Below are 57,671 nucleotides of genomic sequence, written 5' to 3' on the forward strand. Positions count from 1 at the left end.
TGGTACTTTTACGTTATTCATCGCAGCAAAACGAGACGCTTGCTTGAAGTTAGAAACCGGCAAGATACCCGGTACAATCTCTACGTCAACGCCAGCCGCCACACAACGGTCACGAAAACGTAAGTAGCTTTCGACATCGAAGAAGAACTGAGTGATTGCACGGTTTGCACCCGCATCCACTTTACGTTTTAGGTTAATAAGATCAGATTGAGCGCTTTTTGCTTCAGGGTGAACCTCAGGGAATGCCGCTACTGATATATCAAAGTCGTGACGAGATTTAAGCAGCTCGACTAAATCAGACGCATACATATCTGGCGCACCACCGCCTGCTGGAATATCACCACGCAACGCAACAATACTTTCAATGCCATTTGCCCAGTAATCGTCGGCAATTTGAATAAGCTCTTCGCGGCTAGCATCAATACACGTTAAATGTGGCGCAGCAACTAAGCCTGTTTGGTTCTTAATTTCTTTAATGATTGAGTGGGTACGATCACGCTCACCCGAGTTTGCACCATAGGTTACTGATACAAATTTAGGTTGAAGTGTTTTAAGACGGTGAACAGAATTCCACAGGGTCTCTTCCATCTTCTCACTGCTTGGTGGGAAAAATTCAAATGACACATTGATGTTGTCAGAAAGCTCTGCAATATTCTGATTTAAAGCGTCGATATGACTTGCGTGTGTGTATCCCATCTTACTCTCCCTGTGGCAAAAGCAACCACTAAATAATCTCAAATCCCTAGCGACGTTTAGACGTCTATATGTCTCCAGAATGAATTGAATACGATTTAATGTCAACAGATCCATTATGAATTTTTTTCAAGTAGATAGTGAGAAAAGCTCAAGCCGATAGGTGGGTCGCAAAGAAGAAATAATGTAGAAAAAAGACTGAAAACACATCGTGCTTTCAGCCTTATTTATCTTAGTGGATAGTATGATATTTACGCATTTAAACAATTAATCTGAGTATTAAAGCAATTGATCTGACTATTAAGCCAATCGCTCTAAGTATTAAGCCAACCGCTCTCAGTATTAAAACAGGCTAGACATTCTGTTTAAATCAGACTGAATTGCACCAGCTGTTACTTCACGACCAGCACCCGGGCCACGAATAACCAATGGATTATCTTTGTACCATTTGCTCTCAATCGCAAAGATGTTGTCGCAAGGCAGTAAGTTCGCCAGAGCGTGTTCTTTAGATAACGCTTCAACGCCTACCGTTGCCTTACCATTCTTCTCTAAACGCGCTACGTAACGAAGGACCTTCTGTTGAGACTGCGCTTTCTCTAAACGCTCGGCCAACTCTTCACTCAGTACAGAAGCTTTATCAAAGAAGTCATCCACTGACAGATCTTGTAATTCTTCAGGTACCAATGATTCTACTTTGACGTTTTCAGGCTCAATATCTAAACCCGATTCACGCGCCAGAATCACTAGCTTACGCATCACGTCTGAGCCATCGAGGTCAGCGCGAGGATCCGGTTCCGTCAGGCCTTGCTGCCACGCTAAGTCAACCAACTCGCTGAATGACACCGTGCCATCAAACTGTTGGAATAACCAAGATAGAGTGCCCGAGAAGATACCTGACAGAGCGATAATATCGTCACCGCTTTCACGCAAGTCACGTACTGTGTGATTAATCGGTAAGCCGGCACCCACTGTCGCATTGTACAGCCAATGACGGCTGATCTTAGCGAAAGCATCTTGTACCTGATGGTAATACTCGCTTGATGCAGAGCCTGCCACCTTGTTAGCTGAGATCAGGTGGATACCTTGTTGTGCAATTTGCAGGTACTTTGCTGCAAGCACCGGGCTTGCAGTGACATCGAGTACTACAGCTTCATCGTAACCCTGAATAGAACCTAAACGCTCTAACCAGTCGTTACCATTGTTGGCAATCGCTTCATCATCAAAACGCTTGCTCACAGAAGTCGCATCAATGCCTTGATCGTCGAACCAATAGGTTTGGCTATCAACCACTGCAACCAATTCAAAGTTCATTCCACGGCGCTTTTCAAGTTCCGCTTTTTGTTCAGCAAACAGGCTTAACCAACTTGAGCCAATGTTGCCCTTACCACACAAGGCAATCGCAACACGCTTCTGAGCTTGGAACAGTTGAGAGTGAATGCCTTTCACTAGGCTTGATGTTTCACTCTTACGAATCACAGCCACCAAGCTTAAGCCAGAGTTTGCTTCTGAGATAAACTCAACCGGCGAGCTCTTGAGCTGCTGGTAGAAACCGTAGCAATGGTTCGGGTTCTTAGTCACACCCGCACCCACTGCAGCAATCAGAGAAAAACCTTCTTTCAGTTTAATCTCAGCTTCAATCGCGTGGTCTTGTAGATATTCTAATGCACCACCAGCGATCTCTTCCGTGTAAGCAAGGCGCAAGCAGTGTTGATCGGGTTCTAATTCATAAGCAAGCGGCTCTAATTGAGCACGCTTAAGCCCTTCAAGGACTTCACTCTCCAGACGGTCGAAATCATGGCCGTGACCAAAAGTCAGTTGCACGATAAGAACTTCATCCAAAGAAGTAATGATTTTTGCACCACGCCCCGATGCTAGTACTCGCTCTATCTGTGTAGAGCCCGCCTCCGGCTGGTAGCTGCAGCGCAAGCTGAGATCCATAGCACTTTGAGCCACAGGCTGTAGCGTTCGGCTATGGAGCACTGGAGCCGCCAGACGAGCGAGTTCACTGGCTTCATCAAGGCGAAGCAGAGGTAATAAACACGCATCCGAAACCAAACGAGGGTCTGCGCTGTATACGCCCGCCACATCACTCCAGATTGTCACGCGTTCAACTTCAGCCAGAGCACCAATCACGGTTGCAGAGTAATCCGAACCGTTACGACCAAGCAGTACTGTTTCACCTTCGCAGTTCTGAGCCATAAAGCCCGTAATCACCACTCGGCAATGCGTATGCTGAGCCAAAACTTCTTTAATCAGAGGATAAGAACGCGCGCGATCCACTTCGGGTTGAGCACCCGCTTCTGCACGTAAAAAGGCACGCGCATCTTGAGCAACTGCTTGTAAGTCATGTTGGCACAACAGAGCGGCTAACAAACGTGAAGACCAAACCTCACCGTGTCCTAACACCTGTGCTTTTTGCGATTCGCTTAGAGGAGCAGTTAGCTCACCTAAAGCAGTAAATTCTTGTTGAATAGTGGCCGTTAGCTGAGCCGCAGACTCACCTTCAAGCAGCGCTTCAATCAGCTCAAGCTGGAACTGACGAAGGGTTTGTAGACATTCATGCGCAACACGACCATCTTTGTCGAGCGCTTCAACAAACTCAATCAAGCGGTTAGTTGTTTTACCCGCAGCCGATACCACGACCAAGTCAGTAGCTGACGAGTATTCTCTAAGAATATTGACCACGCGTTGGTAACACTCAGGGTTCGCTAAACTGCTGCCACCAAATTTATGTAGCTGGCGAAAGGTTGTCATTATTAAACCTCCCCTTCTGCGATAAAGCCTTGTGTTTTTTCAAACGCTTGCTTGAGATCATCAATCAAGTCTTCTGCATCTTCAAGGCCAACAGAAAGGCGCAGTAATTGTTGAGAAACACCCGCTTCTGCTAAGGCTTCTTCGCCCATAGCACGGTGAGTCATCGACGCTGGGTGACAAATCAGGCTTTCAACACCGCCCAATGATTCAGCCAAAGAAAATAGCTCTAATTTATCCACAAAATATTTAAGTGCTTCAAAAGATCCCGAAAATTCAAAGCTCAGCATGGAACCAAAGCCCAACTGCTGTTTCTTCGCGATCTCGTGACCCGGATGTTCAGGAAGGCTTGGGTGGTAAATCGTACCCACCAGATCTTGTTGTTGCAGAGCCGTCAGAATTTCACGTGAGCTCTCTTCGTGAACGCGCATACGTGCACCTAGCGTACGAATACCACGTAGCGTCATGTAGCTATCAAATGGTGTGCCGGTTGCACCAATACAGTTACCCCACCATGCTAGCTCTTCAGCGTGCTCTTCAGTTTTAGTGACCACAACGCCGCCAATAACATCTGAGTGTCCGTTGATGTATTTAGTGGTTGAGTGGATAACAAAATCCGCACCCAGCTCTAAAGGCTTTTGGAACACAGGCGTCAAAAACGTGTTGTCGACAGCAACCAGAGCACCTACTTCTTTCGCTTTACGGCAAGTTTCTGCAATATCAACCACACGAACCAATGGATTCGATGGCGTTTCGATTAAGATCAACTTTGGCTTAAGCGCGATCGCCGCATCCAGTGCAGCTTGATCCGATTGATCAACAAACAGAACTTTGAAGTCACCTTTGAGCGAGCGTGTGTTAAACAGACGGTAAGTACCGCCATAGCAGTCGTGCGGTGCAATAATAAGATCATCGCCACCTAAGAAAGCGGATACCCATAAGTTAAGTGCCGACGTACCACAGTTAGTGACAACCGCGCCTTTACCAGACTCAAGCTCAAATAGTGCCGTTTCTAATAGACCGCGATTTGGGTTACCAGAGCGGGTATAATCATACTTTGGCACTTCACCAAAAGCGGGAAACCCATAGTTAGTCGAAAGATAAATAGGTGGGACAACGGCATGGTGTTGCGTGTCTGACTCGATGCCAGTACGTACTGCGATGGTTGCTGGCTTCCGGCTGCTCATAGGTGCTTCCTTACAAGTTTTGCGTCTGATAATCACAGCTGCTTGTCGGCATTTTGTGGCTGTGTTAGATATATGTTACTCACTTTACTTTCATAAACGTGAGACGTCAACACTTCCGGACGTCTATATGTCTTTGCTTATGGCAGTAAATCCCGCTAAAATCAGCACTATTAATTTATTCTAACAACTAAAGTGATGAAGGTACGCAATGGCCGACTGGAATGGTGAATACATAAGCCCATATGCTGAGCATGGAAAGAAAAGCGAACAAGTAAAGAAAATTACAGTTTCTATCCCTCTAAAAGTGTTAAAGGTTCTTACTGACGAGCGCACTCGCCGCCAGATCAATAACCTACGCCATGCAACAAACAGTGAGCTACTGTGCGAAGCCTTTCTACATGCGTACACAGGCCAACCACTGCCAACGGATGAAGACCTTCGTAAAGATCGTCCAGACGACATCCCGACTGAAGTCAAAAAACTGATGACAGAGATGGGCATCGAGTTCGAAGCGTTTGACGAAGAATAAAAACAACTCAGTCACCGCCTTCATTATTGATTCGCTATAGCTGAACCCTATTTGTCACATCACCCACTACGTTATCTGTAGCTGCGCTGTGAATGATAGACATAAAAAAAACCGACTCCTATGAGTCGGTTTTTTATTATTCTTTTTCGCTCAATAGAGCAACAGCTATTAAGCTATTAAGCTATTAAGCTATTAAGCCATTAAGCCATTAAGCCATATAGTTAGCAGGAATCTCAATTCGAGCAACGCCAGACTCAACAGCCGCTTCAGCAACTGCTTTTGCAACGCGAGGAAGCAGACGCGGGTCCATTGGCTTAGGAATGATGTAACCCTTACCGAACTCCAGTGCAGTCTCGCCCGCAGCTGCCAGTACTTCAGCTGGAACTTCTTCTTTTGCTAGTTCACGAATCGCTTTAACCGCCGCTAGCTTCATTTCGTCATTGATTTCGCTCGCACGCACGTCTAGTGCACCACGGAAAATGAATGGGAAACAAAGTACGTTGTTTACTTGGTTAGGGTAATCACTACGGCCAGTACCCATGATTAGGTCAGAACGAACTTCATGTGCAAGCTCAGGCTTGATCTCTGGATCTGGGTTTGAACATGCAAACACAACAGGCTTATCAGCCATCAGCGTAAGTGCCTTAGCTGGTAGCAGATTAGGACCCGATACACCCAAGAACAGGTCAGCGCCTTCGATAACATCTTCAAGCGTGCGCTTGTCGGTGTTATTTGCGAACAGCTCTTTGTATTCATTCAAGTCATCACGACGAGTGTGGATCACACCTTTACGGTCAAGCATGTAGATCTTCTCACGCTGAGCGCCACACTTAATCAGTAGCTCCATACAAGCGACCGCTGCTGCGCCAGCACCTAAACAAACGATCTTACACTCTTCCAGTTTCTTACCTTGAAGCTCGATCGCGTTAAGCATACCCGCTGCCGTTACAATCGCAGTACCGTGTTGATCATCATGGAAAACAGGTACATCACAACGCTCAATCAGGCGACGCTCGATTTCAAAACAGTCTGGTGCTTTGATGTCTTCTAGGTTAATACCACCAAATGTATCTGCGATATTCGCAACCGTATCAACGAACTCATCGATTGTGCGGTGTTTTACTTCAATATCGATAGAATCTAAACCAGCAAAACGCTTAAACAGTAGCGCTTTACCTTCCATAACTGGTTTAGAAGCAATAGGACCAAGGTTACCTAAGCCAAGAATTGCAGTGCCGTTAGAGATAACTGCAACCATGTTGCCTTTACCTGTGTACTTATAAACGTTATCGACATTCTGTGCGATCTCGCGAACAGGCTCAGCTACGCCAGGGCTGTATGCCAGTGCTAGGTCTTCTGCAGAGTTTGCAGGCTTCGTCAGTTCTACGGCAATTTTGCCTGGAATTGGGAACTCATGATAATCAAGAGCTTGCTGACGGAATTGTTCTTGAGGCGATAATTCTTGAGGGGATTGATCTTGGCGGCTGTCTTCAGACATAGGTGTAGGTTCCTAGGATATTATTATTTGGGGGATCTTGTTCATGTTAATGGATGTACTTCAAAGTTCCTAGGTGGTTGAAGCATCTGTATCATTAAAAAACGAGATTTCACTACTAATAAGACCAGTGGGCAGTTGAAATTACTGTCGCCTGCTCAACTTTAGAGCGAATTTCGAGGAAGGAGTGTTGGGGTAAGTGATGAAATAAAATTTACGCCAGTAACCTAGATCTAATAATGAAATACAATTCAGTATTTTTTCAAATTTCAGGCAACAAAAAAGGACACCGAAGTGTCCTTTTTATGTCTAAATAGCGAGAATTACTTCTTGCTAGAAAGAGCACCGAAACGCTTGTTGAAGCGATCAACACGGCCGCCTGTATCTACGATACGTTGCTTACCAGTGTAAAACGGGTGACATTTGTCACATACGTCTAGGTGGATTGATTCTTTTGCTAGCGTTGAGTTGAACTCAAATGTGTTGCCGCAAGAACAAGTTGCAGAAACTGCTTTGTATTCTGGGTGGATACCAACTTTCATGGGAAAACCTCAATTAGGCCGCGTCGCCATCCGATTCTAAGCCGGACACCACACGTAGTTAAAAAATAAATAAAGACACCGCTGTATCACTAAACCGCGATAAAGCCATACCTTTAAGGCGCAGTATAGTAATGAATCTGTGAGGTAGGATCAACTGATTTGATACATTTTTCACCAACACCGTCCTTAAACCTTCTATTAAGCGTTATTTTCTGGCTCCAGTAGCATTCAAGCCTCAAGTAAGCTCTGTCATCTAAACTGCTCCTCGAATTTAACGCCCTTATCCATTAGACTGTTCGCTCTCGTCAACTCAGATAAAGCCGTCCCTTTATGCGTCCAATGATTGCCCGTGTGGCACTGCCTGTTCCACTCGACAAGCAGTTCGATTACAAGATTCCTAGCCACCTATTTCCGATTATTGGCGGTCGAGTCTCTGTGCCTTTTGGACGACAAACCTTAACAGGCATTGTTACGGCTCTGGTTAACGAATCTGAATTCGAGTTAGACAAACTCAAGCCCATTAAAGCCTTACTAGACAACCAACCCGTTTGGCCGGAATCGGTCTACTCACTCTTGGTATGGTGCAGCCAGTTCTATCAGTATCCACTAGGTGAAACCTTGGCCAACGCACTACCAAGCGCCTTACGAAAGGGCAAAGCGGCCGATTTCGCGACGCTTGTTGAATGGCAACTGACCCCGTCAGGTAGAGATCAACTGATGCAGGGCTTTGGCCGTGCCGTCAAACAAGCCAAAGTAATGCACATGCTTGAGCACGGCCCAGTTCCCCATCAAGAATTCATTGATGAAGAAGTGGGCAGCGCGGTACTTAAGACGTTGGAAGAGAAAGGCTGGATTGAATCGGTAGAGAAAAAGCCAAAATGTCAGCCGTGGCCGGTTGATCTTGAAAACGACCAAGACAAACCTAAGCTCAATGAAGAACAGGCTATAGCAATAGCGACAGTAAATAGTCAAACCGACTTTGGTTGCTTCTTGCTAGAGGGTGTAACTGGCTCAGGTAAGACCGAAGTCTACCTGAATATGATCAAGCCGATTCTCGACCAAGGTAAACAATCGTTAGTGTTAGTGCCCGAGATCGGTCTAACCCCTCAAACGATTAACCGCTTTAAGCGACGCTTTAATGTTCCAGTTGAGGTTATCCATTCTGGTTTAAACGATTCTGAGCGACTGAATGCTTGGTTATCGGCGCGTGATAAAATAGCGGGCATTGTGATCGGTACTCGTTCAGCTCTGTTCACACCGTTCGCGGATCTGGGCATTATCATTGTCGATGAAGAGCACGACGCCTCTTATAAGCAGCAAGATAGCCTGCGCTACCACGCTCGTGATGTTGCCATCATGCGTGCCCATAAAGCGCAGATTCCGGTTGTGTTAGGCTCGGCGACTCCGGCCTTTGAAACGCTGCACAACGCTCAGATCGGTAAATACAGCTACCTTACCCTCACCTCTCGCGCTGGTGTCGCACTGCCGACCACCAATAAAGTGTTGGATGTGAAAGGGGAATATCTGGAAAGTGGCTTATCTGCATCGTTAATTGCAGAAATGCAAAGACACTTAAAAGCGGGCAACCAAGTGATGCTGTTTCTCAATCGCCGTGGGTTCTCCCCAGCATTGATGTGTCACGACTGTGGTTGGACAGCTGAATGTAAACGCTGCGATGCTTACTACACCTATCACCAATACAGCAATGAAATGCGCTGCCACCATTGTGGCTCGCAGCAGCATATCGTGCACAATTGCCAAGGCTGTGGTTCGGCTAACTTAGTGACGGTGGGTGTCGGCACTGAACAACTTGAAACGCAACTTGGTCAACTGTTCCCTGAATACAAAACCATTCGTATTGACCGCGATAGCACCCGTCGTAAGGGCAGCCTCGAAAGCGCGTTAGAATCGATTCGTAAGGGTGAATACCAAATATTGATCGGGACACAGATGCTTGCCAAAGGGCACCACTTCCCTGACGTGACACTTGTGGCGTTATTGGACGTTGATGCCTCTTTATATAGTAGTGACTTCCGCGCCTCTGAAAGACTGGCTCAATTGTTTACTCAAGTCGCCGGTCGAGCAGGACGAGCCAGTAAGCCGGGGGAAGTTATCTTACAAACTCACCATCCAGAACACGGCTTATTACAGGCATTACTGCACAAAAACTACAACCACTTTGCTCAGACTGCATTGGCAGAGCGTAAACAAGCGATGTTGCCGCCTTATACCTTCATGACTCTGTTTAGAGCGGAAGCTAATGACACTCGCTTAGTGGAAGAATTTTTGCGTCAAGTGCGCCACACATTGGAATCGCATCCGTTATTTGACCAATATTGTATGGTGCTAGGGCCAACCCCTGCACCACTAGCCAAACGAGCAGGTAAATCTCGCTGGCAGCTTATTTTACAAACACAGACTCGCTCGTTGATGCAAAAGCTATTAATGAGCGCCAAGCCAGTAATCAATATGTTACCCGCTGCGAAAAAAGTCCGTTGGTCACTCGATATTGAGCCGCAAGATCTGAGCTAAACCCACTTGGGTTAAAACTAATGATAAGTTTGTTCACAAATATTTCATATTTCTCGTGAGCAACTTCACACTAGTCATGTGATTTTTGTTAATCTAGCCGTAACTTTACATGGGTGAAACGAATAAAATATTGCAATAAAAAAAGTGTTAGCAACACTTTCACAATATCTATTCGATTACATTTATTATTCATGCCTTAGATACTTAGGCAGCAAAGGAATTAAAAAGAGGGTTTAATTTATGGCGACAATGAAGGATGTTGCCCAGCTAGCAGGCGTTTCAACAGCTACGGTATCACGTGCATTGATGAACCCTGAAAAAGTCTCGGTTTCTACTCGTAAGCGAGTTGAGACAGCAGTACTTGAAGCTGGATACTCACCCAATACATTAGCTAGAAACTTACGTCGCAACGAATCAAAAACCATCATCACTATTGTTCCTGATATCTGTGACCCGTATTTCGCAGAGATCATTCGTGGTATCGAAGATGCCGCAGTAGAAAATGACTACCTCGTTTTACTGGGTGATAGCGGCCAACAGAAGAAGCGTGAGTCTTCATTTGTTAACTTAGTATTCACCAAACAAGCTGACGGCATGCTACTACTTGGCACCGACCACCCGTTTGATGTCAGTAAGCCTGAACAAAAAAATTTACCGCCGATGGTGATGGCGTGTGAGTTTGCCCCTGAGCTTGAACTCCCTACCGTACACATCGATAACCTGACCTCAGCATTTGAAGCGGTGAATTACCTAGCTCAGTTAGGCCATAAACGTATTGCTCAAATCTCAGGGCCCATATCGGCAACCCTGTGTAAATTCCGACAACAAGGCTACCAACAAGCGCTACGTCGTGCAGGGGTATCAATGAATCCTGCCTACAGCACTGTCGGTGACTTTACCTTTGAAGCGGGCGCTCAAGCAGTTCGTCAATTACTCGCTCTTCCTGAACAACCTACAGCGATCTTCTGTCATAACGATGCGATGGCCATCGGCGCGATTCAAGAAGCGAAAAAATTAGGCTTACGCGTTCCTCAAGACCTATCGATTGTCGGCTTTGATGACATCCAATTCGCTCAATACTGCGATCCACCGCTAACCACTATTTCTCAGCCTCGTTATGAGATTGGACGCCAAGCAATGTTGATGATGCTCGACGTACTTAAAGGCAACGATGTACAAGCGGGGTCGCGTCTGCTTGAAGCCAAATTAGTCGTTCGAGGTAGTACAGCGCCGCCTCGAATCTAATCTGAAGAAATATCCTTATAATTCTGCGGCACATTTTGATGTGCCGCTTCCATTTCTGCACTGTTATCCTCGCTCAATCTGGATTACCATGAGAGCAGAATCAGCAACTATTGAATTGTCTTGTGGCTAATAGAGATTATGTAAAGCGCGGTCGTGGCACAAAAAAACCGACCAAGAAACAAGCCCCTCGCCGTAAACCATGGCGTAGTGGTCTTTTGGCGATCCTCCTTGCCGGTGGTTTTGGTTACGGCCTTTACCTATTGAGTAATGATCCTGAGCCGCCAGCACCGACTCCAGTGGTAACCAAACCAAAGCCTAAGCCGAAACCAGCAAAAGTAATTCCGCCACCTCCAGAGGAGAAGTGGGATTACGTTGAAACCTTGCCAAGTCGTGAGATTGAAGTAAAAGCCAAAGAGCAACAGATCTCGAAGATCCCTTACATAATGCAATGTGGCGCGTACAAAACCTCAAGCCAAGCTGAAGCACGTAAGTTGGATATTGCTTTCCAAGGTATCTCGAGTTCAATCCGTAAAAAGGATGGAAGTAGCTGGTACCGTGTGGTTCTAGGGCCATATAAATTGAAGCGTGATGCAGAGCGAGATCGCCATAAACTACAGCGAGCGAAAATCGAACCTTGTGCTATTTGGAAAGACACCGAGTAGTTATAGATTTAGCCGCAGAAGCAGAAGCAGAAGCAGAAAAACCAAACACCGAAAGCCTCCCATTGTGGAGGTTTTCTTTTATCTACACCCTTTAGCCAAATTTCCTTACAACTTCCGCCGATAAGTTGCGCGACATCACTCGACCTTCCTTGAATTATCCGAGCACCATCCTCATATACTTTTTATACCCAAAGATAAGAAATATTAAGAGGCCCTACTCGTGACTACCATTGTATCTGTACGTCGTAATAATAAAGTCGTCATCGCGGGTGATGGACAAGTATCTCTAGGCAACACCGTAATGAAGGGCAATGCCCGTAAAGTACGTCGCCTATACAACAACAAAGTACTGGCCGGTTTTGCTGGCGGTACGGCAGATGCTTTCACGCTATTCGAAAAATTTGAAAGCAAGCTGCAAATGCACCAAGGCCACCTAACCAAAGCTGCCGTTGAGCTGGCGAAGGATTGGCGTAGCGACCGTGCTCTACGTAAATTAGAAGCACTGCTAGCAGTAGCGGATGAAACTGCTTCATTGATCATCACAGGTAACGGTGACGTCGTTCAACCAGAAAACGACCTGATTGCGATCGGTTCGGGCGGTAACTTCGCTCAAGCAGCAGCCACTGCACTATTAGAAAATACAGATTTAGATGCGCGTGAAATCGCAGAAAAGTCGCTGAACATTGCGGGCGATATCTGTGTATTCACCAACCATCACCACACTATTGAAGAACTAGAAAGCACCGTTGAACTGCCAAAGCCAGAGTAACGACCGCTTCCATCAATAACGTTGTATTCAACAGTGATTAAAGAATTAAGGAAAAACCATGTCTGAGATGACTCCTCGCGAAATTGTTCACGAACTCAATCGCCACATTATCGGCCAAGACAACGCTAAGCGCTCAGTGGCTATCGCCCTTCGTAACCGCTGGCGTCGTATGCAGCTTGAAGAAAGTCTGCGTGTTGAAGTATCACCAAAAAACATCCTGATGATCGGCCCAACCGGTGTCGGTAAAACTGAAATTGCTCGCCGTCTTGCGAAACTAGCAAACGCGCCTTTCATCAAGGTAGAAGCGACTAAGTTCACTGAAGTGGGCTACGTAGGTAAAGAAGTTGAAACCATCATCCGTGATCTAACGGACGTTGCGATTAAGATGACACATCAACAAGCGATGGAAAAAGTACAATACCGCGCTGAAGAACAAGCTGAAGAACGTATTCTTGATGCCCTTCTACCACCAGCGCGTGATGCTTGGGGTCAGAACGAGCAATCAACTGAAGACACAACCTCTTCAAACACTCGCCAGATTTTCCGCAAGAAACTGCGTGAAGGTAAGCTAGACGACAAAGAGATTGAAGTTGATGTAGCGGCGCCACAAATGGGTGTTGAAATCATGTCACCTCCAGGCATGGAAGAGATGACTAACCAGCTACAAGGCATGTTCCAAAATCTCGCTGGCGACACCAAGAAAAAGCGTAAGATGAAAATCAAAGACGCATTCAAAGCACTAACGGAAGAAGAAGCTGCGAAGCTTGTGAACCAAGAAGAGCTAAAAGAGAGCGCGATCTTCAATGCTGAAAACAACGGCATCGTATTCATCGATGAGATCGACAAAATCTGTAAGCGTGGCGACAGCTCAGGCCCAGACGTATCTCGTGAAGGCGTTCAGCGTGACCTGCTTCCTCTTATCGAAGGCAGTACAGTATCGACTAAGCACGGTATGGTTAAAACTGACCACATTTTGTTTATCACATCAGGTGCATTCCAAGTGGCTAAGCCATCAGACCTAATCCCTGAACTGCAAGGTCGTCTACCAATCCGTGTTGAACTTGAAGCGCTTTCTGCACATGACTTCAAGCGTATTCTGACTGAGCCAAAAGCATCATTGACAGAGCAGTACATTGCTCTGATGAAAACAGAAGATGTCGGCATTGAGTTTACTGAAGATGGCATCAACCAGATTGCTGACGCAGCATGGCGTGTCAACGAAACCACTGAAAACATCGGTGCGCGTCGTCTACACACGGTAATGGAACGCCTAATGGATGAGATTTCATTCGACGCAACAGACCGAGCAGGCAGCAAATTAGTAATTGATGAAGCTTATGTAATATCTAAGCTTGGCGAGCTCGTAGAAGACGAAGACCTAAGTCGCTTCATCCTGTAGCACAGGAAACTCCAACTTATTGCTCTATCTCAAAGAAATAGCAGCTAATAAGCGAATTCAAGGCCCACTTTCGAGTGGGCTTTTTATTACCCGAAAAATGGGCGTATACTCAAATCACAGTATGAAACGAAGACTTACAAAGAATTAGACCTACGATGAAACAATCTCTACTGATTTGGCTTGATGCCGCACGCCCAAAAACTCTGCCTCTCGCACTTGTCTCTATTCTTACAGGAAGTAGTTTAGCGTTCGCTGGTGGTCATTTTTCTTTATCAATAGCCCTGCTGGCATTTTTAACCGCCACTCTATTACAGATTCTGTCGAACTTAGCCAATGACTATGGCGACGCGGTAAAAGGCACAGACAACGAAAACCGTCTAGGGCCAACACGTGCAATGCAATCTGGCGCGGTGACCGCGAAAACCATGAAGCAAGCGATCATCCTCAACATCATATTTACCATGCTCGCTGGGCTGATTCTTATCTTTCATGCCTTAACCTCGATTGAGAGTATCTTATCTTTCATTGCGTTAGGCGTATTAGCCATTGTTGCAGCCATCGCTTACACCGTCGGCAATAAACCTTATGGTTATATTGGCCTTGGCGACTTATCGGTATTTATCTTCTTCGGTTTGTTAGGCGTTTCAGGGACTTATTTCTTACACACTGGCCATGTTGAACCAAGCCTATTCCTTCCGGCATTGGGCTGCGGCTTGATGGCGGTTGCGGTACTCAATATCAACAACATGCGTGATATCGAAAACGACAGCGAATGTGGCAAACGCACCATGGCGGTTCGCCTAGGGCAGCGCAAAGCCAAACACTATCATTTTGCACTGCTTGGGCTCGCCCTTGCCTCTTTCGCTATCTACCTACTGATTCAAGAAAAACCGGTCTGGATCAGCCTGCCGTTTTTACTGAGCATTATTATTGTTTATAAGCACGGTAAGGCCGTTTGGGAAACCGAAAAGCCAGCACAGATTGCACCAATGATGCCCGTGATAGTGAAATGTTCACTGGTCACTAACCTATTGTTTGCAGGGGTTGTCGTAGCTCAAACTCTATTGAGTTAAATGAGACTAATCATTGCAAAGGGATCAAGCACCGATATACTCAAAGTAAGCTCATTGTTCAAAAGGTATACTAATGGAATACAACACTTCAGCACTGTGCGACATATATTTGGATCAAGTTGATGTCGTGGAGCCAATGTTCAGCAACTTCGGTGGACGTGCATCCTTCGCAGGACAGATCACGACATTAAAGTGTTTTGAAGACAATGCTTTAATTCGCTCCGTATTAGAACAAGATGGTTTGGGACGTGTGTTGTTAATCGATGGTGGCGGCTCACTGCGTAAAGCGCTGATCGATGCTGAGATTGCCCTACTTGCTGAAGACAATGAGTGGGAAGGTATTGTGGTTTACGGCTGCGTACGCGAAGTCGATGAGCTAGAAGACATGAATCTTGGTATTCAGGCTTTAGCCTCTATTCCTGTGGGTGCAAGCCAAGAAGGTGTCGGCGAATTGGATGTACCTGTGAACTTTGGCAGCGTGACCTTCTTACCGGAAGATTACCTCTATGCAGACAACACTGGCATTATTCTTTCGGCAGAGCCTTTGGATGTAGAACTCGATCTGGATGTTGAAGAAGAAGAGGCCGAGTAACTCACTCAGCTTCAAATAATAAAACAAGCCATAGAACACAAAGCATAAGAATACAAACGAAAACGCCCGCTACTGAGTAGCGGGCGTTTTTTTAAATCTGAAGAGTCGATTACTCTACGTCATCCATTTTACCAAGAAGGTTACGGATGCGATCTTGCCATGCTGAATGCTCTTCCTGCATTTGCTGAGTTTTTTGCTCTAGCTCGTGACGGCTTGCTTTAAGCTCACCAGCTTCTGTTGCTAGTGCTTGTTTCTCTTCTTTAAGCTCTTCCACTTCCATTTGAAGAAGTGCAATTGTATCTACTGCTGTTTGAATTTTTGCTTCTAGCTGCTCTAGTACTTCAAAAGACATTCTGGCCTACCTTTAAGTTATCCGTTTGATGGTGAAGGTTCACTCCACTTATTTCCCCATTCTACTCAGCAGAGCAAGGATAAACACTCAATATATTCGATATTTTGCGCCATTCGATGAAAAAAACAGCGCTTTTTACCGAATATTGACGTGAGTGATTACCGCCACAAGGGCAAACCGATTATTTTGATGAATAATAACTGTTTTCCACTGCGAATTGATCGAGAGCAATCTCCAAAAAACAAAAAAGCAAACGTTTCCTTGGGGATATGGTAAAATTCGCCGCGAAATTTCTATTCCCCCTTTGATAATTTTGGAGTCCGCATGAAACGCGATTTAGCAATGTCATTCTCTCGTGTCACAGAAGGTGCAGCACTAGCTGGTTACAAGTGGCTTGGTCGTGGCGATAAAAACGCTGCAGATGGCGCTGCTGTAGAAGTAATGCGTAGCCTACTAAACAAAACCGAAATTAGCGGTGAGATTGTTATCGGCGAAGGTGAAATCGATGATGCACCTATGCTATATATCGGTGAAAACGTCGGTGTGGGCGGCGATGCTGTCGATATCGCCGTAGACCCAATTGAAGGGACTCGCATGACAGCTATGGGTCAATCAAATGCATTGGCGGTATTGGCTGCGGGCGAAAAAGGCAGCTTCCTTAAAGCACCTGACATGTACATGGAAAAATTGGTTGTTGGCCCTGGCGCTAAAGGCGTAATTGACCTAGAGCTGCCACTAACAGAAAACCTAGAAAACATCGCTAAAGCACTAGGTAAAACACTCGATACACTAGTAGTAACCACACTGGCTAAACCACGTCATGATCAAGTGATTGCTGACATGCAGGCGATGGGCGTTCGTGTATTCGCAGTGCCAGATGGTGATGTTGCTGCTTCTATCCTAACGTGTATGCCAGACAGCGAAGTAGACGTAATGTACTGCATCGGCGGCGCGCCTGAAGGTGTCGTTTCGGCTGCGGTTATTCGCGCACTCGACGGTGACATGCACGCTCGTCTTCTTCCTCGTCATGAAGTAAAAGGCGATACAGAAGAGAACCGCAAGCACGGTGAGCTTGAACTAGAGCGTTGTGCAGAAATGGGCGTAACGGCGGGCATCGTCTTGAAAATGGAAGACATGGCACGCAGCGATAATGTTGTATTCTCGGCAACAGGTATTACTAAGGGTGATCTTCTAGAGGGCATCACTCGCACAGGCAATATCGCAACCACAGAAACTCTGCTTATCCGTGGTCGCTGTCGTACGATTCGCCGCATCAAATCTATCCACTACCTAGAGCGTAAAGACCCAGAAGTAATCGGTCACATCCTGTAGACCTAAACTAGCTCTAACAGAAACGTTCCAAGGCTGATACCAAGTATCAGCCTTTTGTTTTATTAGTGCACCAGAATCTCACCATTTGCTGTCGCTAGAGTAAAACGCTGTCTATATAGTAAATCCCCATCAATATAGTAAATGGTTTGCTTTATAAACACCTTGCCTCATAATAGTAAGGTTGATGAGGTAGGGATAGTATGAAAACAAGCGACAAAATCTTACAGACCATTAAGCGTCAAGGCGCGGTAACCGCGAAACAACTGTCAGAAGAGTTTGGCATGACGACAATGGGTGCAAGGCAACATCTGCAAAGCCTGGAAGATGACGGTATTCTTGCGTTTCATGATGTGAAAGTAAAAGTGGGTCGCCCGACTCGCCACTGGTCCCTGACTCAACAAGGCCATAGCCAGTTTTCAGACCGACACGGTGAACTCACTATTCAAGTAATTGATGCCGTAGAAAATCTATTCGGTAAAGAGGGGTTGGCTAAGGTTGCTGCCGAGCGAGAACAACATACTCTGAAGCAGTATCAATCTGCACTGTCTGGCTGTGATTCGCTCATGAGTAAGCTTGAAAAACTCACACAGCTTCGTGAAGACGAAGGCTACATGGCTGAACTTCAAGAGCATGATGAGCACTACATCTTAATTGAGAACCACTGCCCCATCTGCAAAGCAGCAACTCGTTGCCCTAGCCTATGCCAATCTGAGCTCAATGTTTTCACTGAACTGCTCAAAAATGAGTGTCATGTAAGCCGCACTGAACACATTATTTCCGGCGAGAGACGCTGTACTTACACCTTAACGCCCACGCCTTTATCGTAATACCAAGCGCTAAGGGCTAGTCCCAACCCACCGATTCCGTCTCAATATTGAGAAAATGAGAATAGATTAAAATTTGTACAAATTTATTTCTTAAGCTTAAAGCATATGAAACACGCTTAATGCTAAGGAAGGAATCATGGCACAGCCACAGCCAAATCAAAAACTGCCCCCCTTTGATGAACTGGTCCAACTCGCCAAAAGCGATCCGAAAGCATTCAATCAATTCAAACATGAGATGTGCGAACAGATGATTTGTTCGGCCTCAGAAACTATGCAAGACAGGCTACGCGCTCAGCAAAGTCACATCGATTTGGTGGTCGGTCGCTGTAAAAACCCACATCATGTTAATGTCGTGCTCATGCAAGAGCTCCGCTGTCAGGTCTGTAAATTCCAAGAGGCACTCGAAGGTCGCTGTAGTTTTGAAGAACCTAAACCTGAAAATGTCGTGCCTTTCAGGCCGAATACTGAACCCAAAATGTACTAAAAGTAGAAAAGTAGAAAAGTATCAAAAAGAAAAAAGGGAGCGCAATGCTCCCTTTTTACTGATGAATCATCCAATCTTTAAACTGGATCTTCACCGTAATCATTACGGCCTTCTGTGCCTTTCAACAAACCACACTCAATCAGAATCCATAAGCCACACACTAACGCTGCAACGGTCGCAACCATATGGATTGGCGATACCGGCTCAGTGGTCGTCGCAGCCATTGGCGAAGCCAAACGACCCAGTACTAGGGGCACATTTAGTAGTAACCAGTAATTCGACTTATTGCGGTCGTGCCAGCGCTTAGCGGTGACCGCAAGATCTGGGATCACTAGCAGCAATAGGAATACTGGCAGTAGGATGTAAGAGTAAGCAGGGAACAACACAGAGATACCAGAAGCAAAACCAGTAATCGCTATGTAGTAGAAAATATTCCAAATCCAGTAAGTCTTACGACCAATTCTCCCTTTGAAAGAGAGCAGTAAATCTTTCATCGACATCTTAAAACACTCAAAAATTAATACGCTACCAAAAAGTTAGCAGCAAATAGTTAGTGAATCACTTTTAGTTAGTTGATTATTTTTAGCTAGTTAATCACTTTCTGAAAGCAACTTTTATCCATATCCCGTATGTTGACCGTTAGGCTACGGATATGGCTTGCCTGTTCTTGTAAGGTTTGCATTAACAAACGCGACAATTCTCTTTTCTGTTCTTCAGTACGTCCAGAAAGTAACTCGAAGCTAATATGAACAAAATCTACATTGTCCTCTTCATCACCGACCAACCAGTTATGACAGCGTAGTGAACGAGACTTCACAGAAGGTACATCAAACAAACCACAGTTTAATGTAACTTGATGAAGGTCTTCCAGTAAACCTTGGATATTCACTCGCTCATCCACTGAATTTGAGTACTCTAGAACTAGATTCGGCATTATTACTTCCTATTGTTAACGCAATCGTTTGTCCCTTAATAGCAACTAACGATGAAAAATCCGAGAAGTTAGCTATTATTCTGTCTGCCGGATCACTGATATTTGCTCAAAATCTACTCTGACCATTGAGTAAGATCCAAGAAAGTCATGACCACAGTCATGATCTGTTGATATTATTCTGTTATATTATTTCGTAATAAAGTTTACTTTTTTACATTCGATTTATTTAAATACTTTGGAGATATTCCTATGCGTCATCCTGTAGTTATGGGTAACTGGAAACTAAACGGCAGCAAAGAAATGGTTGTTGATCTACTAAACGGTCTTAACGCTGAACTTGAAGGCGTAACAGGCGTAGACGTAGCAGTTGCTCCACCAGCACTTTTCGTTGATCTTGCTGAGCGTACGCTTACTGAAGCGGGCAGCGCTATCATCCTAGGTGCTCAAAACTCTGACCTAAACAACAGCGGTGCATTCACTGGCGACATGTCTCCAGCAATGCTTAAAGAGTTCGGCGCATCTCACATCATCATCGGTCACTCTGAGCGTCGTGAATACCACGCTGAGTCTGACGAATTCGTTGCTAAGAAATTCGCATTCCTAAAAGAGAACGGCCTAACTCCAGTTCTTTGTATCGGTGAATCTGAAGCACAAAACGAAGCAGGCGAAACTGTTGCTGTATGTGCTCGTCAACTTGACGCTGTTATCAACACTCAAGGTGTTGAAGCTCTTGAAGGCGCTATCATCGCTTACGAACCAATCTGGGCTATCGGTACTGGTAAAGCAGCTACAGCTGAAGATGCACAACGCATCCACGCTCAAATCCGTGCACACATCGCAGAGAAATCTGAAGACGTTGCTAAGAAAGTTGTTATCCAATACGGCGGTTCTGTTAAGCCAGAAAACGCAGCAGCTTACTTCGCACAACCAGACATCGATGGTGCTCTAGTTGGCGGCGCAGCACTTGACGCGAAAAGCTTCGCAGCTATCGCTAAAGCAGCAGCTGAAGCAGCAGCTGAAGCAAAAGCTTAATTTAAACTTCACCGTTTAGATTAGATGAAAGGTCAACTTAGGTTGGCCTTTTTTGTGCCTGCCGTTTGTAAAAACTCAAACGACAGGCACAAAAAAACCGCTGAACAATCAGCGGTTTTTAATATTTTTTAAGCGAACGCTAAGCTTGGCTTAGAATAACTCTTCTGCAACGCGGAACAACTCAGAACGGTCTGGGTTCTGCATGTTCTCGATACAGTCGATGATATCGTGGTGAACAAGAGCTTCTTTCTCGATACCAACACAACGACCACCTTGACCTTCTTGAAGAAGGTGAACAGCGTAGTTGCCCATACGAGAAGCCAGTACACGGTCAAATGCAGTAGGACGACCACCACGTTGAATGTGACCAAGAACGGTTGCGCGAGTCTCACGACCTGTTGCCGTTTCAATCTCTTTAGCCAATTCGTTCGCGTCCATCATTAGTTCAGTTAGAGCGATAATTGCGTGCTTCTTGCCTTTCGCAATACCATCTTGGATATTGCTGATTAGCTGATCTTTATCTAGGCCAGTCTCAGGTGTAATGATGTACTCACAACCACCCGCGATTGCTGACATAAGCGTAAGGTCACCACAGTGACGGCCCATGATTTCAACAATAGAAATACGTTGGTGAGAAGAAGACGTATCACGTAGACGGTCGATTGAATCGATAACAGTGTTAAGCGCAGTTAGGTAACCGATAGTGTAATCAGTACCCGCGATATCATTATCGATTGTGCCTGGAAGACCGATACATGGGTAACCCATCTCAGTCAGTTTCTTAGCACCCATGTAAGAACCGTCACCACCGATAACAACAAGTGCTTCGATACCGTGCTTCTTAAGGTTCTCGATGCCTTTCTCACGAACAGCCACGTCTTTGAACTCAGGGAAACGTGCAGAACCTAAGAAAGTACCACCACGGTTGATCACGTCAGATACGCTTGAACGGTCAAGCTTTTCGATACGGTCTTCCACAAGGCCTTGGTAGCCGTCGTAAATGCCGTAAACTTCAATGCCAACTGATAGCGCAGTACGAACTACACCGCGAACTGCTGCGTTCATGCCTGGAGCGTCACCACCACTGGTCAAAACACCGATCTTCTTAATCATGCTCACCCTCGATTTTTGGGAATCTATTATTCAATTCTTGTTCTTGCTGATTGTATATCAACAAGATTTTAAATCTATATTTGTACGTTATGTTACATTTCCTCAACAGGAATAGCACTTAAATCACGTAAAATTATGTAACATTTCTACTTCTGTAAGAGTATTACAGTTTTACTCAATAACTTTGTTGATTCACATCAGAATCAACATTAATTGTTACTAAGGTGATTTTTGTATCACCTTTGAGTTAGCAATTTTTACTCACTTTAGTTCAAAAGCCATTCACTTGCCATTTGCTGCCTAATTTTTAGACGCATTACCATGAGTGAAATTTCTGCTGCTTCTCTGGGCCAAATACGACCGAATATGGATCTTGATGAATTAATACATCAGCACCAGGGAACACTGAAATAAGCTTGTCCTCTACTTCGTCAGAAATGCGGTGTGCTTCAATCAGTGGGATATTATCTTCGAGTTCTAAATGCAATTGAATGAAACGAACAGGCCCAGAACGGCGCGTTCTTAGTTGATGTACACCCAGTACCCCTTCCACACTCAACGATGCCTCTTTAATTTGCTTGAGCTCTTCATCGGGTAGCTTGTGATCAAGTAGAGATTGCACCGCTTCCATCGCCATTTGGTAAGCACTGTAAAGAATGTAGATGCCGATACCAATCGCGAATACCGAGTCTGCTTGACCGATACCAAACCAGCTCAGTGCTAGCGCCAGCATAATCGCCGCATTCATATAGAGGTCAGATTGATAATGCAGTGAGTCAGCCGCAATTGCTTGGCTACCCGTTTTGCTCACAACATGCTTTTGGAATCGAACCAAACCGAAGGTCATGACCATTGCGAACAAGCTGACGTAGATACCAATTTCAGGAGAGTTCAGTTCATGCGGTCGGAAGAAACGTTCAATACCGTTAAGAATAAGGAAACAAGCCGAACCAGAAATAAACATCGCTTGTGCTAATGCAGCAAGAGATTCGGCCTTGCCATGACCAAAGGTATGTTCTTTATCAGCTGGCTGCAGAGAGTAACGAACCACCACAAGGTTGACGACAGAAGCGGCGATATCCAACAGTGAGTCAACAACAGAAGCTAATAAACTGACTGAGCCTGTCATCCACCACGCCGCAACCTTCACAACCAATAATATGGAGGCAATGATGGTGGCTGCCCAAGCGGCGAGCGTAACTAAACGTGCGTATTCTTGTTTCATAAATTGGCTATAAAGTGACTGATAGCACAAAGTATAACCCGCAAAACACCGATTGAATATGACAGCTAGGATCTAATACATTCATTTTAAAGATCAAAAAAAGCGGCACTAGGCCGCTTCTTTTTAAACACTTTCAATCAATCTAGCTTTTTCAAACCATGAATTACTTATCTTTGTTCATGCGTTTTTCCATTTTGTCCGCACATTTAGCCATGCGATCTTGCTGGATTTCTTTCAGTTGAGTCTTCTGTTCAGGTGTTAGTACGCTCATCATTTGATGTTGCTTCTTCAGCATGGTTAAACGACGCTCTGTTTGCTTCTCTACCATTTGGCTTGCTAGGTCGTTTGCCGCCGCTTCATCAAAGGCATCGGCTAGAACTAAATCTTGAACTTTCTCGTGGTGCGCTTTCATCTGCGCCATCTTGTCCGCTTTATTACCTGAATGTTTTGCTTTCATCTCAGCACGGTTCGCTTCACGTATCTCTTTTAGCTCTGCTTTTTGATCATCCGTCAGATCCAGTTGACGCATCACTTTTTTGTCAAAGCCGCCACACTTGCCGTGCATGCCTTTGTGGTCACCTTTATCGCCACCGCCATATGCGAACGCGCTTGCTGTACCTAACATAAGTGGAAGTGCCGCAGCTACTAGTACAAGTTTCTTAGTCATTTTCATAATTTTTGCCTCAATTCGGTATAATCTGTCATGTGTTGCGTTTGTTTTCAGCGCTTAGATATAGATTAGTCTTCCCCTCGTAAAGCGACGTTTAGAAAGCGTAAAGAATCGTAAAGAGTGAAAGTTGACGAATAATTAGCAGTATTATTAACCTATAAACAACTGATTAAGGCTTCCCAATGGCGAACATTCTTCTTATTGATGACGACACCGAGCTAACCGGCTTACTTAAAGACATACTGAGCTTTGAGGGATTCACTGTTTCCGAAGCCAACGACGGCTATGCGGGGTTGGAAGCTATCAATGATGAGATAGATTTGATTCTTTTGGACGTGATGATGCCGCGCCTTAACGGTATGGAAACGCTAAAAAAACTAAGAGAAAATTGGGAAACGCCAGTACTGATGCTGACAGCTAAAGGTGAAGAGATCGACCGTGTTATTGGCCTTGAGCTTGGCGCAGATGATTACTTGCCAAAGCCTTTCAGTGACCGAGAGCTGCTCGCTCGTATTCGTGCCATCTTACGTAGAACGCAGATCAACACCGCTCCTAAAGCAGCCAGTGATAAGATTCAATATCAAGACATTGAAGTATTTCCAGGTAAACAAGAAGCTTATTGTAATGGCCAGCTTATCGATCTTACCACCACCGAGTTCGCTTTGCTGAGTCACCTAATCCAGAACCCAGGGCAAGTGATCACCAAGGAAGCGTTGAGTTTGGATGTTCTGGGTAAAAGGCTTGCAGCATTTGACCGTGCGATAGACATGCACATATCCAACCTGCGTAAAAAAATTCCAGAACGCAGTGACGGTAAATCTCGCATCAAAACCTTACGAGGCCGTGGTTACTTATTGGTAGAGGAAGATTAATGCGTATCCCTAAAATCACCAGCTTATATGGACGTATCTTTGCTATCTTTTGGTTCACCATGTTACTGGTGCTTTTGTCGGTACTGTCACTTCCCCATTTAGACCCGCGAGTGGCGCGCGATGTGCCTGCCGATCATCTCGATAAACTCGAACGTATCGCTAAATTCACAGAAAAGCGCTACGCCAAAGAATCTAACCTGGGAAAAATAGTGTTCCAACTTGAGGCACCGCGTAGCCGCAAGGATTCTCGTGCTCGTATTTACCTAACCGACCTTGAAGGCGCAGTCCTTACATCGAAAAGACACTCAAATTACAAACTTAAAGCGATTCGTAATTTTGTTACCTCGATAGATAACCCTGAATTACCCAAGCAAAAGTTATACGGACATTACATGGTAGCAGGGCCAGTGCCGATTACACTCGCAGGTGAAGAACTGTTGATGTACGCCGGAGTAAAGTGGAATCAACCTCCTCCATTTTTGCTGCGCTTATTTGATAGACCTTTACAGCTCTTGCTTGCGGTAATGCTAGCAAGTACCCCACTGCTATTATGGTTAGCTTGGGCATTGAGCCAACCTGCTCGTAGACTTGAACGCGCAGCGCAACGTGTGGCGAAAGGTCAGTTTGAGGTCGATCCCACACTCGAAAAAGGCACCTCAGAATTCAGACAAGCGGGTGAGAGCTTTAACCAGATGGTCGAAGCGGTTAATCAGATGATTTCGGGGCAACAACGCCTACTTTCTGATATCTCACACGAGCTACGATCGCCATTGACCCGCCTACGCATGGCGAATGCACTGGCGATTCGTAAACAAGGTGAGAGCCAAGAGTTAGAACGTATCGATATGGAAGCTCAGCGATTAGAGCAAATGATCAGTGAACTACTGACGCTATCACGCATGCAGGTCGACAGCCACATTACTCGTGAGGTTCAACCTATTTCGAGCTTATGGGAAGAGATCTTAAAAGATGCAGAATTTGAAGCTGAACAGATGGGTAAATTACTGACGTTTTCGGAGATCCCAGAGCGTTCTATTTCGGGTAACCCTAAGCTACTGATGAGTGCCTTGGACAATATTACGCGCAATGCTATCTACTACGGTAAAGACCAAGTCGATGTGCAATTCGATGTTGTCCAAGATCGGCTAACGATTTGCGTCAATGATAATGGCGATGGTGTGCCTGATGACGAACTGGATTCAATCTTTAGGCCTTTCTACCGCGTTTCTACCGCTCGAGATCGTAATTCCGGCGGCACAGGGCTTGGCCTAACCATTACAGAGAGTGCGATTCGTCAACACAGCGGAACCATCACTGCAAGCCGTAGCCAGCTCGGCGGATTACAACTTAAAATCACCCTGCCTATCCTGCCAGTGTAATACCCCTACAAAGATCACAGTTGATAATGATTTCTATTATCACTATGGTAAGTCCTCTAATTAAGGAGGATTTACCATGTCACACTCTTTTCCTGCTCTACCCTACGCCTACGACGCCCTAGAACCTTACATTGACGCTAAGACGATGGAAGTGCATTACAGCAAGCACCATAGAACCTACTACGATAAGTTTGTTGCGGCGATTTCTGGCAGTGAACTTGAGCTGCAATCTCTGACCGAGATCTTCGCTAACATCTCTCAGCACAGCCCTGCCGTTCGCAACAATGGCGGCGGTTACTACAACCATATTTTATATTGGAACTGCATGGCTCAAGATGGCGGGGGTGAACCGGCAGGTAAACTTGGCGACGCGATCCAAAGTACTTTCGGAGATTTCGAGACGTTCCAAGATCAGTTCGCTCAAGCTGCAATCAATACCTTCGGTTCAGGCTTTGCTTGGTTGGTAGTAGAAGAAGGACAACTGAAAATCATCTCGACCTCAAACCAAGACAACCCGTGGATGGATACCATCGCCAGCAACGGTGAGCCGATTCTTGCACTGGATGTCTGGGAACACGCCTACTACATCAGCTACCAAAACCGTCGCCCTGATTACATCAACGCATGGTGGAACGTGGTGAATTGGAATGCGGTTTCTGAAAACTACGCACAAGCACTCACGAATAAAGCGTAAGCCAATGGTGGTGAACTGTACTCACTCAGCTTGCCACCGTATACTCTGGCTATCTTTGATTATTCTTGTGAACCAACATGTTTGATATCGCTCTATACGAACCTGAAATTGCGCCCAATACGGGTAACATCATCCGCCTATGTGCTAACTGCGGAGCAAACCTGCACCTGATTGAGCCGCTTGGCTTTGATTTTGAAGAGAAGAAAGTTCGTCGTGCTGGCTTGGATTATCACGACCTAGCGCGTGTTAAGCGTCACAAGAACCTAGAAGCCTTTCTTGAGTATCTAGAGAATGAACGCGAGGGTGACTTCCGCATCTTTGCTTGCACGACAAAGACCACAGGTCACCACGTGGATACGAAATTCCAACAAGGTGATGTGTTGATGTTTGGCCCTGAGACACGTGGCCTGCCTGCAGAGTTCATCGAAAGCATGCCAATGGAACAACGCATTCGTATTCCAATGATGCCAGATGCGCGTAGCCTCAACCTATCTAACGCGGTTGCTATTATTGCATTCGAAGCGTGGCGACAAATGGGCTTTGAAGGCGCGGTATAACCGAAAGCTCCCCCCCTGCTAGCAATAAAAAAGGCTCTTACCATTATCACTTTCTTGCGAAGGATAAAGGTAAGAGCCTTTTCTGTTTTTCCCTCTATATAAAGAAGAGATAAAAACAAAGAAGAGAAAAAACGGATTAGTTTAAGCGGTTACGATCGTTGTCATCGTCTTTCTTCTCAAATTCACCCTCAAAGGTGTTGCCGTCTTTTGATTGGTCAGAGGGATCGCGATTGAATGGGTCTTGTCCAAATGGACTCTGACCAAAACCAGCCTGTCCACCCGCATGGAAACCGCCAGACATATTGGTCACCACCATTTTTTCCATCATTTTCTTAGCAATCATCGCTCTTGGTGCTGGTAGCAATACCAACATACCGAGTGCGTCCGTCATAAAGCCAGGAGTCAGCAGCAATACACCAGCAACCGCAAGCATCACGCCTTCAAGAATCTGTTGTGCTGGCATTTCGCCTTGGTGTAATCGACCTTGCACAGACATAAGTGTTTGAATGCCTTGGCTACGAACAAGCGATGCACCAACAAATGCAGTAATCAAAACCAACGCAATAGTTGGCCACAATCCTAAGAAGCCACCAACTTGAATAAATAGCCCAATCTCAATGATGGGTACGAAGATAAATAGTAATAATAAGATAGGAAACACACGCCCTCCTTTGTTACATCCAGTTTACGCTGAAAGCCCTATCAATCTCAAATTTATCCTGTAAATAAGCGTGTTTATTGACCGAGAATAACTTTGCAAAATATTGACGAAACAAAACCGAAAAAGGTGATCAACTTAATATTTTTATGCGCTAAGTACAGTATCATGTGCCACATAAGTCAGGACGGATTTATCAGCCCAATATTCTAGCGAACGGAGTATTTGCACACAGAATAGGCTAATAACTAACTATATAATCAGAATAATTCTCTAAGGATCCTGTTATGGCTAATCTATCAGAAGCTCAAGTTGAAGCTCCTCAAGCTACTCGTCTCGAAGAAGATCTACTAGGTCAACGTCATGTTCCGGCTGATGCTTACTACGGCATCCACACTCTACGCGCAGTTGAAAACTTCAACATCTCAAATGTAACGATCTCAGATGTACCTGAATTCGTTCGCGGTATGGTGATGACAAAGAAAGCAGCGGCTTTAGCAAACAAAGAGTTAGGTGTAATCCCAAGCGAAGTAGCTAAATACATCATCGAAGCTTGTGACCTCATTCTAGACACTGGTAAGTGCATGGATCAGTTCCCATCGGATGTATTCCAAGGTGGTGCTGGTACTTCTGTAAACATGAATGCTAACGAAGTTGTGGCAAACGTGGCACTTGAACTTATGGGCAAAGAAAAAGGCCAATATGAGTTCATCAACCCGAATGACCATGTAAACCGCAGCCAATCAACAAACTGTGCTTACCCTACGGGTTTCCGTATCTCTGTGTACAACAGCGTTCGTAAACTGATTGACGCTATCGAATACCTAAAAGGCGCATTCGAGCTTAAGAGCCAAGAATTCAACACAATCCTGAAGATGGGTCGTACTCAACTTCAAGATGCAGTACCTATGACGGTTGGCCAAGAGTTCCACGCTTGGGCTGTAACCATCAATGAAGAAATCAAAAACCTAGAATACACTTCAAAGCTTCTTCTTGAAGTTAACCTAGGCGCAACGGCTATCGGTACTGGTCTGAACGCAGCACCGGGTTACCAAGGCCTAGCAGTGAAACACCTAGCAGAAGTAACGGGCTTAGAGTGTGTAGCGGCTGAAGATCTTATCGAAGCAACATCTGACTGTGGCGCATACGTAATGACGCACGGTGCACTTAAGCGCCTAGCGGTTAAACTGTCTAAGATTTGTAACGACTTACGTCTTCTTTCTTCAGGCCCACGCACTGGCTTTAACGAACTAAACCTACCTGAACTGCAAGCAGGCTCTTCAATCATGCCAGCTAAAGTAAACCCAGTAGTGCCTGAAGTAGTAAACCAAGTTTGCTTTAAAGTTTTAGGTAACGACAACACGGTTTCTTTCGCTGCAGAAGGCGGTCAGCTTCAACTGAACGTAATGGAACCTGTTATCGCACAAAGCATGTTTGAGTCTCTAGACATTCTAACAAACGCATGTGTGAACCTACGCGACAAGTGTGTAGACGGCATTACTGTGAACAAAGAAGTGTGTGAATCTCACGTATTTAACTCTATCGGTATCGTCACTTACCTAAACCCATACATTGGCCACCACGAGGGTGATGTTGTTGGTAAGATCTGTGCAGAAACAGGTAAAAGTGTTCGTGATGTGGTTCTAGAGCGCGGGTTATTAACCGAAGAAGAACTTGATGACATTTTCTCTGTTGAAAATTTGATGCATCCTCAGTATAAAGCAAAACGCTACGAATAACGTTAGCGAAAAAGGGCTCCAAAGGGAGCCCTTTTTTAGGCTCCAATACGGTTAACCATGTTAATTTTGTGGATTTCTATTGGTTGCACTTTTGCGAAATAGAATCTAAACCATAGAACTATTATGTGAACATTCCAGCGGCGAATGTTCACATAATAAAATCTAAAATGAGGTGTTACTTATGATTGCAGTAGAACTATTTGTCGTCCTGCTCTTTATCTTTTTGGGGGCCAGAATTGGCGGTATCGGTATTGGTTTTGCCGGTGGTGCTGGTGTTATTGCCCTTTCACTGATTCTTGGCGTTCCGACAAGCCAGTCTTTCATCCCGATCGACGTAATCTTGATCATCATGTCGGTTATCACCGCAATTGCTGCTATGCAGGTTGCTGGCGGTATGGACTGGTTGGTACAAATTGCAGAAAACTTTTTGCGTAAACACCCTGAACGCATCACCTTTTACGCGCCGATTGTGACCTTTGTAATGACACTAATGGCCGGTACTGGTCACACAGCATTCTCTACGCTTCCTGTAATCGCAGAAGTAGCGAAAGGCCAAGGTGTTCGTCCTTCTCGTCCACTGTCTATCGCAGTTGTAGCCTCTCAAATTGCTATCACAGCTTCGCCAATCTCGGCTGCCGTTGTCGCTTTCGCAGCAATGCTGGCACCCTTTGGTGTTGATTACCTAACGCTATTGATGGTTTGTATCCCAACAACCTTCATCGCTTGTATGGTTGGTGCGGTTGTTGCTAACTACATGGGTAGCGAACTGAAAGACGATCCTGTTTACCAAGAACGTCTAGAGAAAGGTCTAATCAAACTGGCGACAGAAGAGAAACGTGAAATTCTACCAACAGCGAAGAGAGCAACGTACATCTTCCTAGCAGCGATTGGTTTCGTGGTTTGCTACGCAGCGGCTATCTCTAGCTCTGTTGGCCTAATTGAAAACCCAGCGCTTGGTCGTAACGAAGCGATCATGTCTGTGATGCTAGCAGCAGCAGCGGCTATCGTGATGTTCACTAAGATTGATGCTGCGAAGATTTCTTCAGCGCCAACATTCCGCTCTGGTATGACAGCGTGTGTTTGTGTACTTGGTGTAGCTTGGTTAGGTTCAACGTTTGTAAACGCACACGTTGCTGAGATCAAAGACGTAGCAGGTGCTCTACTGGCTGACTACCCATGGATGCTGGCTCTTGTTTTGTTCTTCGCTTCTATGCTGCTTTACTCTCAAGGCGCAACAACAGTTGCACTAATGCCTGCAGCTCTAGCGATTGGCGTAGCACCACTAACAGCCGTGGCTTCTTTTGCTGCAGTAAGTGCACTGTTCGTACTTCCAACTTACCCTACGCTACTGGCAGCGGTTGAGATGGATGACACAGGCTCAACGCGTATTGGTAAGTACGTATTTAATCACCCATTCTTCATTCCTGGTGTGGTAACAATCAGTACAGCGGTTGCACTCGGCTTCGCATTTGGCGGCCTATTCATCTAGTAATCACTAATGTTCTAAACTAAAAAAGGAAGCTTCGGCTTCCTTTTTTGTTTTCTGCTCAATGTGTTATTTGATACACGTCAAATAACCGTTATAAAATTCAAAAACCAACTAAAAATAAAGTTTGAATAAAATTCCAGGATTATTCAGGCCATTAATTAGGAATGCCTACCCAGTCAATCTCCCTTTGATTTACCGTCATCCCCATCGAATATTAATCCAAGCTAACTAACCAAAAAACCTTGCCAATTTTCTGCCATTTTTCAGCCCTTTCATTAGCCATTATTTTTGTGAACAGCACCAAACTTAAATACTGACGTAAGGAATAAAATAACCGCAGCTAAATTAAATCTAACTTCATTTGGATTGGTAAATATAAAAACAACCTTAATTTAAAGTCAGCAACTTTATATCGTTGAGTGCTTTATAAGTGTCCGTGTATTTACAATCTATAAATCATTAGTCGCTAATTCACATCACTTCTATTTAAGATGATGTAAGGAGATAGCCATGACAACTCAAACGATACCAAGCGAGAAAAAAAAGGGCGGCTTCTTTGCCAACTTTAAATTTCCTTCTGCCTACACCATTCTATTTATTCTGATTGCGTTCGTCGCGCTGCTTACCTGGATTGTTCCAGCAGGCCAATACGACCGTGCAATGAATGAAGAGCTAGGCCGAGAAGTACCCGTAACCGGAACCTATCAAGCGGTAGAAGGTAACCCTCAAGGCGTGATTGATGTACTGCTAGCGCCTATTGATGGCTTCTACGACCACAATAGCTATGAAGCCGCGGCTATCGACGTTTCGCTGTTCATCTTAATCATTGGTGGCTTCTTAGGACTAGTAACCAAAACAGGTGCCATTGATGCTGGCATCGAGCGCGTTACCGCCCGCTTAGAAGGGCGAGAAGAGTTGATGATACCGATACTGATGGCACTGTTTGCCGCTGGCGGTACCGTCTACGGCATGGCGGAAGAATCACTGCCATTCTATACATTACTAGTGCCAGTAATGATGGCAGCTCGCTTTGACCCTCTAGTTGCGGCTGCGACGGTATTGCTTGGCGCAGGGATTGGGGTGCTAGGCTCTACCATTAACCCATTCGCGACCGTTATTGCTGCCAACGCCTCTGGTATTCCATTTACCGACGGTATCGCGCTGCGTATTGGAATGCTGATTATTGGTTGGGGTATCTGTGTCGCCTACGTCATGCGCTACGCAAGAATGGTACAAGCCGATCCAACAACATCGATTGTTTACGACAAATACGAAGAGAACAAAGCGCACTTCCTTGGCAACGCAAGTGGTGAAAAACTGGAGTTCACCGCGACTCGCAAACTGATCCTGGCCATTTTTGGTGGCTCTTTCGCTGTGATGATTTACGGTGTATCCGTTGCTGGATGGTGGATGGCAGAGATCTCCGCGATGTTCTTAGCTGCGACTATTATTGTCGGTATTGTGTCTCGCATGAGCGAGGAAGAGTTCACAACTAGCTTCATTGACGGTGCTCGAGACCTACTGGGCGTTGCGCTTATCATAGGTATCGCACGTGGTATCGTAGTCGTAATGGACCGCGGTATGATCACCGACACTATTCTTTTCTCAGCAGAACAAATGGTGACTGGCCTTTCTTCAGTTGTCTTCATTAACGTGATGTTCTTCTTAGAAATTCTACTGTCATTCTTAGTACCTTCGACCTCTGGTCTAGCAGTGCTGACTATGCCAATCATGGCGCCATTAGCCGATTTTGCTGGCGTAGGTCGTGACCTTGTTATCACCGCTTACCAATCTGCATCTGGCTTGGTCAACTTAATCACTCCAACCTCTGCAGTGGTAATGGGCGGCTTGGCGATTGCTCGTGTCCCTTACGTGCGCTGGGTTAAATGGGTGATGCCATTAATCGGAATCTTGATGGTGTTCTGCATCGTTGTACTAAGTATTGGTGCGCTTATCTAAAACCTACACACCAGCTTCTCGTTCAAAGCCGCTTTCTTAGCGGCTTTTTTATTGCTATCTCCCTCAGAACCAGTCCCCAAAACAACCTAACGAGCTGCACACACTCTATTTAAAGCCTCTCTATAGCCAACCTCATCAGCCAACCTTAAACAACCCAAGGACACCTTCGACAAAGCGTAAATCAACGTTTTAATATTGATGTTAAGGCTAATAAAAAATAATCCATTCCTCTCCATTATGCTTATAAAGATATTTAGTCATTTATTAACGTTAATTATATTTAAAGTTATTCACCTTGTAATAACCAAAGGGAAAATAAAAGCTATTTTTATAGAAAACTGGCTTAAAAAAACCAATTTTAAAGTGTGACCACAACAGCTTTATTCGCATTTACTTTGTTAATAAATAATTAATTTCACATCCAAAATTAAATATCTAAATAGAAACTTTGCATACTTCCAAGCTAAGTACATTCTTATCAATAAAACTATTATGCATATAATCCCTAACAATTTTGATTCTAGGCAGGCTCATCAAAAAAGCGTGCATAAAGTTCCCTAACAGCTAACTATTTAGAATGTAATCGTCATGACTAAAAGTGCATAAAGTTTGTTAAAACCCTTAATTTTAAAGGGCTGCGGGATAAAAAACGATTTGTGATAGAGCTCTAAGAATACCTGACTAGCAGGCGTAATATTAATTCCAGACAAGAGATATGAATAAAAAATTCATTATTCTCCACTGAAAATAAATAATTACTCTTAGCGATAAAAGTAATTCAAATATATAAGAGAGAGACGATCATGAGTAAGTTCTATGTAGGTTCTGAAATAGGTCAATTGCGCCGCGTTCTAGTTCACCGCCCAAGACGCGCACTGACTCACCTAACACCCTCTAACTGTCACGATTTACTATTTGATGACGTACTGGCTGTTGAGCGCGCAGGTAAAGAGCATGACGCATTTACTAAAACGCTACGTGATCAGGGTGTTGAAGTTCTTCTTCTTACTGACCTACTAGCAGACACACTAGCAGTGCCAGAAGCGAAAGACTGGCTACTAAGCTGCCAGGTATCTGATTACCGTTTGGGTAAAACATTCGCCAATGACGTGCGCTGCTACTTGGGCGACTTACCAAACTTAGAGCTAGCAAAAATCCTAACGGGCGGTCTGTCTTACGCTGAAATGCCAATGAAATCATCTTCAATGATGCAAGGCATGCACGCCCCAACTGACTTCATTATCGAACCTCTACCAAACCACCTATTTACTCGTGACACATCTTGCTGGGTATACGGTGGCGTATCTATCAACCCGATGGCGAAACCTGCTCGTCAACGTGAAACAAACCACGTTCGCGCTATTTACCGCTGGCACCCAACATTCGCAGGCGAAGACTTCATTAAATACTTCGGTGATGAAGAAAACATCAACTACGACAACTCAACAATCGAAGGTGGTGACGTTCTTGTTCTCGGCCGTGGCGCGGTTCTTATCGGTATGTCTGAGCGTACAACAGCACAAGGTGTTGAACACTTAGCGTCTAGCCTATTCAAACACGGTCAAGCGACACAAGTTATCGCAATGCAGCTACCAAAACACCGTTCTTGCATGCACTTAGACACCGTGATGACTCACATGAACGAAGATACGTTCTCTGTTTACCCTGAAGTGGTAAGTAAAGACGTGCAGTGCTGGAACCTAACTGGCGATGAGTCAGGCGCAGTGAAAGTGAAGGAAGAAGGCTACTTCGTAACAGCTATCGAAAAAGCACTTGGCGTAGACAAGCTAAACCTAATCACAACGGGTGGCGACAACTTCCATGCAGAACGTGAACAGTGGAACGATGCAAACAACGTTCTAACGGTTAAACCTGGCGTCGTTATTGGCTACGAAGGCAACACATACACCAACGAAAAATACGACAAAGCAGGCATCACGGTTCTTCCGATTCCAGGAGACGAACTTGGTCGCGGTCGCGGTGGTGCACGCTGCATGAGCTGCCCAATTGAGCGTGATGGTATCTAATCACTAAGACGAAACGGCCAAGTTGAACGATCTTAAATAATCTCAACTTGGCCAAAATGAGAGAACACAATTATGACTAAGCAAACTGTTGTTGTTGCACTCGGCGGTAATGCCCTACTTCGTCGCGGTGAGCCGTTAGAAGCCGATGTTCAACGCCGTAATATTGAAACGGCTGTTAAAACCATCTCTGAAATCGCGAAAGTGTACAACGTGGTTCTAGTGCACGGTAATGGTCCACAAGTTGGCTTACTTGCTCTGCAAGGTTTGGAGTACAAAAAAGTAAACCCGTATCCATTGGATGTATTGGGCAGTGAGACTCAAGGCATGATCGGCTACATGCTAATGCAAGAGTTCAAAAACTACCTGCCTGACCGCAACATCTCATGCATGTTGACGCAAATGACCGTTGATCCAAACGATCCTGCATTCGCAGATCCAACTAAGCCAATTGGCCCGATCTACGAAGAAGCAGAAGCACGTGAGTTAGCGGAGAAATTCCACTGGATCGTCAAACCAGACGGGCAACATTTCCGTCGAGTAGTGCCAAGCCCACGCCCTACTGGCATTGTTGAACACGAAGCGATCACTCAACTTATCGATGCAGGTCACCTCGTAATTTGCACTGGCGGTGGTGGCATCCCAGTGAAAAAAGAAAATGGCAAATTAGTCGGCGTTGAAGCGGTTATCGACAAAGACATGTCAGCGGCTTTCTTGGCGAAACAATTGGATGCGGATGCACTACTTATTCTGACCGATGCTGACGCTGTTTATCTTGATTGGGGCAAACCGACTCAACACGCACTGCGCAGTACTACACCAAGTGAATTGGCGAAGTTTACATTTGATGCAGGCTCAATGGGGCCAAAAATTGAAGCATCGTGCGAGTTCATTCAGCAAGGCGGCAAAGTAGTGGGTATCGGCGCACTCGAAGATGGTTTGCAAATCCTGCAAGGCCAAGCGGGCACCAATATCACCAAAGGTTAATGCACTAGCGAGCTTTATCATCTTGAAAAACTTAAAGCTTGAGAAGCTTAAGTCTTGAAAGCTTTTAAATCTTGCGAAAACAGAATCAAACGAAACAAACAAAACCGAACAACTTTAACTAAAAATTGAATCGCGCTTTCTTGAATTTTATTTCCCTGTAACAAGGAAGCGCCTAAATCTAAGAAGGAATACATCATGGCTTTTAACCTACGCAATCGTAACTTCCTAAAACTACTAGATTTCACTCCACGCGAAATTCAACACTTGTTAGATCTTTCTATGGAGCTAAAAAAAGCGAAGTACAACGGTTACGAACAGCCAACACTGACTGGCAAAAACATTGCGCTTATCTTTGAAAAAACCTCAACTCGTACTCGCTGTGCATTCGAAGTAGCAGCATTCGACCAAGGTGCTCGAGTTTCTTACTTAGGCCCATCTGGCTCTCAAATTGGCCACAAAGAATCAATGAAAGACACCGCTCGCGTTCTAGGCCGTATGTACGATGGCATCGAATACCGCGGCTTTGGTCAAGAAATCGTTGAAGAGCTAGGCGCTTACGCTGGCGTTCCTGTATGGAATGGCCTGACTGACGAATTCCACCCAACACAAATCCTAGCTGACTTCCTAACTATGACGGAATACGGCCGTGGCAAGCAACTGCATGAAATCAAGTTTGCTTACCTAGGTGATGCTCGCAATAACATGGGTAACTCTCTAATGGTTGGCGCTGCGAAAATGGGCATGGACATTCGCCTTGTTGCTCCAAAACAATTCTGGCCAGAAGAAGAGCTATTAGCTCAATGTCGTGAAATCGCAGAACACACTGGCGGCAAAATCACGCTAACAGAAGATGTTCAAGAAGGCGTGCAAGGTTGTGACTTCCTATATACCGACGTTTGGGTATCAATGGGCGAAGCGAAAGAAGCATGGGCTGAGCGTATCAACCTAATGATGCCTTACCAAGTCAACATGGACATGATCAAAGCAACAGGCAACCCACATGTGAAATTCATGCACTGCCTACCTGCTTTCCACGGCGAAGATACAACTGTCGGCAAACAGCTTGCTGCTGAATATCCGCAGCTTAAAGATGGCGTAGAAGTGACGGATGAAGTGGTTGAGTCTGAATACTCTATCGTGTTCGATGAAGCAGAAAACCGCATGCACACCATCAAAGCAGTAATGGTTGCGACATTAGGCAGCTAATTACCTAAGAAACTAAACAGTTAAGACTTTAAAAATTAAGAAGCTAGGCACTCACTTGTTCGAAATACGTTGATAAGTTAAGTGCAATGACAGGGAAATGCGGGTGGCGTTCTTGGGATTTTGACCTTGAATAAAACTCGCATTTTTTTTCATGCGATTGAAGAGATAATTTCCTGGAAAACCCTGTAAGTCTTAGCCCCAACAAAGACTTAAATGGGAGTTCAAAATGGACGTAATCTCGCATAAAAATCCATTAAATGAATACTTTACAGAAAGTATTGCATGGCCTTTTTATCTGAGTATAATCCTCCGCAATTTGTCTTAAGAGAGCAAAAAATGAACCGCAATTTTTTCGCACATGATTGTCAGCCAATACGCCTTAGAACGGCGTTGGTGTCATTTTTATTTTGCTCTATTGATCATTTCGAAGCCTCCTATTTTTAGGGGGCTTTTTTTTGTCCGCAATTTGACTGTATGCATAGAAAAAGGAAGACCCGTTATGGCGCATTCGTTATTTAACAAGCACATCATCTCCATTCCAGAGCTATCTCGTGATGAACTGGAGCTTATCGTCGATACTGCAGCAAGACTCAAAGCAGAACCAAACCCTGAGCTGCTGAAAAATAAAGTCGTTGCGAGCTGCTTCTTTGAGCCTTCAACTCGAACTCGCCTCTCATTTGAAACCGCAGTTCAACGCCTTGGCGGCACAGTCATCGGCTTTGATAATGGCGGCAACACATCGCTGGCGAAAAAAGGCGAAACACTTGCCGATTCCGTTCAAGTTATTTCATCTTACGTGGATGCCTTTGTGATGCGTCACCCACAAGAAGGCGCAGCACGTTTGGCCTCTGAATTTTCTAACGGTGTGCCAATTGTGAATGGTGGCGACGGTGCAAACCAACACCCAACGCAAACCTTATTGGATCTGTTCTCGATTTACGAAACGCAAGGCACGCTCGATAACCTCAATGTGGCTTTCGTCGGCGACCTAAAATATGGCCGTACCGTACACTCTTTGACGCAAGCACTATCAAAATTCAATAACGTGCGTTTCTTCTTTATCGCGCCAGAAGTGTTAGCGATGCCTGATTACATCTGTGAAGAATTGGAAGAGATGGGCATCCAATACAGCACCCACAGCAGCATTGAAGAAGTGGTGCCTGAATTGGACGTCCTGTACATGACTCGCGTACAGAAAGAGCGCTTTGATGCGTCAGAATACGCGCACATGAAGTCGGCTTACATTCTAACGGCCGATACCTTGAAAGATGCACGCCAGAACATGAAGGTGCTTCACCCATTACCACGCGTCGATGAAATCACAACCGACGTAGATAAAACGCCACACGCTTATTACTTTGAACAAGCTGAAAACGGTGTATACGCTCGCGAAGCCCTATTGGCCCTAGTTCTTAACGACACTTTATAAGCAGGAGAAACAGTCATGGTTAAACAAACTCAGCTACAAGTAGAAGCGATCCGTAACGGCAGCGTGATTGACCACATCCCTGCTCATCTTGGTATCAAAATCCTTAAACTGTTTAAGCTACACAAAACAGAACAACGCATCACCATGGGATTGAATCTGCCATCATCTGCGCTTGGTCATAAAGATCTGATCAAGATTGAGAACATCTTTCTGACCAAGGAACAAGCCAACCAATTGGCTCTGTATGCGCCGCAAGCGACGGTAAATCAGATTGAAGAGTACAAGGTGGTTAATAAGCTAACATTAGTACTGCCAGACCAAATCAACAGTGTGTTCTCTTGCCCGAATAGCAACTGTATTTCGCACGGTGAACCCGTTGAAAGTAGCTTTAAAGTGCAGCTAAAACACGAAAACGTCCAACTAAAATGTCACTATTGTGAAAAAGTATTCTCCCGCGAGATCATGAGTGAAATCCGCTAGCCCTTAGCGCTCTTACCTTCGTAAAAGAAACCGCTCAAACTACATGGATATTTATTCCTAACCCGGAATAAATATCCACTTACCTAAAGAATAAAACTCCACAAAAAAAGCAAATAACCAGAATTTTTTTTGGTGATCACCTTCAAAAAGATAACTATTCTTTAGTGGTAGACTGGATGAATAGAAGATCATACATCACGCATACCCTTCCTATTTATTTCGGGATTCATCGGTAAGCCCTAATTAACAATCGTACTCTACGGCTTTGGGAGTGCGTTCTGCGCTATGGACAAGCGATATCAACACGTTGACCTTAAGGAGTTGTTCATGAACCAAATCACTGAGCACGATTGCTTGTATTCAGCTGAAGATAAAACACTGACCGCAGCGTGCAAACGCTTACTACAACAGCAAAGCTTCTCGACCCAGAACCAGCTGCGAGAGAAACTCGTCGACATTGGTTATACAGGCATTAGCCAGTCGACTGTGTCTCGTATTTTGTCACAACTCGGTGTTGTCAAAATCCAGAATGCCTGTGGTAAAAAGGTTTACTGCATCACGGTTGAAAGCGCGCCTGTGCGTGTCGATGCGTCAATCTCATCACAAATCGAATTAATTACTCACAACCAAGCGATGGTGATCGTAAAAACAAACCCTGGTTGCGCACAGTTGGTCGCAAGATTAGTCGATATCGACCCACATACCGAGATTATCGGTACGGTTGGCGGCAATGACACCGTGCTAATTATTCCGAAAGACACCACGAATATAGATGCTTGCGAACAAGTAGTAAGAGCACGCTTAGGAGTGGCTTAAATGTCTTATTGGCAAAAGCTGACAACTCATGTTGAGCGACTGACACTCTCTCGACTGCCCCAGAAAATAGCCCACCCGCCTTAGGGGATATTTGTTTACCGATGAAACTAATCACAAACTATTACGGTCTGATTGAGTTAAGATACCTTCAACTCCATTTTGATGACTAAATAGTATGCGACGACTTGCCACATTACTTTTTGTTTGTGTTTCCCTGTTCACCCAGCCTGCGTGGGCGCTTTTTGGAAACGACAACGCCGAGCCAAGCTTCGGAGGCAATAACAACGGTTTTGTCCCTGTAGACCAAGCTTTCCCTTTCAATTACTACCAGCAAGACGGCAAGGTCCTTCTCGACTGGCAAGTAAAAGAGGGCTACTACCTCTATCAACATAGCCTCTCGTTCACTGGCCAAAATCTCACTATCGGCAATGTTGAAATGGAAAATGGCCAACCACACCAAGATGAATTCTTCGGTGAGGTGAGCATCTATACTCAGCCGTTATTCGTGCAAGTTCCTCTACAGAGTTACCAAAATGGCTCACAGCTGATCGTTAAGTATCAAGGCTGTGCAGATGCTGGTTTCTGTTACCCACCAGAGATCCGAGTAATCGACATTGAACCGTTTACTGCGACGAGTTCTGGGGATATGAAAAGCAGTGATGTGCAAAACAGTGGTGCTTTACAAGGTTCTTCTGATGCTGCTGGTGAAGCTGACAATTCAGTACAAGCCTCTTCTCCTACCGCTGACGCAGCAAGCAATATCACTCAACAAACCAATGCTCCCGTTTCAAAAGAAGCAGGCTTAGCCGATAAGCTGGGTGACAGTTGGTGGACGCCACTATTATTCTTAGCTCTCGGTGTTGGCTTAGCCTTTACGCCGTGTGTTCTGCCTATGTACCCAATCCTAACCGGTATCGTATTAGGCGGCGGCAAGCTCAGCCAAGGTCGTGCGCTGATGCTGTCCTTCATCTACGTGCAAGGCATGGCGCTGACCTACACCTTATTGGGTTTAGTGGTTGCTTCAGCTGGCATGCAGTTCCAAGCTGCGATGCAACACCCTTACGTATTAATCGCGCTGAGTGTTCTGTTCGTGACGTTGGCGATGTCGATGTTCGGCGTTTATAACCTACAACTGCCAAGCAGTATCCAAACTTGGCTTAATAACCAAAGCAACAAACAACAAGGTGGTAATACCTTGGGCGTGTTCGCAATGGGCGCTATCTCTGGCTTGGTGTGTTCACCTTGTACCACAGCGCCACTGTCAGGCGCGTTATTGTATGTGGCTCAAAGTGGCGACCTATTAACCGGAGCGATCGCTCTGTATGCGTTAGCGATGGGTATGGGTATTCCGCTGATCTTGGTTGCGGTGTTTGGTAATAAGCTACTACCAAAAGCAGGCAGCTGGATGGACAAGGTGAAGATCGTATTCGGCTTTATCTTGCTGGCAGCGCCTATCTTCCTGCTAGAGCGAATTATTCCTGAATTGTGGGCAACGGTACTTTGGTCTGGTCTTGGGTTCATCGCCTTTGGTTGGCTTTACCACAGCAAGAATGCACTGCCATTCGGTGGTTGGAAACAGAGCGCTGTAGGTATCATCGCGATGCTTGGCCTGTTCGCATCAGCTCAACCTGCACTCAATTACTGGTTCGCAGAAAAGAGCGTTGTGGTTGAGCAACAAATCCAATTTGCCCGCGTCAACACGGTTGAAGAGTTAGAAATCCAGCTCATCGAAGCCAAGAAACTCGGCAAACCAGTGATGCTCGATTTCTACGCCGATTGGTGTGTGGCATGTAAAGAGTTTGAGAAGTACACCTTCCACCAAGCAGATGTTGAGAACAAGCTTTCTGATTTCGTCCTGCTTCAGGCTGACGTAACGAGAAACATGCCTCAAGACATTGAACTGCTTAAACAATTGCAGGTACTCGGGTTGCCAACCATAGAGTTCTGGGATGGCGAGGGTAACCATGTTCCAAATGCTCGTGTGACGGGCTTTATGCCTGCCGATGTATTCTTAAAACACATGCAAGACCACCAGCTATAGCGACGACATTCGTCTAAATACAAGCACTAACGAAAGCCGCACTGCCCCTCCGTAACGAGATGGCAGTGCGGCTTTTTTGTTATTCAGAGTAACGCTTTCTTATTCTGGGGATAAAAGTCGATATGGTTCAGACTTTTAATGTATAAATATTGTCCACATACTCAATCAGGATGATAATAAATATTAACTAAATTGTTAAAAGTATGAACGTCATGGACTCGACCTATACCATCATCATTGCTGATGACCACCCTCTCTTTCGCAACGCCCTGTTTCAGTCAGTTCATATGGCTATCAGTGGTGCGAACCTGCTTGAGGCTGATTCCCTCGATGCCTTACTGACTCTGCTAAAAAAAGAAGATGAACCAGACCTGTTGCTTCTCGACCTTAAAATGCCGGGAGCAAACGGGATGTCTGGCCTAATTCAACTGCGTGCTGAATACCCAGATTTACCGATTGTGGTGATCTCAGCCAGCGAGGATGCCAGCGTTGTCACTCAAGTGAAGAGCCATGGTGCCTTTGGCTTCATTCCTAAGTCGAGTGATATGCGTGAATTGGTCAGTGCACTGAATCAAGTGCTGAATGGCGACCCGTTCTTCCCTGAAGGGCTTATCACCAACAATGCAGCCTGTAGCGACCTTGCGGAAAAGCTTTCCACATTGACGCCTCAGCAATACAAGGTGTTAGGGATGCTTTCAGACGGCCTGCTGAACAAGCAAATCGCGTATGAATTGAATGTTTCGGAAGCGACCATCAAGGCACATATGACAGCCATCTTCCGTAAACTGGATGTGAAAAACCGAACTCAAGCAGTTATCTTGCTACAAGAAGTCCACAACTAAGCTTCGCTTATATCCTCTTCTAAAGTCGTCTTTGGTAAACATAAACCCAACCTGACGACTTTATGATCATCTATCTCTGCAACCACCCAAGTAATGTCATGCCACACAAAACTATCGCCTAATACCGGGTGGGCACCAAGCTCTCGCTCAGCCAATTGTTTTAGCGTCATTTCTCGCTCTTCTTCCGAGCCCAGTTCAATACCATAACAATCACTGACCGCTGCAACCGATAGTTCAACATCCAAGAAGAAATCACCAAAGAATCGGGCGGCCTCTTCAGCTAGAGGAGCCTCACTGAATAGCGCACTTAAGCTATCTAGGTCTTTATCTTGACCAAGCACACAGAGAATATCGTTCGCCTCTAACACAGTGCTGCCCGATGGGTGAAGCAAAGCATCTTTTCTAAACAGTGCCGTAATTCGCGTCCCTTCAGGCATAGACAAACGCTTAAGCGGTTCACCAACACACCACTTTTCCTCTTTCAACTTGTAGACAAACATCTCCCACTCACTGGTCGGATAAATCTCCATGCCGGTACGAGAAATTGGGGTTGGTGTGGGTGGTAAGGTCACCTGAGCCAACCTCGCAACTTTCATCAAGCTACCGCCCTGAACAATCAGCGAAACCATAACCACGAAGAAGGCGATGTTGAAGTAAAGTTGGGCATTTGGCAGGCCAGCCATCATCGGAAAAACCGCCAAAATGATCGGCACTGCACCACGTAAACCGACCCAAGAGACAAACCAGCGCTCCTTGGTGGTAAAGCTTCTGAACGGCAGTAAACCCAACCAAACAGACAACGGGCGAGCAAACAAGATCATACCGAAAGCCAATGCTAACGCAGGAAGTGCAATGTCCATCAATGTCGATGGTGTAACCAATAGCCCCAGCACCAAGAACATCACGATCTGGCTTAGCCACGTCATGCCATCAAGAACATTAAGGATAGAGTGTCGAGAGCGAGTTGGACGATTACCAATAAACAGGCCGACTAGGTAAATCGATAAGATGCCACTACCACCAAGCATGTTAGAGAACGCAAACAGAGCCACGCCCCCGCTGAGCACCAGAATCGAGTAAAGGCCATCGGCCAGCTGCACTCGGTTAATTAGACTCCATAGAACCCAACCGCCACCAATACCAACAAGGGTGCCGATACCAAACTGCATCGCGAAGCTTTTGAGTAGGAAGTTCATTCCCATCTCGGCATCTGGGGTGCCCAGTAGCGCAATTAAAGTCACTGTCAGGAAAACAGCCATTGGGTCATTGGTACCGGATTCGATCTCTAGGGTTGAACCAACACGTTCATTGAGGCTCTGCCCTTTCAACAAAGAAAATACCGCAGCGGCATCAGTCGAACCCACAATCGCACCAACTAAGATACCCTGCATCAATGACAGATCGAACAGCCAAGCCGCCATTAAGCCCGTTAGGGTTGCAGTACATGCGACACCTATCGTCGCCAGCGAGAGCGACGGCCAAAAAGCGACCTTGAAGCTCGCGACCTTGGTTCGCATACCACCATCAAGCAGGATCACAGCCAGCGCAAGGTTACTCACCAAGTAGGTCAGCGAGTAATCATTGAAATTAATGCCACCGGGGCCATCTTCGCCCGCCAACATACCAACGAACAAAAAGATTAAAAGAATCGGAACGCCCAATCGAGAGGACACTTGTGAGAAAAGTACACTGATGGCGATGAGTACGGCACCAGTCAAAAATAAGTGATTAATGGTTATTGCGTCCAATTCGTTCCCCCAAAGAATAAAACTCGAGCTTTAAGCCTGTTGATCTTTTGCCACTAGCTTGTTGATCTTCTGCCGTTAAGCAAGTCACGGCCGGTGAAAGTACCGTAGTTACTATAACAAACTTATGTTTCGCTTCGTGTCATAGGCAGGACTAAATACCGTTTCTCAGTCATTTAGTTGTTAAATTTTATGACTCGCACTCTAATTCATCCCTTTTTGTTAGACCTTTGGCTAATTTAACATCATTGCAACATCACGTTTTTCTATGGTTCTGTCTCCTAGCTCCCATATTTCAGTACATTAGCGCTAATAGCGTCCCGACTAAAGTTGCACAGATCCCTTGACTTATCCTTGCTACATTCTAAATCGTAACATTACGTTAACACGGCAATTTCTACAGAAACGGTTTCTACGAAAACGGAATTAAAGGAGAAGGCAATGGCGTTCGAATCTACGGAACATGCTCAAGCCTACTGGAAGGAAAACTTGGGAATAATGGGAACACTGCTCGCAGTCTGGTTTGTGGTGTCTTATGGCGCTGGCATCTTATTTGTGGATGTCCTAAATACCATTCAATTTGGCGGATTTAAGCTAGGTTTTTGGTTCGCTCAGCAAGGTTCAATTTATACCTTCGTGGCGTTGATATTTATTTACGTTGTTCGCATGAATAAGCTGGACAAAAAATACAACGTACAGGAAGACTAGAGGCTAGAACATGGATATTCAAACTTGGACGTTTATTCTCGTCGGTATTACTTTCGCAGTCTATATCGGCATCGCAATCTGGGCTCGCGCTGGAACAACGAGTGAATTCTACGTTGCTGGCGGCGGCGTACACCCAGTAGCAAACGGCATGGCAACAGCCGCTGACTGGATGTCGGCAGCATCATTCATCTCAATGGCAGGTATCATATCATTCGTTGGTTACGACGGTGCGGTTTACCTAATGGGTTGGACAGGTGGTTATGTACTACTTGCGCTATGTTTAGCACCTTACCTACGTAAGTTCGGTCAGTTTACGGTTCCTGATTTCATCGGTGAACGTTACTACTCGAAAACAGCACGTATGGTAGCGGTATTCTGTGCAATCTTCGTATCATTTACGTACGTTGCAGGCCAGATGCGTGGTGTTGGCGTTGTATTCTCTCGTTTCCTAGAAGTTGATATTAACCTAGGCATCATCATTGGTATGGGTATTGTGTTCTTCTACGCAGTGCTTGGTGGCATGAAAGGCATCACTTATACGCAGGTAGCTCAATTCTGTGTCCTCATTTTCGCCTTCCTTGTTCCAGCAATCTTTACCTCAATCATGATGACAGGTAACCCACTTCCACAAGTTGGTATGGGCTCGACTCTATCAGGTACAGATGTATACCTACTTGATAAACTGGATGGACTAACCGAAGAGCTCGGATTTACCGCCTATACCGAAGGTAACAAGAGCATGGTAGATGTATTCTTCATCTGTGCAGCTCTAATGGTCGGTACTGCGGGTCTTCCACACGTAATCATTCGTTTCTTCACGGTACCAAAAGTACGTGATGCTCGTATCTCAGCGGGTTGGGCACTACTGTTCATCTCATTGCTATACACAACAGCGCCAGGCGTTGCAGCCTTCGCTCGTGTAAACATGATCGAAACGATTAACGGCCCAGACATGCAAGGTGTCGCAGCAGCAGAAGCACCAAGCTGGTACAAAAACTGGGAAAGCACTGGCCTAGTTGGTTGGGAAGATAAGAACGGCGATGGCAAAATGTTCTACTCGGGCGATGAACGCAACGAGATGAAGATTAACCGTGACATCATCGTACTGGCCTCTCCAGAACTAGCAAAACTACCAAACTGGGTTGTCGCACTGCTTGCAGCCGGTGGCTTAGCCGCAGCACTATCAACAGCCGCAGGCCTGCTATTGGTCATCTCAACGTCGATTTCACATGACTTGTTGAAGAAAGGCTTTAGACCAAACATGACCGACAAGCAGGAGCTGTTAGCCGCTCGTTTAGCTGCCATGATCGCGATTGTAGGTGCAGGTTACTTGGGTATTAACCCGCCAGGCTTCGTAGCTCAGGTAGTAGCGTTTGCCTTCGGCTTAGCCGCAGCATCCTTCTTCCCTGCCATCATCCTAGGTATCTTCTACAAGAAGATGAACAAGGAAGGCGCAATTGCAGGTATGTTGTCAGGTATTGCCTTCACAGCAAGCTACATCATCTACTTCAAGTTCATTAACCCAGCAGCAAGCACACCGGAAAACTGGTGGTTTGGTATCAGCCCAGAAGGCATCGGTACGCTAGGTATGTGTCTAAACTTCGTAGTATCAATTGCTGTAAACAAAGTAACTGCTGAAGTGCCACAAGATGTACAAGAGATGGTTGAGAACATCCGTTACCCGAAAGGTGCTGGTGAAGCTCACGACCACTAAGCACGACCACGAAACAAAGATGTTTAGCAAAAAATAATCAGTACTTACATTGTAGGGATTAGGTACTGACTCCAGAAAGCCGATACTTATGTATCGGCTTTTTCTTTTCCTACTCACTTTATAAAAAGAGAAACAAAGGGTTGTTTTTAAAATCTCACTTGATAATAATTATCATTAACATTCATTAATGAGATGCAGATGATGAAAGAGCAGCAGGTTCTTTATTCGAGGTTTTACAAAGCACAAGATCGCTTTGCTTCATTAGAGCAAGTTCAAGGCCATGAGCCGTTTGTGATTCGAGACTACATCGAGTGTGCACTAACGCTTTCCGCTTACTATGAAAAGCATGCCGCCCAAGAAAACATCTTGTTGTGCGAGCTGTACCTGCGCCAAGTTTTCTTCCATTTGATAGAAGCGATTGAGTCTCCAGAACGCAGTTTCGCCTTTCGTCATATCTGCCTAGACTCTATTCACTCACCACTATTTTATTTGAAACGCCACTACTGCCAGCAGCCTCAAGGCCAAGCGCGTTTTTTGAATCTCAGCCAAACACTACAACAAGTCCAAGCCCCACTTGGCTAACAAGGATAGAAGATGACCCTACAATTTCGGATTGAAAAAGACAGCATGGGGGAAGTTAAAGTCCCTGCTGATGCGCTATATCAAGCACAAACTCAACGTGCCGTGGATAACTTCGCGTTTAGTTCGCACAAGATGCCAGCCAGTTTCATTCAAGCACTGGCGCTGATTAAGCAGGCCGCCGCCGATACCAACGCTCAGTTAGGTTTATTAGAAGGTGATATTGCCAACGCGATAGCCGAAGCTAGCCAAGAGATCATTGAGGGTAAACACCTCGAGCAATTCCCTATTGATGTTTACCAAACCGGTTCTGGTACAAGCTCCAACATGAATGCCAACGAAGTGATTGCGACACTCGCTTCAAGAAGCCTGCAAGGAGACGTGAACCCGAATGATCACGTAAACATGGGACAAAGCAGTAACGATGTCGTGCCAACAGCAATCCAAGTCAGTGTCGCTTTGATGGCAGAAAATAAGCTGCTGCCTGCGCTTACCCACCTTTCTGTGGCGCTTACCGTAAAACAGCATGAACTTGCTGAGGTAGTCAAAACTGGCCGTACTCATCTAATGGATGCAATGCCGATTACCTTTGCTCAAGAGCTTGGTGGTTGGAAATATCAGATTGAACATGCCAAGCAAGCGATAGAAAGCAGCTTGCCAGCAGTCAAGGCGCTTGCTCAAGGTGGTACAGCGGTAGGTACCGGGATTAATGCCGACCCACGCTTTGCCGATAAGTTTGCAAGCAACCTGTCTCAATCGACAAAGATCAGTTTTACTTCGAGTGAAAACTTCTTTTTTGACCTCAGCAGCCAAGACGCGATCGTTGCACTGTCAGGTCAGCTCAAAACTGCAGCAGTAGCGATCATGAAGATCTCAAACGATCTTCGTTGGATGAATTCAGGGCCGTTGGCTGGCTTAGGGGAAATTGAGTTGCAGGCTCTACAGCCGGGTTCGTCTATCATGCCTGGCAAGGTAAACCCTGTAATTCCAGAAGCTGCAGCCATGGCGGCGGCTCAAGTAATAGGTAATGACACCACCATTACGATTGCAGGCCAATCGGGTAACTTCCAATTGAATGTGATGCTGCCCGTTATTGCTCATAACGTATTAGAAAGTATAGAGTTGTTAGCAAACAGTTCAGTCGCACTGGCTGATAAAGCGATTTCCACCTTCACGGTACGCCAAGACAACCTCGATTTGGCACTGTCAAAGAATCCAATTCTGGTGACCGCACTTAACCCTGTGATTGGCTACCTAAAAGCAGCGGACATCGCCAAGAAAGCCTACAAAGAGGGCTTACCAATTCTGGATGTTGCCGAAAGAGAAACGGATCTCAGCCGAGAAGAACTTAGCAAGCTACTTGATCCAACCGCACTGACGCAGGGTGGTATTGCGGGCTAGTTAGTTAAAAAGCGAATAGGCATTAACGATCCTTACTGAAACAAAAAAGGCCTCATCCGAGGCCTTTTTTACATCCGTTCATTAATTAGGAATTCGAGCTGATTATTCCTAATTAACTCACCCGATTTAGAACCGCTCTGAGTTTTAGCGGCTTGACGGGTTTAGCGATAAAGCTGAAGCTATTGGCTTTTATTGCTGCCAACATGTCATCGGTTCTATCTGCACTGATAATGACCCCTTCAAAAGAATCTCCAAGGCGTAAACGACACTGCTGCAATACTTCGAGCCCCGTTCTGCCATTATCTAAACGGTAATCAGAGAAAATCACATCCGGCTGCCAATCATCATCGAGACACTTCAAACTTTCGACTAAGTCGACGGCGGTCTTAACCTCACAACCCCAGCGCCCTATCAAGTTCTCCATACCGACCAAAATTTCTCGCTCATTGTCGACACACAGTATTTTCAGGTGCTCGATGTCGCTTGTCGCCATTGGCGTCGAAGCTTGTACAACCGGAGCCACCTGCTCTGCTCTCGCTAAGGTGATGGAAAAGACGCTGCCTTCTCCCGGCCATGAACGCATCGATATTTGATGACCAAGCACATGAGCAATCCCTTTCGAGATAGCCAACCCTAATCCCAACCCTTGATCGGCACGAACTTGGCTGCCACGCGTAAACTCTTCGAAGATCTCTTGTTGCTTGTCTTCATCGATACCGGTTCCGTTATCCCACACATCAATTCGTACCTGACCATTGACTCGTCTCGCACCGAGTACCACTTTTCCTTCAGGGTTATAGCGAAACGCATTCGTTAAAAAGTTCTGAATCACTCGTCTTAATAACTTAGGGTCAGAATGAATAAACAGTGACGATGGAATCATCTGAAACTGTATTTTTTGCTGTGTCGCTAAAGCGCTAAATTCCGCATTCAAATTGGTCAGTACATCATGCACGGCAATCGCATGAACGTTGGTTTCTAATTTTCCTGACTCCAATCGCGAAATATCCAGTAAGTCGCCAATCAGATCTTCAGCCGCACCCAACGCACTTTCGATATGAGAAGAAAGCTGCTTCTCCTCTTGTTCTTTTGCGACCTCAGATAGCGAAGAAGCAAACAAGCGAGCAGCATTTAATGGCTGCATCAAATCGTGACTAACAGCCGCAAGAAAACGACTCTTAGATTGTGATTCTTGGTCAGATATTTGCGTCGCCTTTACCAAACGATGGTTAAGCTTCTCGAGCTCTTGAGTTCGTTCATGGACTCTCGATTCCAAGCTTTCATTGGCATCTTTTAGCGCTTGCTCTGCTTGTCGGAATACCGTGATGTCGGTAAAGCTCATGACGAAGCCACCACTTGGCATTGGGTTACCTTGCACCTCAATCACTCGACCATCAGGACGAATACGAGATGAGGTGTGTCGCGTGCCTTGCTCAAGGTGATAAACACGACGGCGAACGTGATCTTCTGGGTCGCCTGGGCCACATAAACCTTGCTCTGCATTGTGACGAATTACATCTGAAATGGGTCGACCCACCTGAATCAAGCCTGCAGGGAACTCAAACAGTTCTAAGTAACGTTGATTCCACGCCACCAGCCTCATTTGTTTGTCAATTACTGCAATGCCTTGACCAATATGTTCAATCGCACCTTGCAGTAAACCACGGCTGAAATCGTACAGTTCAGAGGCTTCATCAACGATGGTCGCAACTTCCTCAAGCTGCATATTTCTGCCCTGCAAGGCCGAAGTAAGTACTAACTTAGCTGAAGATGCACCGAATACACCAGCGAGCACACGTTCTGCATGTCGAATAAGGCTTGCGGGCGCTTGTTGGTTAGGAAGTAGCGGCTGCCCGTGCTGTTGCCAATAACTCTGTAAGGCACTTTTCGCACGCTTACGCCCCACAAAACGAGACGCCAGCATCTCTAATTCAGCGACCGTCACACGGCTCTGATAGAGGCTGATGTTCTCATTTTCTGGCAGTGGTGTGCCAATAAAAGCAGCCGATTGTAAACGCTCACTTAGGCTTGGTCTGGTCACCATCGAAACCACGGCATAACACAAAGTATTCAGCAAAATACTCAGCACAATCCCCCAGTTTGAACTGCTGATCTCCCAACTGTTGAACAACTCTGGTGGCGTGATAATCCACAGTAAAAGGTTACTTTCACTATCGCCCGCCAGCATGCTGGTTTGGCTCATCAGGGTGATCAGCCAAATCAACGAGCCCACCATTAAGCCGACATAGACCCCCTTGCGGTTGCCCGGACGCCAGTACAAACCACCAATAAGTGCTGGCGCGAATTGAGCAATCGCCGCAAAGGAAAGAAAGCCAATCGCCGACAGTGAGTGAATGGTATCGAGCGCTTGATAGAACAGCCAAGCACCCAATAACAGAAGTAAAATCAACCCGCGTCGAATCACCAGCAACATGCCAGAAAAATGTCGATGGGTTCTTTGAGTTAGGCGCATACGGCGCAGCAGCAATGGCATTACTAAATCATTTGATACCATGATCGCTAATGCGATGGTCGAAACAATCACCATTCCACTCGCCGCTGAAGTACCTCCGAGGAAAGCTAACAAAGCAATGTGATTCGCCCCTTCTGCCATTGGTACACTGATCACGTAAGTATCAGCTGGCATATCAGTAAGCAACCCCTGTCCTGCCCAAGCAATTGGCAGCACAAACAGGCCCATTAAAATCAGATAAAGTGGAAACAACCAGCGAGCGGTATGCAAATCTTGAGGACGTTCGTTCTCAACCACCATGGTGTGAAATTGGCGCGGCAGACAGACAATCGCCAACATAGTCAAAACGGTATGAATAATTAAGGTCGGAATATTGGGCGATTCGTAGGTGGAAGCCGCCACATCAAACAAGTCAATTTTGTCACTGCTCATCGCCAGGTAGATAATAAACAGGCCAACAATCAGGAATGCCGCTAGCTTAACAATTGACTCAAACGCCACCGCCATCATCATGCCACGGTGATGCTCTGTGTTATCGATGTGCCGAGTACCAAACAGCATGGTAAAAATGGCCAAAGCACCGACCACAAACCAAGAGACGTGATAATCCTGATAACCGAAATCAGACGCTAGGTTTGGCGCAACAATATCTAGCCCCATCGTAATACCACGCAGCTGTAGCGCGATATAAGGAAGAATACCGACCACGGCAATCACGGTGACGGCAACAGCCAAGCCCTGAGATTTTCCATAACGAGCCGCGATAAAGTCGGCAATTGAAGTGATGTGTTCACGCTTTGCAATCAGGATCAACCGCGCCAAGATCCGCCACCCGAGTGTAAAGACCAGAATGGGGGCGAGATAGATGGGTAAAAAGGACCATGGGTTATTGCTCGCCTGTCCGACCGTTCCATAGAAAGTCCAAGAGGTACAATACACTGCAATCGAAAGACTATAGATCCATGGGCGCCAACGCGATAGCCAACGAACCTGCCTGTCTCCATACCAAGCGATCAGAAATAACACGCCCAAATAGGCTAAAGAGACTGGAATTACTATCCATCCTTGCATTAAAAACCCTTTTTCATCCATAAAAAAACCTCTCCATAAGGGAGAGGTTTCATTTAACTAAGGATGGGTCATTAACTCAATCGAATCGCTTAAATTCTGTGCTTCAGACTCTAATTATCAGCATTTGCTGTTAGATTCTAATTGTTCCGAACCTGATTGATTAATCTCAACCACTGAACTTCTCTCGTCCAACTTAATGAACAGAGCAAGAGCACCCATCGCGGCCATACCCCAGAAGATGTTTGCCCCCCAAAGCTCATAGCCCCAACCACTTAAGGTCGTCATTAGTGCGATAACAGCCCCCAATGGGATCGCGTTATACAGAGCTTGCAGCGCGACCATTTTATTCTGTTCTTCTGATTGAATGTATTGAATGGCTGCGATGTGCGCCATAGCAAACGTCACACCATGCAGCATTTGCACCATAACCAAGGCGAAAATCGCCGTTGTTGATGCGGTAATCCCCCAACGAGCCATCACACCGATTGCAGCTACCACGAATAGAGTACGCATTGACCAGCCAGAGAATAAGCGCTTACTGAGAGCAAACACAGCCACCTCAGCAACAACGCCTAGGCTCCATAAATAACCAATAATCGCTTCTGAGTGACCGGCTTCTTTCCAGTAAATCGCACTAAAACTGTAGTAAGCCGCATGGCTACCTTGCAGCAACGCCATCAAGGCCAAAAATTTAACCACAGACGACTCACGCAGTAACTCACCTAATTTTGGTCGCACTGCTTGTTTCTCAGATTGCGTTACTGGCATCACGTTAGGGTTTCTCATCGCCAACACTAACGACAACAGCACACCAACAAGCGCTGTATACAAAATCATATCAGTGCCGAACTGTGCGACTAAATAACCCACCACGGTTGAACCCGCAATAAAAGCAATCGAACCCCATAAACGAGTGCGTCCATAGTCAAGCATCTTAAGACGACTGTAATAGTTAGCCATTGCGTCAGAAAGAGGGATAACCGGCCCACAACACAGGTTAAACAATACTGTTGCCAACAGCATCAATAGAAAACTGCCTCCAGTAAAGAAGTGGAAACCAACAAATAACAAGGAGGCGAAGCTCAACCAGCGCAGAGCGGGCAAAAGATTCTCTACGTTATGGATGCGCGGCGTAATCACAAGGTTAGCAACACAGCGAGTCGCAAAACCAATACCAATCAATACACCGATGTCCCCTGCAGAAACGCCTTGGTCTTCAAACCACAACGCCCAAAATGGCAAGTACACACCATACGCAAAAAAGAAACCAAGAAAATACTGAGATATCCATCCGTAAGGAGAGGGGCTAAACATAAATAACCTATAAAGTGTGCGGAAAAAGGCGGCTCCAATTATGCCTATCTAGAGTAGGATGAAAAAGGGAATTATTACTGGGATAGCATTCCTATATTCAATTAGCCTAGATATCACTTATCACTTATCACTTATCACTTATCACCAAGCTATATCACGTTCATCGATATCTAGTCTGCATTTAGACTAAAGTCGTCTGGAGCTTCGCTGGTATTTTGTCAGACTGATTAAAGACTCCCACTTCTTGTGATGCTTATGCCTGAAAAATTTAATATGCAGCACCCACCCTTCGATAGCCTGTCCGATACGGAACAATTGAAGCTTCGCTCTTCATTAGACGTGGTGTATTACCGCTCTCAAGAAGTGATACTGGAAGCAGATAGGCCGAGCAGACACCTGCATATCCTGATCAAAGGAGCCGTTGAAGAGCGCGCGAGCAGTGATGGTGAGATTTACGCACATTACGCCAATGACGATATTTTTGATGTGCGCAGCCAGTTTGAACCTCACACCAAACATCAATATATCGCACTCGAAGACACCTTAAGCTACCTACTGCCTACCGATGTTTTTCTCGATCTTTATCACGCCAATGGTCAATTTGCCGCCTACTTTGATAGTAACCTATCAACACGGAAAGCTCTGATTGAGGCCGCTCAGCAGCAACAAAACCTTGCCGAGTTTATATTGACCAAAGTGGATGACTCTATTTATCACCCACCACTGATTCTTGAGCCAGGGCAACCCATCAACCAAGTCACTCAAATCCTAAAAGAGCAAGGCTTAGACTCGGCGCTGGTGCATTTAGACGACAAAGGCATAAAAGATTTTGGTTCAGGCTCCTTACCGTATGGGATCGTCACACGAACCAATTTATTGCACGCTGTAATGCTCGATAACTTCCCACAGGACGCGCCCGTTGGCGAGATTGCAACATTTCCAGTGATGCACGTAAACCAAGGGGATTTCTTATTTAATGCCATGATTACCATGACCAGAAACCGGGTAAAAAGGTTGATGGTTTGTGACGGTCTAGATGCTGTCGGCATGGTGGATATGACACAAATCCTCAGTGCATTCTCCACTCACTCTCACGTGCTCACTTTGCGTATTGCGCGATCCACCAGCATTGAAGAGCTCGCATTAGCCTCCAACAAACAACGTCAACTGGTCGAAAGCCTACTCAGTAACGGCATTCGCACGCGCTTCATCATGGAGCTAATTTCAGCCGTTAATGAACAGATAATAGAGAAAGCGTTTGAGTTGGTTATCCCACCCGCACTGCATAATCATTGCTGCCTCATCGTGTTGGGCTCCGAAGGCCGTGGAGAACAAATCCTCAAAACCGATCAAGACAACGCGCTAATAATTCAAGATGGCTTGGAGTGGCACCAATGCCAGAGTGCCATGAACGACCTCACTCACACATTGCAGCAATTGGGCTATCCACTATGTCCGGGCAACGTGATGGTCAACAACCCCAAATGGGTGCATTCAGAACAAGAGTGGAAACAAACCCTCACCCGTTGGGTAAAAAAAGCCACGCCAGATACCGTGATGAATATCGCGATCATGGCGGATGCACACGCCGTTGCGGGTAATAGAGAGTTATTAAAACCCGTAAAGCAGCACCTAAGTGATTTGATGCTCGGACAAGAATTGATTCTGACTGAATTCTGCCGACCGGCTCTGAACTTCTCAGTACCCCTCACCCTGTTTGGCAATGTTAAACAATCCAAGTCAGGGCTCGATATCAAACAAGGCGGTATTTTCCCTATCGTGCATGGTGTGAGGGCACTCTGTCTTGAGCATGGTGTCACGGTAAACAACACCTTCGAACGCATTGAACAGTTGGTCTGTAAGAAAGTGCTTGAGCAAAGTACCGCCGATAACCTTAGTGAAGCACTCAAACAGTTCTTTAAGTGGCGCTTAGCCCAAAGACTTTCTCAGCAGCACAGTAGCAACAAGATTAACGTCAAATTGATGGAGCGAGCAGACAGAGACTTACTTCGCCATAGCTTGCATGTGGTCAAAAAATTCAAGCAATGGCTTGGCTACCACTATCAGATACGGGATTAGGCGATTGAACGATGAATAGATTGGTTCGTTATTACTGGCATCATAAACTCAAAGGCTCTACTTATCAGCCTCTGTTTACTGCGCCTGCTAATCACGAATACGTATCTCTCGATTGTGAAACCACCAGCCTCGACCCCAATCAGGCAGAATTAGTCACCATTGCCGCAACCAAGATCATCGGCAACCGAATCATTACCAGCCAACCTTTTGAAGTCCGATTGCGCGCCCCTCAATCGCTCGATTGCAATTCAATAAAAATCCACCGTATTCGCCATCAAGATCTAAAGCACGGCATCGAAGAAAAACAGGCTTTAATCGAGCTACTGAACTTCATTGGAAATCGTCCTTTAGTCGGCTATCACATCCGCTATGATAAAAAAATCCTCGATCGCGCCTGTTTAAAACAGCTTGGATTTCCACTGCCTAACCGATTAGTCGAAGTAAGCCAACTTTATCAAGACAAGCTCGAAAGGCAGCTGCCCAATGCCTATTTTGATCTCAGTATGGACGCCATCTGTCGCCAGCTCGATTTACCTATCCCCGTCAATAAACATGATGCATTACAAGACGCTATCTCCGCAGCCCTGATCTTTGTTCGCCTGAAACATGGTGATCTGCCCCGTTTCAACTCTTCTTATTCTTAATTCAACCACTGGCGCTTCACATAGAGAGCAACATCTCAAAAATGAACTTAACTCGCTATTTTGTAAGTGAAAAGCAGCGTCTCATCCTAAAGTCTAATTGTGGAAATCGCCGTCCTAGTCGAGAGTGATAACACAAAGATGGTTCTGTAATAGACCTAGAAACTGAACACAAAGGAAGTTGCCAGTTCATTAGGAATGTAGGCACAAGGAGAGATGCAATGAGTGAAGCCCACGTTTATCCGGTAAAAGAAAATATTAAATCAACCACACACGCGGATAATGACACTTACCTAGCCATGTACCAGCAATCTGTTTCTGACCCTGAAGGCTTTTGGGGTGAACACGGAAAAATCGTTGATTGGATTAAACCTTTCACACAGGTAAAAAATACCTCTTTCGACCCTGGCCACATTGATATTCGCTGGTTTGAAGATGGCACGCTTAACGTTTCGGCTAACTGTATCGACCGCCACCTTGCTGAACGCGGCGATGAAGTCGCTATTATCTGGGAAGGCGATGACCCGGCAGATGACAAAACTCTAACTTTTAATGAACTACACAAAGAAGTGTGCCTGTTTTCGAATGCTCTGAAAGAGCAAGGCGTGCGCAAAGGCGATGTGGTTTGTTTATACATGCCAATGGTTCCTGAAGCTGCAGTAGCCATGCTGGCGTGTACCCGTATAGGTGCGGTTCACACAGTAGTATTTGGTGGTTTCTCACCAGAAGCACTGTCTGGTCGTATTATCGATTCAAATTCTAAAGTCGTTATCACTGCCGATGAAGGCGTGCGTGGCGGCCGTGCTGTTCCACTGAAGAAAAATGTCGATGAAGCACTGACGAATCCTGAAGTGAAGAACATCGAAAAGGTTGTAGTATTCAAACGTACTGGCGGCGATGTTGCATGGCACGAACACCGCGATGTGTGGTGGCACGATGCTATTGCTAATGTATCTGCAGATTGTCCTCCAGAAGAGATGAACGCAGAAGACCCACTATTCATCCTTTATACGTCAGGCTCAACAGGCAAACCTAAGGGTGTTATGCACACCACCGGTGGTTACCTTGTTTATGCAGCAATGACCTTCAAATACGTATTCGATTACCAAGAAGGCGAAACTTTCTGGTGTACAGCCGATGTGGGTTGGATTACCGGTCACACATACCTTGTTTACGGACCGCTTGCCAATGGTGCAAAAACCATTCTGTTTGAAGGCGTGCCGAACTACCCGAACACAAGCCGCATGAGTGAAGTGGTCGATAAGCACCAAGTTAATATTCTTTATACGGCGCCAACAGCTATTCGTGCATTGATGGCGAAAGGCAATGAAGCCGT

The 57,671-nt window shown here is 45.6% G+C and carries 49 protein-coding genes (2 of these 49 cut by a window edge); 34 read left to right on the forward strand and 15 right to left on the reverse strand.

Features of this window, described 5'->3' with window-relative positions:
- The 3 genes from metF to AB4180_RS01465 all read right to left on the reverse strand — a co-directional run.
- Positions 1 to 696, reverse strand: partial view of a methylenetetrahydrofolate reductase gene (gene metF, locus AB4180_RS01455; protein ID WP_009848888.1) — the 5' portion only. It extends 204 nt beyond the left edge of the window; 696 of the gene's 900 nt are visible here — the first part of the coding sequence; it begins with the start codon at positions 694 to 696; its stop codon lies beyond the left edge, outside the window.
- Positions 697 to 1,035: 339 nt separating this feature from the next.
- Positions 1,036 to 3,447 carry a bifunctional aspartate kinase/homoserine dehydrogenase II gene (locus tag AB4180_RS01460; protein ID WP_102250569.1) on the reverse strand — a complete coding sequence of 804 codons (2,412 nt, stop codon included), beginning with the start codon at positions 3,445 to 3,447 and terminating at the stop codon, positions 1,036 to 1,038.
- Between the two features lie 2 nt (positions 3,448 to 3,449).
- Positions 3,450 to 4,631 (reverse strand): O-succinylhomoserine (thiol)-lyase, encoded by a 1,182-nt coding sequence (locus AB4180_RS01465; protein ID WP_102250568.1) that lies wholly within the window; start codon positions 4,629 to 4,631, stop codon positions 3,450 to 3,452.
- Between the two features lie 208 nt (positions 4,632 to 4,839).
- Between AB4180_RS01465 and metJ the strand changes: the two genes are divergently transcribed.
- Positions 4,840 to 5,160 (forward strand): met regulon transcriptional regulator MetJ, encoded by a 321-nt coding sequence (gene metJ / locus AB4180_RS01470; RefSeq protein WP_004729686.1) that lies wholly within the window; start codon positions 4,840 to 4,842, stop codon positions 5,158 to 5,160.
- Positions 5,161 to 5,368: 208 nt separating this feature from the next.
- Here metJ and AB4180_RS01475 read toward each other — a convergent pair whose 3' ends face one another.
- A complete protein-coding gene (locus AB4180_RS01475) occupies positions 5,369 to 6,658 on the reverse strand; it encodes a malic enzyme-like NAD(P)-binding protein (RefSeq protein WP_102250566.1) in 1,290 nt (429 codons plus the stop codon).
- Between the two features lie 320 nt (positions 6,659 to 6,978).
- Positions 6,979 to 7,197, reverse strand: coding sequence for a 50S ribosomal protein L31 (rpmE, locus tag AB4180_RS01480; RefSeq protein ID WP_009848884.1), 219 nt, complete (start codon positions 7,195 to 7,197; stop codon positions 6,979 to 6,981).
- Positions 7,198 to 7,527: 330 nt separating this feature from the next.
- Between rpmE and priA the strand changes: the two genes are divergently transcribed.
- The 7 genes from priA to rraA all read left to right on the forward strand — a co-directional run bounded on the left by priA (position 7,528) and on the right by rraA (position 15,469).
- Positions 7,528 to 9,729, forward strand: coding sequence for a primosomal protein N' (gene priA / locus AB4180_RS01485; protein ID WP_102250565.1), 2,202 nt, complete (start codon positions 7,528 to 7,530; stop codon positions 9,727 to 9,729).
- Positions 9,730 to 9,969: 240 nt separating this feature from the next.
- Positions 9,970 to 10,974, forward strand: coding sequence for a DNA-binding transcriptional regulator CytR (gene cytR, locus AB4180_RS01490; protein WP_009848882.1), 1,005 nt, complete (start codon positions 9,970 to 9,972; stop codon positions 10,972 to 10,974).
- A gap of 122 nt (positions 10,975 to 11,096) precedes the next feature.
- Complete coding sequence (locus AB4180_RS01495) at positions 11,097 to 11,636, forward strand: SPOR domain-containing protein (RefSeq protein ID WP_009848881.1); 540 nt, start codon at positions 11,097 to 11,099, stop codon at positions 11,634 to 11,636.
- 220 nt (positions 11,637 to 11,856) lie between these two features.
- A complete protein-coding gene (gene hslV, locus AB4180_RS01500; RefSeq protein ID WP_004729692.1) occupies positions 11,857 to 12,405 on the forward strand; it encodes an ATP-dependent protease subunit HslV in 549 nt (182 codons plus the stop codon).
- A 58-nt stretch (positions 12,406 to 12,463) separates the two neighbouring features.
- Positions 12,464 to 13,804, forward strand: a complete 1,341-nt coding sequence (gene hslU, locus AB4180_RS01505; protein ID WP_009848880.1) for an HslU--HslV peptidase ATPase subunit — start codon at positions 12,464 to 12,466, stop codon at positions 13,802 to 13,804.
- 155 nt (positions 13,805 to 13,959) lie between these two features.
- Entirely contained in the window at positions 13,960 to 14,877 is a 918-nt protein-coding gene (locus AB4180_RS01510) for a 1,4-dihydroxy-2-naphthoate polyprenyltransferase (RefSeq protein ID WP_102250564.1), read from the forward strand.
- Positions 14,878 to 14,950: 73 nt separating this feature from the next.
- On the forward strand, positions 14,951 to 15,469 hold the full coding sequence (gene rraA / locus AB4180_RS01515; RefSeq protein ID WP_009848878.1) for a ribonuclease E activity regulator RraA: 519 nt from the start codon (positions 14,951 to 14,953) through the stop codon (positions 15,467 to 15,469).
- Positions 15,470 to 15,578: 109 nt separating this feature from the next.
- Here the strand turns inward: rraA and zapB are convergent, their stop codons facing one another.
- Positions 15,579 to 15,821 (reverse strand): cell division protein ZapB, encoded by a 243-nt coding sequence (zapB, locus tag AB4180_RS01520; protein ID WP_009848877.1) that lies wholly within the window; start codon positions 15,819 to 15,821, stop codon positions 15,579 to 15,581.
- Between the two features lie 324 nt (positions 15,822 to 16,145).
- On the opposite strand from zapB, the gene glpX reads away from it, so the two are divergent.
- The 3 genes from glpX (at position 16,146) to AB4180_RS01535 (ending at position 18,464) form a co-directional block, all read left to right on the forward strand.
- On the forward strand, positions 16,146 to 17,153 hold the full coding sequence (gene glpX / locus AB4180_RS01525) for a class II fructose-bisphosphatase (RefSeq protein WP_009848876.1): 1,008 nt from the start codon (positions 16,146 to 16,148) through the stop codon (positions 17,151 to 17,153).
- Positions 17,154 to 17,353: 200 nt separating this feature from the next.
- A complete protein-coding gene (locus tag AB4180_RS01530; RefSeq protein WP_102250563.1) occupies positions 17,354 to 17,980 on the forward strand; it encodes a metalloregulator ArsR/SmtB family transcription factor in 627 nt (208 codons plus the stop codon).
- A 136-nt stretch (positions 17,981 to 18,116) separates the two neighbouring features.
- Positions 18,117 to 18,464 carry a DUF3135 domain-containing protein gene (locus AB4180_RS01535; protein ID WP_102250562.1) on the forward strand — a complete coding sequence of 116 codons (348 nt, stop codon included), beginning with the start codon at positions 18,117 to 18,119 and terminating at the stop codon, positions 18,462 to 18,464.
- A 77-nt stretch (positions 18,465 to 18,541) separates the two neighbouring features.
- Here the strand turns inward: AB4180_RS01535 and AB4180_RS01540 are convergent, their stop codons facing one another.
- Both AB4180_RS01540 and AB4180_RS01545 read right to left on the reverse strand, forming a co-directional pair.
- Positions 18,542 to 18,964, reverse strand: a complete 423-nt coding sequence (locus tag AB4180_RS01540) for a DUF805 domain-containing protein (RefSeq protein ID WP_009848873.1) — start codon at positions 18,962 to 18,964, stop codon at positions 18,542 to 18,544.
- Positions 18,965 to 19,050: 86 nt separating this feature from the next.
- Positions 19,051 to 19,398 (reverse strand): 5-carboxymethyl-2-hydroxymuconate Delta-isomerase, encoded by a 348-nt coding sequence (locus AB4180_RS01545; protein ID WP_004729703.1) that lies wholly within the window; start codon positions 19,396 to 19,398, stop codon positions 19,051 to 19,053.
- Positions 19,399 to 19,647: 249 nt separating this feature from the next.
- Between AB4180_RS01545 and tpiA the strand changes: the two genes are divergently transcribed.
- Entirely contained in the window at positions 19,648 to 20,430 is a 783-nt protein-coding gene (tpiA, locus tag AB4180_RS01550; protein WP_102250561.1) for a triose-phosphate isomerase, read from the forward strand.
- A gap of 150 nt (positions 20,431 to 20,580) precedes the next feature.
- Here tpiA and pfkA read toward each other — a convergent pair whose 3' ends face one another.
- The 3 genes from pfkA to AB4180_RS01565 form a co-directional block, all read right to left on the reverse strand.
- Positions 20,581 to 21,543, reverse strand: a complete 963-nt coding sequence (pfkA, locus tag AB4180_RS01555) for a 6-phosphofructokinase (protein ID WP_009848871.1) — start codon at positions 21,541 to 21,543, stop codon at positions 20,581 to 20,583.
- 316 nt (positions 21,544 to 21,859) lie between these two features.
- Complete coding sequence (gene fieF / locus AB4180_RS01560) at positions 21,860 to 22,768, reverse strand: CDF family cation-efflux transporter FieF (protein WP_102250560.1); 909 nt, start codon at positions 22,766 to 22,768, stop codon at positions 21,860 to 21,862.
- Between the two features lie 163 nt (positions 22,769 to 22,931).
- Entirely contained in the window at positions 22,932 to 23,441 is a 510-nt protein-coding gene (locus AB4180_RS01565; protein WP_102250559.1) for a CpxP family protein, read from the reverse strand.
- A 179-nt stretch (positions 23,442 to 23,620) separates the two neighbouring features.
- On the opposite strand from AB4180_RS01565, the gene AB4180_RS01570 reads away from it, so the two are divergent.
- From AB4180_RS01570 to trmL, 4 genes are all read left to right on the forward strand, one after another.
- The gene (locus tag AB4180_RS01570; protein WP_009844719.1) at positions 23,621 to 24,310 is read left to right on the forward strand and encodes a response regulator; all 690 of its coding nucleotides are present in this window, start codon (positions 23,621 to 23,623) and stop codon (positions 24,308 to 24,310) included.
- The gene (gene cpxA, locus AB4180_RS01575; RefSeq protein WP_017096534.1) at positions 24,310 to 25,689 is read left to right on the forward strand and encodes an envelope stress sensor histidine kinase CpxA; all 1,380 of its coding nucleotides are present in this window, start codon (positions 24,310 to 24,312) and stop codon (positions 25,687 to 25,689) included. Before AB4180_RS01570 ends, cpxA begins: the two co-directional genes overlap by 1 nt.
- A 76-nt stretch (positions 25,690 to 25,765) precedes the next feature.
- The gene (locus tag AB4180_RS01580) at positions 25,766 to 26,383 is read left to right on the forward strand and encodes a superoxide dismutase (protein WP_102250558.1); all 618 of its coding nucleotides are present in this window, start codon (positions 25,766 to 25,768) and stop codon (positions 26,381 to 26,383) included.
- Positions 26,384 to 26,460: 77 nt separating this feature from the next.
- Positions 26,461 to 26,940 (forward strand): tRNA (uridine(34)/cytosine(34)/5-carboxymethylaminomethyluridine(34)-2'-O)-methyltransferase TrmL, encoded by a 480-nt coding sequence (trmL, locus tag AB4180_RS01585; protein WP_102250557.1) that lies wholly within the window; start codon positions 26,461 to 26,463, stop codon positions 26,938 to 26,940.
- 136 nt (positions 26,941 to 27,076) lie between these two features.
- Here the strand turns inward: trmL and AB4180_RS01590 are convergent, their stop codons facing one another.
- Positions 27,077 to 27,601 (reverse strand): FxsA family protein, encoded by a 525-nt coding sequence (locus AB4180_RS01590; RefSeq protein WP_102250556.1) that lies wholly within the window; start codon positions 27,599 to 27,601, stop codon positions 27,077 to 27,079.
- Between the two features lie 284 nt (positions 27,602 to 27,885).
- On the opposite strand from AB4180_RS01590, the gene aspA reads away from it, so the two are divergent.
- The 11 genes from aspA (at position 27,886) to AB4180_RS01645 (ending at position 42,610) form a co-directional block, all read left to right on the forward strand.
- Complete coding sequence (aspA, locus tag AB4180_RS01595; protein WP_009844714.1) at positions 27,886 to 29,337, forward strand: aspartate ammonia-lyase; 1,452 nt, start codon at positions 27,886 to 27,888, stop codon at positions 29,335 to 29,337.
- 181 nt (positions 29,338 to 29,518) lie between these two features.
- Positions 29,519 to 30,826, forward strand: coding sequence for an anaerobic C4-dicarboxylate transporter (locus AB4180_RS01600; protein ID WP_009844713.1), 1,308 nt, complete (start codon positions 29,519 to 29,521; stop codon positions 30,824 to 30,826).
- Positions 30,827 to 31,336: 510 nt separating this feature from the next.
- A complete protein-coding gene (locus tag AB4180_RS01605; RefSeq protein ID WP_012604975.1) occupies positions 31,337 to 32,785 on the forward strand; it encodes a YfcC family protein in 1,449 nt (482 codons plus the stop codon).
- Between the two features lie 803 nt (positions 32,786 to 33,588).
- Positions 33,589 to 34,812 carry an arginine deiminase gene (gene arcA / locus AB4180_RS01610; RefSeq protein ID WP_009844709.1) on the forward strand — a complete coding sequence of 408 codons (1,224 nt, stop codon included), beginning with the start codon at positions 33,589 to 33,591 and terminating at the stop codon, positions 34,810 to 34,812.
- A gap of 72 nt (positions 34,813 to 34,884) precedes the next feature.
- Positions 34,885 to 35,796 carry a carbamate kinase gene (arcC, locus tag AB4180_RS01615; RefSeq protein ID WP_009844708.1) on the forward strand — a complete coding sequence of 304 codons (912 nt, stop codon included), beginning with the start codon at positions 34,885 to 34,887 and terminating at the stop codon, positions 35,794 to 35,796.
- 195 nt (positions 35,797 to 35,991) lie between these two features.
- Positions 35,992 to 37,002 carry an ornithine carbamoyltransferase gene (locus AB4180_RS01620; RefSeq protein ID WP_009844707.1) on the forward strand — a complete coding sequence of 337 codons (1,011 nt, stop codon included), beginning with the start codon at positions 35,992 to 35,994 and terminating at the stop codon, positions 37,000 to 37,002.
- Between the two features lie 499 nt (positions 37,003 to 37,501).
- The gene (gene pyrB / locus AB4180_RS01625; protein ID WP_004729720.1) at positions 37,502 to 38,431 is read left to right on the forward strand and encodes an aspartate carbamoyltransferase; all 930 of its coding nucleotides are present in this window, start codon (positions 37,502 to 37,504) and stop codon (positions 38,429 to 38,431) included.
- Positions 38,432 to 38,446: 15 nt separating this feature from the next.
- Positions 38,447 to 38,911 (forward strand): aspartate carbamoyltransferase regulatory subunit, encoded by a 465-nt coding sequence (pyrI, locus tag AB4180_RS01630; protein WP_102250555.1) that lies wholly within the window; start codon positions 38,447 to 38,449, stop codon positions 38,909 to 38,911.
- Between the two features lie 327 nt (positions 38,912 to 39,238).
- Positions 39,239 to 39,727 (forward strand): arginine repressor, encoded by a 489-nt coding sequence (locus AB4180_RS01635; RefSeq protein ID WP_102250554.1) that lies wholly within the window; start codon positions 39,239 to 39,241, stop codon positions 39,725 to 39,727.
- Positions 39,728 to 39,902: 175 nt separating this feature from the next.
- Positions 39,903 to 41,768 carry a protein-disulfide reductase DsbD gene (locus AB4180_RS01640; RefSeq protein ID WP_102250553.1) on the forward strand — a complete coding sequence of 622 codons (1,866 nt, stop codon included), beginning with the start codon at positions 39,903 to 39,905 and terminating at the stop codon, positions 41,766 to 41,768.
- Positions 41,769 to 41,980: 212 nt separating this feature from the next.
- On the forward strand, positions 41,981 to 42,610 hold the full coding sequence (locus AB4180_RS01645; protein ID WP_012604978.1) for a response regulator transcription factor: 630 nt from the start codon (positions 41,981 to 41,983) through the stop codon (positions 42,608 to 42,610).
- Here the strand turns inward: AB4180_RS01645 and AB4180_RS01650 are convergent.
- The gene (locus tag AB4180_RS01650; protein WP_102250552.1) at positions 42,607 to 44,358 is read right to left on the reverse strand and encodes a potassium/proton antiporter; all 1,752 of its coding nucleotides are present in this window, start codon (positions 44,356 to 44,358) and stop codon (positions 42,607 to 42,609) included. The two genes, AB4180_RS01645 and AB4180_RS01650, sit on opposite strands and share 4 nt — an antisense overlap.
- Positions 44,359 to 44,796: 438 nt before the next feature.
- Here AB4180_RS01650 and AB4180_RS01655 point away from each other — a divergent pair, with 438 nt between their 5' ends.
- From AB4180_RS01655 to AB4180_RS01670, 4 genes are all read left to right on the forward strand, one after another.
- Positions 44,797 to 45,063, forward strand: coding sequence for a DUF4212 domain-containing protein (locus tag AB4180_RS01655; RefSeq protein ID WP_009844701.1), 267 nt, complete (start codon positions 44,797 to 44,799; stop codon positions 45,061 to 45,063).
- Between the two features lie 10 nt (positions 45,064 to 45,073).
- A complete protein-coding gene (locus AB4180_RS01660; protein ID WP_012604980.1) occupies positions 45,074 to 46,777 on the forward strand; it encodes a sodium:solute symporter family protein in 1,704 nt (567 codons plus the stop codon).
- A gap of 198 nt (positions 46,778 to 46,975) precedes the next feature.
- Positions 46,976 to 47,359 (forward strand): hypothetical protein, encoded by a 384-nt coding sequence (locus AB4180_RS01665; RefSeq protein ID WP_102250551.1) that lies wholly within the window; start codon positions 46,976 to 46,978, stop codon positions 47,357 to 47,359.
- A gap of 12 nt (positions 47,360 to 47,371) precedes the next feature.
- On the forward strand, positions 47,372 to 48,757 hold the full coding sequence (locus AB4180_RS01670; RefSeq protein WP_102250550.1) for a lyase family protein: 1,386 nt from the start codon (positions 47,372 to 47,374) through the stop codon (positions 48,755 to 48,757).
- 112 nt (positions 48,758 to 48,869) lie between these two features.
- Here AB4180_RS01670 and AB4180_RS01675 read toward each other — a convergent pair whose 3' ends face one another.
- Together AB4180_RS01675 and AB4180_RS01680 are read right to left on the reverse strand one after the other, a co-directional pair.
- On the reverse strand, positions 48,870 to 52,301 hold the full coding sequence (locus AB4180_RS01675) for a PAS domain-containing hybrid sensor histidine kinase/response regulator (protein ID WP_241909296.1): 3,432 nt from the start codon (positions 52,299 to 52,301) through the stop codon (positions 48,870 to 48,872).
- A gap of 117 nt (positions 52,302 to 52,418) precedes the next feature.
- Complete coding sequence (locus tag AB4180_RS01680) at positions 52,419 to 53,615, reverse strand: 3-phenylpropionate MFS transporter (RefSeq protein ID WP_012604984.1); 1,197 nt, start codon at positions 53,613 to 53,615, stop codon at positions 52,419 to 52,421.
- Positions 53,616 to 53,864: 249 nt separating this feature from the next.
- On the opposite strand from AB4180_RS01680, the gene AB4180_RS01685 reads away from it, so the two are divergent.
- The 3 genes from AB4180_RS01685 to acs form a co-directional block, all read left to right on the forward strand.
- The gene (locus tag AB4180_RS01685; RefSeq protein WP_041472936.1) at positions 53,865 to 55,694 is read left to right on the forward strand and encodes a DUF294 nucleotidyltransferase-like domain-containing protein; all 1,830 of its coding nucleotides are present in this window, start codon (positions 53,865 to 53,867) and stop codon (positions 55,692 to 55,694) included.
- 11 nt (positions 55,695 to 55,705) lie between these two features.
- On the forward strand, positions 55,706 to 56,338 hold the full coding sequence (locus tag AB4180_RS01690) for a 3'-5' exonuclease (RefSeq protein ID WP_009844694.1): 633 nt from the start codon (positions 55,706 to 55,708) through the stop codon (positions 56,336 to 56,338).
- 218 nt (positions 56,339 to 56,556) lie between these two features.
- On the forward strand, positions 56,557 to 57,671 hold the 5' portion of the coding sequence (acs, locus tag AB4180_RS01695) for an acetate--CoA ligase (RefSeq protein ID WP_009844693.1). The gene runs 835 nt beyond the window's last position; 1,115 of the gene's 1,950 nt are visible here — the first part of the coding sequence; its start codon is at positions 56,557 to 56,559; the stop codon falls past the right edge of the window.

This window comes from Vibrio sp. 10N.286.49.C3, assembly GCF_041469545.1.
Lineage (GTDB): Bacteria > Pseudomonadota > Gammaproteobacteria > Enterobacterales > Vibrionaceae > Vibrio > Vibrio tasmaniensis_A.

Excerpts from the sequence above, each read along its gene's own strand:
- AB4180_RS01465 (WP_102250568.1), bottom strand. The coding sequence starts at position 4,631 with ATGAGCAGCCGGAAGCCAGCAACCATCGCAGTACGTACTGGCATCGAG.
- AB4180_RS01565 (WP_102250559.1), bottom strand. The coding sequence starts at position 23,441 with ATGAAAATGACTAAGAAACTTGTACTAGTAGCTGCGGCACTTCCACTT.
- AB4180_RS01600 (WP_009844713.1), top strand. The coding sequence starts at position 29,519 with ATGATTGCAGTAGAACTATTTGTCGTCCTGCTCTTTATCTTTTTGGGG.
- AB4180_RS01645 (WP_012604978.1), top strand. The coding sequence starts at position 41,981 with ATGGACTCGACCTATACCATCATCATTGCTGATGACCACCCTCTCTTT.
- pyrB (WP_004729720.1), top strand. The coding sequence starts at position 37,502 with ATGGCGCATTCGTTATTTAACAAGCACATCATCTCCATTCCAGAGCTA.
- AB4180_RS01545 (WP_004729703.1), bottom strand. The coding sequence starts at position 19,398 with ATGCCGAATCTAGTTCTAGAGTACTCAAATTCAGTGGATGAGCGAGTG.
- trmL (WP_102250557.1), top strand. The coding sequence starts at position 26,461 with ATGTTTGATATCGCTCTATACGAACCTGAAATTGCGCCCAATACGGGT.
- AB4180_RS01580 (WP_102250558.1), top strand. The coding sequence starts at position 25,766 with ATGTCACACTCTTTTCCTGCTCTACCCTACGCCTACGACGCCCTAGAA.
- arcC (WP_009844708.1), top strand. The coding sequence starts at position 34,885 with ATGACTAAGCAAACTGTTGTTGTTGCACTCGGCGGTAATGCCCTACTT.
- tpiA (WP_102250561.1), top strand. The coding sequence starts at position 19,648 with ATGCGTCATCCTGTAGTTATGGGTAACTGGAAACTAAACGGCAGCAAA.
- hslU (WP_009848880.1), top strand. The coding sequence starts at position 12,464 with ATGTCTGAGATGACTCCTCGCGAAATTGTTCACGAACTCAATCGCCAC.
- arcA (WP_009844709.1), top strand. The coding sequence starts at position 33,589 with ATGAGTAAGTTCTATGTAGGTTCTGAAATAGGTCAATTGCGCCGCGTT.
- AB4180_RS01530 (WP_102250563.1), top strand. The coding sequence starts at position 17,354 with ATGAAAACAAGCGACAAAATCTTACAGACCATTAAGCGTCAAGGCGCG.
- AB4180_RS01475 (WP_102250566.1), bottom strand. The coding sequence starts at position 6,658 with ATGTCTGAAGACAGCCGCCAAGATCAATCCCCTCAAGAATTATCGCCT.
- rraA (WP_009848878.1), top strand. The coding sequence starts at position 14,951 with ATGGAATACAACACTTCAGCACTGTGCGACATATATTTGGATCAAGTT.
- AB4180_RS01635 (WP_102250554.1), top strand. The coding sequence starts at position 39,239 with ATGAACCAAATCACTGAGCACGATTGCTTGTATTCAGCTGAAGATAAA.
- AB4180_RS01605 (WP_012604975.1), top strand. The coding sequence starts at position 31,337 with ATGACAACTCAAACGATACCAAGCGAGAAAAAAAAGGGCGGCTTCTTT.
- pfkA (WP_009848871.1), bottom strand. The coding sequence starts at position 21,543 with ATGATTAAGAAGATCGGTGTTTTGACCAGTGGTGGTGACGCTCCAGGC.
- zapB (WP_009848877.1), bottom strand. The coding sequence starts at position 15,821 with ATGTCTTTTGAAGTACTAGAGCAGCTAGAAGCAAAAATTCAAACAGCA.
- aspA (WP_009844714.1), top strand. The coding sequence starts at position 27,886 with ATGGCTAATCTATCAGAAGCTCAAGTTGAAGCTCCTCAAGCTACTCGT.
- pyrI (WP_102250555.1), top strand. The coding sequence starts at position 38,447 with ATGGTTAAACAAACTCAGCTACAAGTAGAAGCGATCCGTAACGGCAGC.
- rpmE (WP_009848884.1), bottom strand. The coding sequence starts at position 7,197 with ATGAAAGTTGGTATCCACCCAGAATACAAAGCAGTTTCTGCAACTTGT.
- AB4180_RS01660 (WP_012604980.1), top strand. The coding sequence starts at position 45,074 with ATGGATATTCAAACTTGGACGTTTATTCTCGTCGGTATTACTTTCGCA.
- AB4180_RS01675 (WP_241909296.1), bottom strand. The coding sequence starts at position 52,301 with ATGCAAGGATGGATAGTAATTCCAGTCTCTTTAGCCTATTTGGGCGTG.
- AB4180_RS01680 (WP_012604984.1), bottom strand. The coding sequence starts at position 53,615 with ATGTTTAGCCCCTCTCCTTACGGATGGATATCTCAGTATTTTCTTGGT.
- fieF (WP_102250560.1), bottom strand. The coding sequence starts at position 22,768 with ATGAAACAAGAATACGCACGTTTAGTTACGCTCGCCGCTTGGGCAGCC.
- AB4180_RS01570 (WP_009844719.1), top strand. The coding sequence starts at position 23,621 with ATGGCGAACATTCTTCTTATTGATGACGACACCGAGCTAACCGGCTTA.
- AB4180_RS01535 (WP_102250562.1), top strand. The coding sequence starts at position 18,117 with ATGGCACAGCCACAGCCAAATCAAAAACTGCCCCCCTTTGATGAACTG.
- AB4180_RS01685 (WP_041472936.1), top strand. The coding sequence starts at position 53,865 with ATGCTTATGCCTGAAAAATTTAATATGCAGCACCCACCCTTCGATAGC.
- AB4180_RS01665 (WP_102250551.1), top strand. The coding sequence starts at position 46,976 with ATGATGAAAGAGCAGCAGGTTCTTTATTCGAGGTTTTACAAAGCACAA.
- priA (WP_102250565.1), top strand. The coding sequence starts at position 7,528 with ATGCGTCCAATGATTGCCCGTGTGGCACTGCCTGTTCCACTCGACAAG.
- AB4180_RS01620 (WP_009844707.1), top strand. The coding sequence starts at position 35,992 with ATGGCTTTTAACCTACGCAATCGTAACTTCCTAAAACTACTAGATTTC.
- metJ (WP_004729686.1), top strand. The coding sequence starts at position 4,840 with ATGGCCGACTGGAATGGTGAATACATAAGCCCATATGCTGAGCATGGA.
- cpxA (WP_017096534.1), top strand. The coding sequence starts at position 24,310 with ATGCGTATCCCTAAAATCACCAGCTTATATGGACGTATCTTTGCTATC.
- AB4180_RS01655 (WP_009844701.1), top strand. The coding sequence starts at position 44,797 with ATGGCGTTCGAATCTACGGAACATGCTCAAGCCTACTGGAAGGAAAAC.
- AB4180_RS01670 (WP_102250550.1), top strand. The coding sequence starts at position 47,372 with ATGACCCTACAATTTCGGATTGAAAAAGACAGCATGGGGGAAGTTAAA.
- AB4180_RS01540 (WP_009848873.1), bottom strand. The coding sequence starts at position 18,964 with ATGTCGATGAAAGATTTACTGCTCTCTTTCAAAGGGAGAATTGGTCGT.
- AB4180_RS01460 (WP_102250569.1), bottom strand. The coding sequence starts at position 3,447 with ATGACAACCTTTCGCCAGCTACATAAATTTGGTGGCAGCAGTTTAGCG.
- cytR (WP_009848882.1), top strand. The coding sequence starts at position 9,970 with ATGGCGACAATGAAGGATGTTGCCCAGCTAGCAGGCGTTTCAACAGCT.
- AB4180_RS01640 (WP_102250553.1), top strand. The coding sequence starts at position 39,903 with ATGCGACGACTTGCCACATTACTTTTTGTTTGTGTTTCCCTGTTCACC.
- AB4180_RS01510 (WP_102250564.1), top strand. The coding sequence starts at position 13,960 with ATGAAACAATCTCTACTGATTTGGCTTGATGCCGCACGCCCAAAAACT.
- AB4180_RS01690 (WP_009844694.1), top strand. The coding sequence starts at position 55,706 with ATGAATAGATTGGTTCGTTATTACTGGCATCATAAACTCAAAGGCTCT.
- glpX (WP_009848876.1), top strand. The coding sequence starts at position 16,146 with ATGAAACGCGATTTAGCAATGTCATTCTCTCGTGTCACAGAAGGTGCA.